Consider the following 57,671-nt stretch of genomic DNA (forward strand, 5'->3'; position numbering starts at 1 on the left):
AAATGAAAAATAAATTCCGGCTTGAAGCTATCGCATGCTTTTTTCAATCGGTTAAAATTCCTGATATCACCATTAATATGCTTAATAATTTTATTTAGTTTGATTAGATTAAAATGGTCGTTTTCTCTTTCCGGAGGCAAAGCATAACCAAGCACTTTTGCCCCCAGTTCATGGAGCCACAGGCTCAACCAAGAACCTTTAAAACCGGTGTCCCCGGTAACCAAAACACGCTTCCCATTGAATATTTTCACCAGATCATCCACGGTGCGTTTCCTTTATTATAAAGATTATTAAGCAATGTGTAATCGCGATAGGTATCCATCGGCTGCCAAAAACCCTCGTGTTTATAAACCATCATTTGATTGTCTTTAACTAATTGCCGCATCGGTTCCTGTTCAAAAACTAAATCTTCTCGATTATTTAAATAATCAAATAGTTCTTTACGGCATACAAAAAAACCACCGGAAATCAAGCCCGCTATCGCCTGCGGCTTTTCATTAAATTCGGTGACCAATCCTTTTGAATCGCTGTTTAATTCCCCAAAACGCCCGGGAGGCCTTACACCCGTTACGGTAAGGATTTTCCCATGCGCCAAATGGAACTTCAATAACTTATCAAGATTAATATCCCCAACTCCATCCCCATAAGTCAACATAAAGTTTTTATCCTTATTCAAATACTTCTCAATACACTTAACCCTTGCCCCGGTCATTGAATGCAATCCGGTCTTCGCCAGCGTTACATCCCAACCGGCTTCTGAAATTTTTTCATGATAACTAATTTCCCCTCCTAAAGTAACTGTGATATCACACATGTTTGTCTCATAATTCAAAAAAAAATCCCTTATTGACTCTCCTTTATGGCCCAAACAAAGAATAAATTTATTGTGATTGAAATGGGCATAATATTTCATTATATGCCATAAAATCGGGTTCGCACCAACAGGAATCATTGCTTTCGGAATATTATCCGCTACATCACGAATGCGTGTTCCGTACCCACCGCATAAAATTGCAACTTTAAGGCTTGTCATATTCAACTCCTTTTATTATATGCTGATTTATCCAGCGGTAAAATAAATTATATCTTATTGATAATACCAAAAAGCCCGGATAAATCTTTTATTTTAACACAATCAATTTTATCAAAAAGATGCTTATTATCACTGGTCATTCTTGCAATGAATTTAACAGCGTTATTCTCGGCAGCACTATAATCACTCAATGCATCTCCTACATAAACCGTTTCGCTTGGTTTTATGGATTCCTTAACAATTATATCACGCACAATATCCTCTTTTTTTGACGGCGAACCGTATACCCCCTTAAAATAACTATTTATGCTTCTCTTTTGTATTATATCTATTATTTCCGATTGAGGGGTTGCGGAACAGATAAAACACATATATCTATCTGAATATTTTTCTAAAAATTCCTTTGCCCCAATAACGTAAGGAGCATTTATGACTTCAACCACAACAATACGCGCAAAATCATTACAAAGCTGCTTAAATCTTCTATCGCTTAAATGGCTTTGTATAATATTTTTGTGTATGTATCTAAATTTATCTTGCCTAGAAACTCCAGTATTATTTAAGTGATAATCAACAATTTGCTTTACAACTTCTTTTCCTTGATTTTCAAACAGTTTAGCAAAGGCTTTCGTTTTTATATCTACCGATTCTGCAATTACCCCATCAAAGTCAAAAACAATCGCCTTAATCATTTTACCACCCCAATAACCGTACAAGGGGCACTATCTATCCCTTCAATCACGATAGGAACAACCCAAACCGATTCCAGTTTTTTTAAGCCCTCTGGAATAAGCATATCCTCAATAATCAAAATCGGATGGCCCTGCCCTTTAGGATTAAGGAAAACCCGATGAGCATTTCTCCCCAAATTCCTGTGCTGAAATGATGAAAGCGAAATCAAATCAAATCCGATAGCACGCACTTTTGGATATTTCTTCCTTAACCACAATCCAACATTCGGACTAATGCCGGGATTCTGGCAGCTATAAACCCTTTGTCCACGGAATTCACACCAGCCCGTTTTCAAAATAAGCAAATCTGTTTTAACATTAATATCATATTTAAAATCTGTTATATCTATCATTTGTCCAGGCAAAACCTTCATAGACACGACCTGTGGTTTCCTGAAAAACCAGAAATCGGCCTCATAATCGACAACGGTTTTGCCCTTAGGGAAAAAATGCGCCGGGCAATCAATATGAGTCCCCCAATGGTTTTCGACACCTACCCGATAAATTCTACATGAATCGCCCGCGGCAATTGATTTCACTGCTTTAAGAAGTACACTTTCTTTTACCTTACCATAAACAGGGATAGTCCGTTTTAATTTATGAGACAAATATTTTATCATCCGGCTTAAAGCATATTCGAATCATTTCTTATTGATTTTGTCAAACATCTCCTGCATACAAAGGAGTAACCCTTGCCCCATATCTGTATAGTAATGCTTCACATATTTTTTCCCGACTTTGGGAATAAAAGTGTAAGGCGTTATAGTATAATGCTCCATAGGATCTTCAGATTTTGGCTTGATGTATTTAATTTTAACATTTTTCTTCAAAATTTCTTTTATCATAATAAATAATTCATTTATTTTCATCGGGTGATGTCCGGTAAATATAATGTGTTCATTTTTAAATTCATTATTTAGGATTTCGACACTTGCCTTGGCCGCATCGATAACATTAATGTACTCCCTAATTTCATCCCCATGCCCTTGATATGTAATTTCTCCTTCAGTCATAGCTTGTTTGATATATCGAAAAACGCTGTTCCTCTCATCAGCCCGAGGCCCATACAAAGTTCCGTAACGTAATATCGAGTAATCGAGTCCATATTGCTTTTGATACGTTTCTATGTATTGCTCACTGGCATATTTGCTACATCTGTAAAAAGAGCCGGAATTACTGTAGACATAAATCGTACTGGCATAGATAAATCTTTTAACATTAGCTATACGTGCCGCTTCCAAAAGTATTACGTTCCCAAGAATGTTATATTTTACCGTTTCTATTGGATGCCTCGACGCCGCATCAATATCGGCAATGCCAGCAAAATTATACACAACATCACTCCCCCTAACTGTTTTACCAACTAATTTAGAATCCATAATATCCCCAATTATATAATCCTGATTTCGTTGCAAACGTTCCGGCCTCTTTAAATCAAAAATAATCACCTTATGCCCCACGGCAGTTAAAGCATCCGCCACATGGCTTCCGAGAAAACCGGCTCCGCCAAATACAACTATTTTCATAGTATCATCCTTTTTTAAAAACCTATTTCTGATCTCTGAAGCACCATTCCTTAATTTTATAATATTCATTTTTTAAAACAGCATACATTGCATTACCTTGACAATTTAATTTCTCGGCAATTTTTATACGGGGGAATTCTGATTTAGGCATCTGCACATACAACGGAATTGTCCTAAAAAGCCCAATAAGCTCATCACATGAAATACTATTATTTTCAAGAGCGTATTGCATCTGGAAATAATCTTCCCCGATAAAATCAGGACTAATCATTTTTCTCTCTTCACATATTTTTCGCAACTCGCATCCTCGATAAGGCGTAAAAAGAAAAATACTTATACTGTCGGGTTTCACTTCTCTCAACAGCTCAACACCATCAAAAATGGTATCTCTGGTTTCATCAGGAAATCCTATGATAAGATTCATTGAAAACGAAATCTTCATATCCTTTAGAATAAAACAACTTTTTTTTACCAAGTCGTTAGAGTAATTTCTTTTTAAAACATTTTTCCTAAAAAGCTCATTCCCGCTTTCTAACCCAATACTTATTCTTTTACAATTGGTTTTAGCCAACCAAGCAGCTTTTTCTTCCGTTATATCCTCCGGCCTTGTTTCGATCCAATATGGAATAGCATAGTCAGAATACATTTCCATATATTCATTAAACCTATCCTTATTGACAGCTAAAAAGGATTCCGAATGTTTATAAATAAACTCTGGTCTATATTCTTTTATATATTCATCATATTCACGATTTATTTTATCAATCGTTTTCAGGCGATACCACCTACCGTTTTTTCTGAACATTCTGCTAAGAAAAGAATTTCCACAATACGTACAATTATATGGACATCCCCGACTTAATTCAAGGCTAATCGTACGATAAACCTTCCCCATCATAGGCTTATCAAGGAAACGAGAACCAAAAAGAGAAAAATCTAAAATGGGCAAATTGTTAATATCGACCAAACTTGTTGTTTTGTTTGTTATATGTCCTTTAGATGTTTTAATAATAAATCCGGCTATCCCTGTAATGTCATCACCATTTTTAATTTTTTCACATAGCCCAACAAAGTTTTCCTCCCCTTCGCCTATACAAATAAAATCAATGAGTTCATTCTTTATAAGCGTCTCGGGAGCATAAATTGCATGTACCCCCCCTACTGCTATTTTAATCCGCCTCGTTCTTATCACATCTCTAATAGAATCAAGAAGTTTCATACTAAATAAAAACGTCGGCTCAACTATTGAGAATCCGATTAAATCTGGAGAAAATGATTCTATTTTTGACCTAAAAGCCTGATAAACATCGTCATCCATATAAGATATCCTAACCGAAGGGAATTGAAGGTGTTCCATTCTTATCTCCATAGAACTCTTTCTATCCCATTTATAAAAGGTAGTATCAAACAAATCTACGTTAAATCCGGCTTCTCGCAAGGAAGCAATTATTTGCGATACGCCCATGGGAAGCGCATTTTCCTGCATACTGTTGCAATAGACCATCAATATTTTCATTGTCTTCTTAATTAATTAAAATATCTTTCATAATAAGTTTTTCTCAATTCGGCAAAAACCTTATTCCCTTTTTTATCAAAACGCTCTGCTATCTTTATTTTATTCCATTCGCTTTTCGGAAATCTGGCATAAAGAGGAAATGTCCTCTGCAATCCTTTTAATTTCTCATAACTTATCGGCTGATTCCTCAAAGGCACACTATCAAGTGCCTGATGCACCTTAGCATCTTTGTCAAGATAACCTTTCTTAATGCAATACCAATACAAATCGGTCCCTTTATAGGGAGTAAACAAATAGCAATTTATCGTGGTCGGGTTTATTTGCCGGTTGAGATTAATAGTATCAAAAATCAATTCCCTTGTCTCTTCAGGGAAACCCATAATATTATTTACCGTATAGGCGATTTTATATTTCTCAACTATTTTCAACCCTTCAACAATCTTCTCATTGGAAGAAATCCTTCTTAATATCCTCTTCCTAAAATCTTCGTTGCCATGTTCAATCCCAAACTGGAGATTTTGACAACCCATTCCTTTCAATATCCTTATCTTTTCCTCCGTAATAGTCTCCGGCCTTGACTGGCACCAGAAAGGCAAATCGATTGCTTTATATTTATCGGCAAACTCCTTTAGTTCGCCGACCGATCTTGCCAAGAAAGATTCTGCATTGAAATTAATATAATCCGGTTTGTATTTCTTTACCAGAAACTCCATTTCATCCATTACCCTATTAACATCCTTTTTCCTGTAATAAACACCGCAATTATTCGCCTTGTATAACTTCCTCAACTGAGGCGCCTCGCAATACGTACACTGGTAAGGACAACCCCTGTCAATTTCGATATGAAGCATTGTATATATTTTCCCATACATCGGGCGATAAAGCCGTTTCTTATCAAATATATCATAATCTATACAAGGTAATTTATTAACATCCGTAAGCGGGCGCATCGAATTCTTAATAACCTTGCCACGCTTTTTCACCCACAAGTTTTGTATCTTGGAATAATCTTCCCTTCTTGACATCTTCCCGCATAATTCCTCTAATGCTTTTTCTCCTTCCCCAATACAAAGCATATCAATCAGATCATTATTAATCACATCTTCGGGGGAAAATGTCACAAAGACACCGCCCGCAATTACCGGTATATCAAAACTTTTTATGGCGTTAAGCAATGAAATCGCCAGATCATAAGTATCCTCAACAATAGTCACGCCTATCAAATCCGGCTTATAAGACTTGACCATTTTTACCAAATCATTGTAAATATCGGCTTCAATGAGCTTCACACCCCGCTCTTTCCAGTTAAACTCCTTAACTTGCAAAAGCTCCACCTTTTTCTGCTCAAAACTCACTTCCTCGGTTCTATAATACGTCGTATCAAAAAGACTCACCTTAAATCCTTTTTCCTTGAGGCAAGCAGATAGTAACGACAAGTTTATTGGCACTAACGTTGCCATCATTGTATTTGGGTAAATAAACAACAATTTAAAATCTCGGCTCATTTTTATTCCACCTTTTTCTCCAATCTTTGGAGGAATTCATTATCTGAATCAAAAAAACCATAGTAATTACAAACGAAATCACGACATTGCTGATAGGTAATCGGAGCTGTTTTTGAATTTACAATGGCATCCACTACTTTTTTCAGTCTTTCAGGACTGTCGACATAAACCGGTAAATTACTCACTCCTGATAAAGGATTCATATCAACCACATCAGTTAGTCTTGGTATAATAACCGGACATTGACAAGCAATTGATTCAATTGAAGCTGATGATTCATTAACCACTAACGCCTTTGCGGTAGGTAAAAGCTCACTTAAAGAAGTAGCAACTATCTTAAAAAAGCTATTCTTTAAGTACTTTTCTATTTTATCCAAGTGAAGAAAAGGATGCTTTTTGATAACCACTTGATAGTTTGGCTTATCTCTAAAAGCTTGTGCCACAAAGCGTAGCAATCCCTTAGATTCTTTTGGCATAATTGATAAAGCAATTACTATTTTATTTTTCCTGTCTTTCCAAAATATTTCATCCGAAATATACTGGCGCAAATATTGCGTTCGCATGGCGCCCCAAGAAAAAGCGGAATCGTTTTTCCAGCCCATCCGATGAAATATATCAGCCGGTATATTACCAGCACAAGCCAAGTATTTGGGTTTCGGCATTGTTACTATATTATCTTTATATTCCAATTCTTTGCCGTAATTAAAATACATTAAATGCAACAAAGAAACAGTGGTATGCTGAATCCCAATTGTGGTTATTCCGTATTCATTCGCCGCAATATTCAGTGCTTTTTCCCATGCATGATTTTCCGCAATATAAATAACCGCCGTTTTTTTATCCAACCCAGCAAATGTTTTACCGAATATCAAATAATATTTTACGCCCTCTATTAATACCTGACCGCAAAACGAGTCGCACCAATCCTTCTCGAACAGTCGCCATATTTTATAATGCTTATCTGTAAACTTAAATTTTTTCTGAACGCTTGATTTTGCCGAAAAAAACATGCCTAGATAAAACATATATGCCATTGCCAACCTGAAAAAATCGCCGGGTGTAAGCCACTCTTCGCATAAAAACAATGTATTTCCTGTTTCATTGATCTTCTTAGCTAATATAAAGCTTTCTTTCAATGTAAAATCATCTCCTAAGATTGACAAACCCTGCCAAGCAAATTTACCGGAATATTTTTCCTCTAGGGCAAATTGCAATGGCTGATAATACTTATCAATAAACAGCCCCTCTTTAATTTTATTTTTATCTACTAACGGAAAATATGTGACCAAAAAATAAGAAATATTCCGTAAAGTTTTTTTTCGCCCGCTTAATCTCAAACCTGTTGTTTTTATTAGCGCTACCCATTTAACCATTTGCAAAGCATACTGGACCGCTCTAAAAACCGATTTAATAACAAAAAACGTCTCTGTTGCCCCTGAATAATCATTTAAATCCTTGAATATAAAACCGTTGTTTTTCTCATTATCCTTTACTGCCAACGACAACTCTTTATCTTTCAGGTCGAGCACTAATATATCGATTTGATACTTGACCTGTATATCTAAAATCGTAACCAGTTTGACTAATTTATGATAAGAATTTGTTTTAGCGGTATTTTTTTCCGCAATCAGAGAAAACCACCAAACCGAAAAGTCCTTACCCGGGTACTTGAAATACTTCTTTAATGTTTTATTTTTTGCTATTTTAATATCTCCGACATCAGCAATAAATTTGACATATTCGTCTTTTATCGCAAACGCTTTTTCATGAAAGATCTGAACAAACGGAACACGGACAACTTCTGATTTTACTTTCTCCCGTATTGTTTTCACAGTATTTTCAATCATGATTTCATCGCTGGTAATAGGGCAAAGATGTATTTTTTCATCTTGAAGATTTTGAGACAGAAATTTCTCAATTTTTGCCCCATCATCAAAAACATACAGTATATTATTCATTACTGTTTAAACCTTTAATCAAATTATCCACAGCTTCCATTTCCATTTGATTCCGTGATTCCACGGCATAAGCACCCATATGGCAGGTTAAAATCACATTTTCGAGTTCTTTCAACCTTCCCTGATAAGGTTCTTCTTTATAAACATCCAGCCCGGCTCCGCCGATTTTTTTATCTTTTAGCGCCTCAAAAAGCGCATCCTCGTTAATAAGCCCGCCGCGCGCCGTATTAATTAATATCGAGGAGGATTTCATCTTTTCCAGCTCCTTTGCGCCGATAATATCCTTTGTCTCCGTGTTTAAAGGCAAATGAAGCGAAACGATATCAGATTCTGCTAATAATTTAGTTAAACCACTTAATTTTATTGCCAGTTTATTGGCGACGGCATTGTCCGGATTCTGATCGTAAGCAAGCACCTTTAACCTGAAAGGCATGGTTATTTCAATCAAATGCCTTCCAATCCTTCCCAATCCCGCTATGCCAAGCGTCTTGCCATAAAGGAGATTGCCCATATAAGCGGACCATTTACCGTGCCTAATCGTATGGTCTGCCTGCGCAATCTTACGCAAAACAGCCAGGATTAATCCCAAAGCCAGTTCCGCCACTGCCTCAGTCGGCGCATCGGGAGTATTAAATACTTTTATGCCTAATCCCTTAGCAGCATCTAAATCCACATTCTCCACCCCTGTCCCGCAACGGGAAATAACTTTAAGATCTTTAGCCGACTCTAGCACATCTTTTGACAAAGACTCCGTGCCGGCAATGAGCCCGCCAACCCCCTGTAAAAGCGAAATCGTTTCCGACTGATTTAGTTTTCGCCCATATGGATTGAGAACCACTTTATATCCTGCTTTTTTCATTTTCTCTAAAGAGGTCTTGTCGTATTCGCCAAATGATCGCGTTGATATTAAAATTTTATAACTATTCATAACAGTTTCTAACAACACAAGTTAATTATTATTTTATAAACTTGCTTTTCGCCCAGGTAACCATATATTCTAATCCTTCAGATAGCCCATACCTAGGCTGCCAGTTTAAATCCTTACTAATTTTTGAGATATCAGCGTAAAGACCAAACTGGTCTGCTGGAGTGGTCCCTTTGTATATAACAGGGTATTTCTTGTATCCGAACACCTTTATTTCTTCGTCCACCAATTCCCATACACACGTTTTTTTACCTGTGGCAAGATTATATACCTCATCAAATGTCTTTGAGTTATCGATTGCTTTTACCCAAGCATCCACTACATCGTCAATGTAAATAAAATCACGGAAACGGTCTTTGGAGCCCTTGACCCAAATAGGTTTATTATTCAGAATATACGCCATATAGATACTAGCCATCCCTTGTTTCATATTAGTCATATCCTGCCCAGGACCGTAAACACTGAACAATCTGAATGCGGTTGCATTAAGGCCGTTATGTGCGAAATGGTGGACGTAGTTTTCGGCTGCTAATTTGGTTATGCCATAAAACGATAACGGATTACAACTTTGCGATTCGGTAACGGGCAATTTATTAACATTGCCGTAAATTGCCATTGAACTGGCATAGAGAAATCTTTTTATCCCCTGCTTCTTTGCCCACTGGAGAAGTAAAAATGTGCCATATGCATTGGTTAATAAATCTAATTCCGGTCTTTCATGGGAGATTTCTCCTGATGATTGAGCGGCAAGATGAAAAATGCCGTTAAACTTATAACGGGACAATTCCTTGTATAAAACAGGGGAGGAAATATCACCTTTAATAAACTCTGCTCCTTTCGGAAGATTGTGTTTATAACCGGTAATTAAATTATCAACAATTACCACTTTATGACCCAATTGAAGCAACCTTTCAGCCATATGAGACCCGATAAATCCTGCACCTCCAGTAACTAAATATCGTTTCATATTATTTAATAGCTAATTTAAACTTAGATAAAAACAACTTCATTACTTTTTTGGGACCTGTCGTAACTCGGATATAGTTTTCAAAACCAGGGATTTTCAACCCGCTTGCAACGATTATTCCTTTATGAGCAAGCTTATTAACGATTTCACCAGTTTCCCCCCCGCAATCAATCAGAATAAAATTGGAATAAGTATCTCTTAAAGCAAATCCTATACTTTTTACCTTACGAATAAGATATTGTTTTCCAATATCCGCATCTTTCACATAATTCCAAACAAGGCTATCATTATCAACTATAAACTCGGCAAGCCTAACGGCCAATCCGGAGATTTCAAATATACACTGCCCTTTTTTAAGATTCGAAACAATATGCGGATGCGCAACGCCAAAGCCAATCCGAGCTGCAGCTAAACCGCCGGCTTTGGAAAACGTCCGAGTTACGATCAAATTATCAAATCGTTTTATATGATCAATCATTGATTTATTGTAAAAATAATAATACGCTTCATCTATCAAGACCAAAGCATTGTTCGCCTTTGCTTTTTTAATAATTCTCAGTAAATCATATTCGGCGATAACGGTACCGGTTGGATTATTAGGGTTAGCAATAGCAATAACTTTAATTCCGCGGTTAATCTTCTTAAGAATTTCATCTATCGATACGGTTAAATCAGGCTTAAAATCCACGGTTATTATTTTAGCCCCCTGCATTTTAGCATAAACTTCATACATTGCAAATGACGGATTAAGGAGCAAAGCTCCATCGCCTTTATTTACATATACATCAAATATTAATTTTATAACGCCATCGCTACCGGCAGAAATAATAATATTTTTTGGATTCACTTTTAACTGTCTTGCTAACTTACTGATCAGGTTATGATATTCCGGGTATGTAGAAATAAATTCCGGAGTAAACAATGACAGCATCTTCTTGACGATAAGTTTATTATATCCGATTACACGCTCGTGTTTTTCAAGGCGCAGTTTCCCTAATCTTGATTCAGTAGGGACAGGGGCACGATATAATTGTTCAATCTGCTTTTTAGGCCTTATCATATGGCGTTTCCTTTTCCGTAAAACCGTGCTGTTTCAGCCAGAATTCGGTCTGCGCAATCTGGTATTCAAAATCAACATCACATCCGCCCCATTGCTTCAATGGGTAAATATTTTGACCCATCCATTTTTGGGGAAGCATGCCGTAATCTAAATTATCTAGACATTTCGGCCGGACGACTGAAACCGCCATATCAGCAAACCAAACATCACCCTGCGAATCCCTGTCACAATTAAGGGTTTTCGGATCGCCGAATGTCTCAAAAGAAGCAAAAGGTTTAAGCAAACCATCACAATCAATCCTGCGGGCACGCAATGGACTCCACATATTATAGCAGGAAACGGTTACCGCCGAGTCATAGGATTGATTTTTACGGAGCGCTTTAATCCCTTCATCAATAGTTTCCGCCAAAACAGTAGCAGCATTGCAGAAAAGCAATACAACAAACTCTATATTTTGTCCAGAATGGTCTTTAATCCATTTATAACCATGCACAAAAGCATGCTCTCCCAAAGCCTTTTTGGTCGCTAATTCAGGAGGACGAATAATAATCTCGGCTCCGTGCTTACGGCCTAATTCCATTATTTGCTCATCATCAGTGGAAACATATATCTTATCAACCAATTTGGCATATTTTCCTGCAAGCAATGGATATTCCATTAGCGCTCGCCCTAAAATAGAATATGTGTTTTTACCGGGAAAACCAACACTCCCTTTTCGACCTAAAAGCAAAGCAGGTATCATTTCTTATCCTTAAGTAATCGGAATATCTTTTTCTAAATCTTTCCCTTTAATCGGCAGATAAACAGGCTTATTATTGTTTTCATCGGATATATGGAAAGCAATCACCATTTCTAAGGAACGATAACCATCTTCTCCCCTACAACTTATAAGTCTATCCGATATCAGTTCTTCAACACCTCGTTGTGTTAAATCAACAATATCCCATAGTCCGTGACTTTCAAAAGGCACATTCGGCATTGATGTGCCATAACGTGTAAAAGGAAGTTCTTTGTCTTTTTTATTCCTAGCTCTTATCTTCCAGATATTATTAAGTTCATCTATTCTAATTCTCCCGTATTCGCCGACAATATCATACACGTATTGCACCCCAGTATCTTCGGATGTATCCACGAATCCGCGAGCATTGTTCTTGAATTTAATTATGCCGTAACCGCCCGGATCTATAAAATAGTCCCCACGGGGATTTTTAGTCCCTGTTTTATCTATAAATCCGACAATCCATTCCGGCTCGTTCTCAAAGATAAATCTCATCATATCAAAAAAATGTGATACCATATTACCTAAACCAACACAACCGCAATGGAAGTAAATATGTCTAATATTTCCTAATATCCCTTCTTTTATGATTTCTTTTATTTTTAGGTGATTGACACTCCATCGCCTTATATGATTGACGGTTAATCGAACATTATATTTTTTGCATATATCTATCATCTCTTGGGCTTTTTGAAGGCTGGTGGTCATGGGCTTTTCGCAAAAGATATTCTTTACGCCATGTTTGGCCGATTCAACAACAATTTCGTGATGGGTTGGCCCATTTGTGGCGATACAAATAAGTTCAATCTTTTCTTTCGCTAAAATATCCTTGTAATCTTTATAGATGCGGCCTACGGAAAAACCGGGAACGTTTTTCTTTATCTTATCCGTATCCCAATCGCAAATAGCAACAACATCAATGCCAAGATTTTGCAGTGCTTTATATTGCCTTTGTCCCATCCCCGCAAAACCGATAATTGCAGCATGAATTTTAGCCATAAACAATGCCTTTCTTTTTATTCTTCCCAATCCTGGTAATTATCAGTAAAAGTCGTGTCTTTCTCTAATATCGCTCCCCAAAAACCTTCATAATCAAACCGGCGCCAATATTTGGCAAAAAGCTGACTGATAAAAGGGAAATTACGAGGATATTGATAATATATTTTACTATATATTACTTTCCATCCTGAATGTTTTATTAATAACGTCCAGTCCTCCGGGCTAAGTTCAAATATATGCTCTTCTTCGGCAGTTATTTTTTTAGCTATATTATGCCTAACATGATGCAACCCAACTCGGCTTTGCCGGAGGTAAGGAACTGTAATAAGTAATTTATTACAAGGCGTTTTTTTGGCTAAACGGCGAAAGAAAATCGCCGGGTTATGCAAATGTTCAACCATTTCAAATGAGGCAAATAAATCAACCCTCTGTTCCCCTAAATCCAGCTCTTCTGCACGGCAAAGCATTGCCTTGAGGCCTCGTGCTTTAATCTTTTCTATTGCACGAGGATCCAAATTAACGCTGATGGTATCTAAATTAAATTTATCTTTAGTCAGCTCTCTTAAATAAAGCATGTGGGTTCCTGCAGAATCGCCGATATCAACAACAGTCAAATCTCTTGAAGCAAAATCATTTATGATTTTAAGCATTAATGAGCATTGAAACGCCTGAAGGCTGCGACGTTTAAGCTCAATATACCCATTAAAATACGGCGTCTCGCTTAATTCTTGCATGGAAATATCAGGTTCAATTCTCCTGAGTCTTTCAACCAGATTAACAAGATTACTTTGAGCCATAGCTAATTTAATAGAAACCCTGCATATCTTTTCCCATTTCTTCATCGCTTCAATCCTTTGTAATAACCGCAATTAGGCCATCACCCTTACTTGCTTTAACCAAATCTCTCTTATAAGTTTCAACCAATTCCGGGCTAAAGATATGGTTAAACTTACCAACGCCACCGGGTTTTCCATAACTCATCCAGTGCATATGATTAGAAAGGTCATAACGCTGTATTATCTTTATTTCGTAGTTTTTACAACTCGCCTTATCAAAAAGCTTGGCGAGCGTGTTTTTCGAATAATAAAACTGGTGTGCCGGCGTATAATAATATATGCGAAATCCAGGAATATCATACAAGGAAAGTAAGGCATCATCTACATTTGGGATTTCAATAAATATTTTACCGCCTTTTTTTAGAATCCTATTAACCTTTTTAAAGAAGACAAACGGATCCCCAAGGTGCTCCAAGACAAAGAAAAGGAAAACCATGTCAAAAGAACTTGCGGGCGCGTCATCCAATGAATCATACATTTTTATGCTTATTTTCTCGCAGTGCTCGCGCAGTATCCTATGCGTTTCAATTCCAGCAACAGACCTTACTTTATCTTTTATCTCTGCAAGAAAATACCCGGAAGCGCAGCCTATCTCCAGGCAATCAAGATTTGAATTCAAATAGTTTTTGGTTAAATCGAAATAAACCTTAGCGTCTCCCTGGCGGGCTTTGAATAAATCAGCCGGGGTAGCCCCCTTTTCATGGCTATAAATTTCCCCGTATTCTTTCTCGTAGAATATCCGCTCTTCTTCAGGGGACATTTGCGGATACAAAAACACCAGCGAACAATCCCTGCATTTATAAACCTTTCTAGGGCTTTCGTATCTTAATTTTTCCGAAACCAACTCGTTGTTCTCGCTACCGCAAAGATAGCATTTCATATTTATATCCCTTTCTCATGTTTTAAATGACCACATTTTTTTAAGTTGTTTCTTTTCCTCGTATTTTAATACAGCGATATAACTAAAAATCAAACCAATGATGTATATTAACCCCATTTCAAGTAGCGTAACAACAATATTCTTCGGCGTATACATTAAAAGAGCAAGCACTGAGACTACTATTGTAAAAAAGTATGTAAAAATGTTGCGAGCTACCGTAAAGGAATAAAATTCATTTAAAGAAACCCTTAATTCCTTTAAAATAATCCAAATATTTAACGGAAATGCTATTAATATCATTGGAATAGTAGTTCCTAAAGCAACACCCAAAACACCTAAATAATTAACTAGAATTAAACTTAATATCAAATTTAATAACGCATTAAACATTGTAATCCAAAAAAATATTTTGACAATCCCTTTTGCAGTAAGAATCGCACTCCCTAAATTAAAATAAGCCCCAAAAAGCCAAAATAACAATAATATCTGGGCGGGCAAAATACTCTCTTTAAAATCCGCCCCCATCCAATTATTAATAAAAGGCTCAGCAAAAATAATAGTAATTAAAATTATGGGAATATAGACTAATGTTGTTAATTTAGTTCCATTTAACAATAGGGTTTTTTGTTTATCGTATAAACCCGCCCCTTCCATCTCGGCACTTAATGGCCATGCAGGCTCCAGTAAAACAGGCGAAATTGACCGAATATTTTGTTGAATTGACCAGGCAATACTATAAATTGCAACAGCCGTTACATTTAAAAATAAACCAATTACCACATAATCGATTTGATAAATCAAAATAGCAAATAACGATATTAAAAACAGATAAAAACTGTAATTAAACATTTTTTTGAAGACCGGTTGCCGAAAACTTAAAATGTTGAGTTTTAATTCCCCTAATGAAGAACGTGTAACGAGATACAAAATAAACGCACTGATGCTATTTAATATCTGATTTACTAACATCACACTAATTATTCCATAACCATTATTTAATAAAATAACAACAGATGCAAGTGTTACCAAAAGAGTGCCTATATTCACAAAAACCTCCCAATTATACATCTGTAACCCTCGAGCAACTCCACGAAAAACATTAGTTATCCATGAAAAGACAGAAAACACTGCCGCAATTAACAATAAATTCCTCATTGTAATACCCTGCTCAGCATTTAAGCCAAACCATTTTCCAACAAAAAAAGAACTAGCAAAAAGAAGCAAAGCAACTAACATTCCTACTAAAAAAAAGAAAGACAATGAAACATTAACTGATTCTGTTAGAGAATTCTTATCGTTTGCCCCCTTATATTCTGCAACATATTTCACCAAAGCAGATAACATGCCAAAATCCAATACGCCAAAATAGCCTGTAAAAGTAAGAGCTAAAAGATAAATACCATATGCTTCTTTACCAACTTCATAAACAATAAAAGGAGTAAGATATAATTGCACAAAAAAGAAAATTATCTTACTCGCAATTAAAAATTTTATATTTCTCCCTAATTTTTTAAGCATAGTAACTATTTTCAAAATTTCCGACAGTAGTCCTTAATATTTTTCGAATGAATAAACTTTTTTATATAAGAAACAGCCTCTCTCTCCTTATTATAAGGCATTAAATTCTTCCCCCAAAACGAAAGAGCATCCGGATTCATATCAAACCATGATGGATAAACGCCAAAAACAGGAATCCCGGCAACAGCCGCTTGATACATACCTGTAGAAGGATAATCCGTTATCAAGGCGTAACTATCCGGTAATTCATCAAATAAAGACACAAAACTATATTTTATATTTGGAAGATTCAATCCCATTATACATTTATCCAAAAACCCACCTCTTTTTATTTCCCGTAAAGATTTCCAAATAAAAACAAAGGACTTTTCATTAATGAAACTATCAATGATTTTTTTTTGCAACTTATAATAAAAAACATCGGGATATTGAGCTCCATCTAACCTTCTTTCATTTAACATAAAAAATGTTGGCAAATAAATTATTTTTTTCTTCGCCCCATGTTTTATTTTAAAATTGCGGAACTGACTAAAAAGTATTTTTTTTCGTTTAATAAATACATTTAAGTTATTACCTTCCGCCGTCCTTTGCAACAAATTATCGGTCCCCGTTTGCTCACATACCACCTCATCACTAAACAAAAGCTCGCTGTACTTCCAAAGGTTTGAATCAAAAGGACTATCGCCGTGCAACAAAATAATTCTTCGGGTGGCTTTATTGTGTTTGTAAAAATACAAATAAAAAGGAAGGAAAGGCGCTGAAACATAGAAAGGAGATACAACTGCGGCAAATTTATTTAACAGCGTTTTTTTGTTTTTCATATCTTCGTAAACACTCAGAGTGCCCAAAACGTCATTATTGATAATTTCATTAAGCGCCTGCTCAATCAATTCGATGTCATTTAAGCCTAATTTCACCCCGATATCATTGCATTTTTGCTTGACACTTCGGGAATCAATACTAATTTTTTTTCGTTTTCCGCTTGACGCCATTTTATATTTTCGAAAAGATAGTAATTGCGACAACTGAATAAAATCCGCTCTATTATTGTAGAACCATATTTTCTTCCTTTTTGATTGTTCTTCCCTAATTAATTCTTTTAAATTATAGCTGTCACTTAAAAACAAAACGTTTCCTTTTTTGTTTATAGAATTCCTGCACGCTACTTGAAGAGGGAAAACGATACGGTTTTTTATCGCTGCGATTATATTCGACAACGAAATCCGCCATCTATATTTAGTCTTCTTCATATGATTAATAACACTTACTTTAGTGTGTTTAAAATCAATCTCTGCTTGTTTAGAAAAATATTTTAACAGCCAAGCATCTATATCTTCTTCCGCTGAATAATATCTTATTAAGTCAGGTTTTATCTGTTTAAAAAAACTTTCGTATATTACTTTTCTAAGGAAAATATATTCAAATTTAGTCTTTACATGGTACATATATATTAAATAATCATCTGGTTTTAAATCTAACTTGTTTCCATTTAATATGTCATAGAAAGAACGGCAAATATACTCTTCTAATTCAACAAAAAGACTCTGATGTTTTAGCAGTTCCTGCTCGGAATAATAACTTTCTAAAATGCTATAAGAAATATTTCGCTTATCGAATTCATAGGCTACTTCCGGATTCAAAACAATGGATACATCTCCGTTATTAATACTATCTTGGGAGAAACTATTATAAAACCTATAAATTACCATAAAATTAATGCTTCATACTTTTATTGCCACCTGAACATCCAAATGCATATCCACCAAAATGGATTGACCGAATCTCCCGATAAAATCCGCAGGTTTTTCAGCGTAAGCCAAAGACACTGGCTCTATTGTGTTAGCATCTTTCCCCAAAAAATACCGCCGGATCTGATTTCGGATAGCTGTAAGCGCTGAGCTATTCTTAAACTCCGCTGTTTTCTCATGCACAATAAAGGAAAGATGGGATGAACCACCGCTTTGAAAAGATGCTATATCTACATTTCTATAAGAATCAATTAACTGATTGGTCCGGTCATTTTCCCGGCTGACCGCCTCCGGGGCGTAATTAGCCGTTTGGATATTGCTGACAGCTCTTCTCAAGCGTGTCCGCAGCTCTACCTGAAATTTCCGTAATCGGCTGGGGCGTGTAATTAAACATGGCTGGCCTTTGATTAGCCGGTCTTGCTTGCGGAGATATTCCGGAGTAAGCACATCACCAGATAACCAACTAATAATAATACTCAATGCTGATTTTCCCGTATAAGGATTAATCGCCAAAAGGTTCGGGCTGGGATTGAGCGCTCCTGCCAGAACCCAAGGGCCAAAACTCATTTTTTCCGTATAATCCACCGCGCTGATTGGTAATGATGCTTTGATATATTCTGCAGGAATGCCGTTTCTACCCTGATATTTCATCTCAGCGTGCTTTTGATATCGCTTAGCCGCGTCAGCGCTTTTTATCCCATATGAATGTTTCAAAATAATCTCGCGGGCATCCAATTCACTTCTGCTGATAAACTTAGGATTAAGGAATTTAGGAAACACTTTCAGGAGCGGGTTGGCTACTTTCCGGCGGTAAGCCTTCAAGTCAGGAATGGCTTCTTTGCGTGCTTCGTTGATATAGGCTACGCGGTTATAATAGCCCCGCATCCATTTCAAAGCGAGGCTTAAGGGATAGAAATTATATCCCGGTATAAAGACCATAACTCTCGTAAGTACTTTATCTGCCATATATACTTTCCGGCATATGGAGGGGGATAGGGTATATGGGTAGCCTACCCCCTGCCATATCTCCGACTACCCTTTGATATTGGGGATACCCCCCATCAAAAATGGGGCTACCACCCCTAAAGACTACGGATATTATCCCGAAAGGCTGGCAGTAGGTATAATAAAGATTAGAGATAGCCCTCCTAATGACTACAGGTAATGCGGCTAAGGACAGCGGGTAATAGTTCCAAGCGCAGGGAGTAATACCCTCAAGTGTGTAACGTAGCCTCTTTGTGGACAGAAAGTAGCCCCCGTCAGGGCTGGGCGCATCCCCTCTAATCCCAAGACTATCACCCCCTGCTGACCGGGGATCCCTCACGCCAGAGAGTGCCCAAAAGTTACTATTAATTTGTTTACGTTCTTCTGTATTCATAAATTAACTTCCGAGGAGTCTCCTCTTTTAAGACATATCCGGCGCGGGAAAAAACCTTGCTGGACGCAATATTATCTTTTTTGATTTCCGCAATAATAGGCTTAGTCGTTTTAGTTTCAGTCATTACTTTTTCTGTACCCAGACTAATAATCTTTGCACCTACACCTTTACCGATAAATTTCGGATTAAGATTAACACTTACCTTAACAACTGGCCCTCCTGTCTCAAACCTAATAACCCCGATTTTATTACGTGCCCGGCGAGCCAGATACATTTTAGTCGCAGGGTCTAATAGTTTAGAATAAAACCATTTTTTATGTTCTCTCCATAGAATAGGCCTTTGGCTAAAAAAGTTTTTCCTGACCCGAAAGAAACTTCTCCATAACCATAAATCCTTACAATCTTTTTCATTCACAGTTTTTAATATAATCAATTGATTCATCGTATTACTCTCACAACCTCAAACACCTCAGCATAATTAAACCCAACCATACCGCCCCAACGCTTGCCAATAACCCGAATAGTTTCTTCAGAACGGGGATGAGGAAATTGTTTTAATTCGGTCTGATAAGCTTTTAATCCTTTTATTTTTTTCTCAATCGTTGAAGTAATATCCACAAAAACATTAGGGGCAAATTGGACAGGATAATTCCATTCAGTTGAAGATGGTATTTCAAATGAATATATTTCTTTAACCGTCTCCCCTTTAATGGGTCGGCAAGCAGTCAACACTGCATCATAAGTTATTCGATGATCAATATTTAAATCACCCCTGTGGTGAGTATAGATAATATCTGGTTTAATCTGGTTTTTAACCTTTTCAATCGCTTTCACAATGTTCAACAATGGAACGCTGTCAAATTGATTATCTGGAAAATCTAAGATAAATGATTTTTCAATCTTAAATATTTTTAAAACTTTATCAATGGAAGCTTTTAACTTCTTCATTTCTTTACTTTTCATCCCAGTCTCTCTGCGGAGAAACCGTGAGGTCATCCCCTCGCCAAGGATTAAAAGATTCACCTCTGACTCATCGGCAAACCGAGTAATTGTACCTCCACAACCTAAAACTTCATCATCAGGATGCGCTGCTACAATTAATATTTTCTTTTTCATTTGTTTTCCTTTCTGCTAATCCGTACTTTTGCCTCAATGTACTTTCTCGTTTTTATCGCCTTTGTAAACGATAAATTAAGGTTTTTAGTTTCAATAAAGGCGGCAGGATATCCTTCCCCATCAAGCATACGAATATAATCATATACGCCGTTCAAATCAACCTGTTCCGGTATTCTGCTATCCTTTGCGGTACGTCTTTGAAATTTAGCAACGATTCCCTCCTGGGGGTTTGGAACAGGTTCATTTCGCATAATATATGGTATCATATTGTTAAAAATAACTTGAGATGCTCTCCGGTATATCTCGTCCGCGGAACCATTTAATGATAAATCCTTTTTCATATAAACGGGGCCTGCATCTAACGCCTTTACAACTTTGATAGCTGTTATTTTTGTTTGATAAATCTTTCTGACTATTAGGTTTTGAAGAGGACTCCCGCCACGCCCAAACGGTAAATCTGTCATATGAAATACAATGCATTCAAAATTATTATGTATCTCTTCTGGTATAATCCAAGACCAATGAGGGAAAAATATATACCTTGGCTTTATTTTATTCATTTTTTCATAATTTAACGCGTTCTTATCGCGCACTAAGAAAATCTTACTGTCGGGATTATTTTTAATAAATTCTTTGGCTCTTTTTATATTCCAACTTTTTATCGTTGCAACCACATAGCATTTTTTGATATTCATACCATTTCCCATGTTAAAATATCATCTTGTTCAATATTCTTTTTGGCGACACGGCCGACAACAATATCCATCATCTTAGTCGGGATACCGTAACCAGGGCGTTTGACATCTATCATTCCCATGGTAATTTTTGTGCCTTTTGGGATATTGCAAGCGGCGACCAAGCTGCGCCTGCCAATCTTATAAAGCTCTTCCTCCGCCCTGGTATGCATTTTTATCGGAGATCCTAAGGATTTTTCAGTGTCCCTGATTGCCTGAACCATGCTTTTTAATTCACCAGGCTCTAATGCGAATGGATGGTCCGGGCCGGGTAAACTCCTATCCAATGTGAAGTGCTTTTCTATTACGCAGGCGCCTAAGGCTACCGCGGCAATATCAGAGGTCATTCCCAAAGTATGGTCGGAAAAACCAACCGGCAATTGAAACGCCTGATTCATCGTTTGCATAGCCCGTAAGTTTAAATCTTCGTATTTAGGCGGATAGCTGATTGCGCAATGGAGCAAAACAACCTTATGGTTGCCAGCCTTATAAATAACATCAAGGGCTGTTTCAATATCCGCTAAATCGGCCATTCCGGTTGAGAGAATTATCGGTTTGCCTGTTTCAGCCGTGTGTTTCAATAACGGCAAGTGGGTTATTTCAAAAGATGCTATTTTATGCGCAGATACCCCTACTTTCTCCAGTTCATCAACAGCTTCCAGGTCAAAAGGGGTGGACATAAAAAGAATGCCTTTCTTCCGGCAATACAACATCAAATCCTTATGCCACTTTCGCGGTATTTCTATCTTTTTAATAAGATCCCAAAGTGTTTCTTTTCCTTTGACCAGCTTGTTTTTCTTCAGATATGAAGCCATGGGTGTTTTGCGCGAGTAAATTTTTTCCGCAGAATAGGTTTGGAATTTAACCGCGTCAGCGCCTGCCGCTGCCGCTACATCTATCAGCTTTAACGCCTGTTTAAAATTACGGTTATGGTTACTGCCGGCTTCGGCAATAATAAAACAAGGCTCGCCTTCTCCTATCCATCTTTTACCTATTTTTACTTTTTTCATTTTCCACCTCTTTTAGCCGCGGATTATGCGGATTTAATAAATCGTATTCTATTTAATATAAGTTTGCTTGCCCTTTTCGCCCCCAACCCATCAACTAATTTCTTTCCTTTTCGGCTCATTTCCCGGCGTCGGGAGGAATCGTTAATCAAGGCTTCCATAACTTTCACAATCTTATTCCCTGTAATTTTCTTAAACCATCCCAAATTAACCGAAACTCCTGCTTTATCAAGCTTGTCCGCAATTTCCTTTTGATTATCAGCTATGACAATTATAATATTCGGCAAACCCGCACAAGCCAATTCCCAGCAGGTTGTTCCGCCGGCGCTAATGGCAATATCCGCCTGACTCATTAATTTAGCCATATTATTGATATTGCGAACAATTCGTATCGATTTTTTTGCCTTTGCAACAAACCTTTTTAATGCTTTCAAATACCGATAGCTTATCCCAACTACAACCGTAATTTTAAAATTTATTTCGGAAACCCCAAGCGCTTTCACTGTTTTTAACACCTGATTATCAGGGTCAGCTCCGCCCAATGTCACTAAAACATTATGCACTTTATTAAACTTTCTCTCTTTTGTTACCCGTTGCCGGAATTCTTTCCTTAACAGGGCATATCGCGTGCCCAATAATAGTTTTGTGTATGGTTCTATTTTTCCTTTATATTTTTCTCGTGTTGCCGTAATATTCTGGTTCAGGACGATATCCGCATAAAAATGATTCTTAAAAATATCATCAATACTGACCAAAAGCCCATCCTTAAACCCTGATTTTAATCCGGACAGATACCCGCTTGTCAAATCGTATGAGTCGGTTATAACTATTTTAGGCGCCTGTTCTTTTATCAACTTAAGCGTTAACTCCAAATCCATTTTTAGATTACAGCCTGCCGGAATAGCCATTACGGAATAACCGGCACTTCTAATCCGCTGGATAATCGCCCTGTCATAATCCTTAGTTACAAAAACAGCTTCTCCCCCTTGCTTTTTAAATTCCTCAGCAAGGGTTAAACAACGCATGATATGACCTGTCCCGATACGTGTCGATCCGTCAACTCTGAATAATATTCTCATACCACCGTTATTGGCATTTCCCCTTCCAAATAATCTTTTAAGCGATTTTCATTAAGAGCCTTCCGGCATATTTGCGCCGAAACCTTAAATGCTTCAATCGTTTCCGCCATGTCCTTTCCACCATGGGCAAAGGATGGTAAAATATTCCAGACAAAGAATATCTTTCGTTTAACCACTTCCTGCATAAACAGCGTTTTTAACTCCTTGGAATCCTTCCCTTGATTATCCTTAAATTCAAAACCTAACCTCGGCGGCAGACCGACACAACGGATATTATTGATAATGCCGGCATCTTTTAATATCCGGCTGGTCTTTTCTTTTAATTCCGCACCAAAATCCCATATCTTTTTGGCAACGTTGTGGCTTTGCATGATTTTAATGGTGGTCAGGAAAGCTCTTAAAGCAAGGGTATCCCCTCCGAATGTGGTTGAAACAAATATTTTATCCTTGGCCCCCATGATAACTTTTTTCCGCCCGACCACACAGGAAAGAGGCAGCCCGCCGGCCATGCCTTTGCCAAAGGTAGCAATATCGGGAATAACGCCGAAGTGTTCTTGTGCGCCTCCTAATCCAAACCTGAATCCGGTAACCACTTCATCAAATATCAAAAGAGCATTATTTCTATGGGCAAGTTCTTTTATCCGGTGCAAGAACCTGTCCCTAGGCGGCTCAAATTCTATTGGTTCAATAATAACCGCCGCTATTTCGCCTTTGTGTCTGCGGAATATTTTTTCATAGGCGTCATAATCGTTATAATTCGGTGTGAACACATAGTTTCTCAATACCTTCGGGATGCCACCATTTTTAGGCGTATCGCAAATGGACCATTCATGCCAGCCGTGATAATGCCCTTTAATGAGTTTTTCCCTGCCTGTATAAGCGCGTGCCATGCGCACTGCGGTGTTGGTAGCTTCCGAGCCGGTCTTGAGGAACCGGACCATTTCCGCACAGGGAATAATCTTGCAGAGCAACTCGGCTGCTTCCACTTCTATTGGGTGGGGGAGAGAGAAAATAGAGCCTTTAGCCATTTGCTTTTTCACCGCGTGATTTACTTCAGGGTTGGCATAACCCAAGATACAGGGACCCAATGCCATGGAGTAATCTATGTATTTATTACCTTCCAGGTCTATAACCTTTGAGCCTTTGCCTTCAACGAAATAAATGGGGGAGACGCCTTTAATGCTGACCGAGGGCATTTTGCTGTAAAGCTGGGTGCCGTTCATTATTATGTTTTCCGCCCGTTCCCATAATTTAAGGGATTTATCCAGATTCTGCGTATTATTTGCCATGATTTTCGCCTCCTTCAAACTCATTTTTGTTATCAAGTATTTTGTAGATGGCACTGACGATATTGCTCATGTCTTTAATTGTTGCCGGAGGTCTTGCCATCGCGGTTAATACCAGTTCCTTTTCATATAATTTCTCTGCCACCGGGCATATTCCCGGCTCATAAGAAGCCTTGCCATGATAATACTGGTAGAAAAACGGTTTATTCTCATGATAGATGGGACTGAAATACAAGGGCCTGATATAGCCGGCACTAAATGGTATTCCTTCCACATTCAACGCCTTGACAAAAAGGCTTCTGGGAATCTTTATTTTTTTCTCATCATACTTGCAGGCAAAGATATAATATACATGTTTCATGCCTGCATCGACTCCGGGGATTTTTAAGCCGTCTATCTTGCTTAGTTTCTTCGCCAGATAGTTCGCCAGTTTGATTCTTTGGTTATTGAAGTAATCCATTTTCTTAAATTGTTCTATCCCGATTGCGGCATCTACTTCAGTCATCCGGTAATTCCATCCCAAAATAGTCGAGCGGTAACTTCGCGGCTGAGCTGCAACGATAGCCTCGCCGTGATTTCTTACTAATCTTGCGATTTCAGCAATTTCTTCATTATTGGTAATCAGCATGCCTCCTTCACCGCTCGTAATATTCTTATTTTCCGTAAAAGAGAAAATACCGCAATCGCCTATGGTTCCAACGAGTTTTTTCTTATATACGGCACCGGGAGCCTGAGCGCAATCTTCAATTACTTTGAGATTATGCCTTTTGGCTATTTCCATGATTTTATCCATGTCTGCGGGATAGCCGAAAAGATGCACTGGAATAATCGCTCTGGTCAGCGGGGAAATGTGCTCCTCAATTTTCTCCGGGTCTATATTGAAATTATCCGGCTCTACATCAATGAAAACAGGAACGGCATTAGCCATTAAGGCGCAGGTGGCTGTTGAGGTAAAAGTAAACGGGGTGGTTAATACTTCTTCTAACGGCTTTACGCCGCAGGCAACGACAGCCGCATGTAATGCCGCTGTTGCGGAGTTGAAACTGACCGCATATTTTATCTTATGATAAGCTGCAAAAAGGCTTTCAAACTCCTTGATTTTCTTGCCGCCGAGAAAATACTGGCCCGGTGAGGCGATAAAGGTGGATAAATTACCGGAATCCAATACTTCCTTAACCGCATTTTTTTCTTCCTTGCCGATGATTGGATGACGAGGAAAAGGGCTGGTTCGCACTTTCTTTCCGCCCAATAATGCTAATTTTTTGCTCATATTTTACTCTTTCTATTTTGACTTAATTTCTACGTCGCTGTGAGCCAGCGGCAGATTTATTTTTGCTCCATTTCTCCGGGCTGATTCATGAACGGCGCAAATCAGTTCCAATGCGGCTTTGCCATCATCTCCCGTAGAAATCAGAGTTTTATTGTTATCTAAACAATCAACCAGATGCACAACTATATTTATCATGGTCAGTTTATCAGTAAAATTTTGTGTTTCATTAATTGGTGCTTTTGTTTTAGCTAGTTCTTTATAACCGGGGAAGTATTGGCTATCATTGGGCTCATAAAACTCACAACTATAACCGCCGGACATTATTTTCAATCGCCCTTTCATTCCGATTATATCCAATTCAAATATAAGAAACTTGCTTACGTCACAGGATTGCAAGGAACAGATAAATCCCTTTTTGAACTTCAGTATACCGTCAATATTCGGGTCATTCGGATTAGGAAATTTGCTGTTGCTGTAAATTGCCTGGACCCATTCAACATCTCCGAAGAAAAACCTGAGTAAGTCAAATACATGCGACCCGGTATTGGCAATGCCGGCCGTATAATAAAAGGTCGTTTGCTGTATGTCACCTAAAACGCCTTTTTCTATTAAGTTCTTAACCTCCTGGTGCGAAGGGTCAAACCTCCGCAGGTGATTTACCGACAGAATGATATTTTTATCTCTGCATAGATTGACTATTTTAACTGCATTGGCAAGCGTATCTGCAATTGGTTTTTCACATAGGATTGCCTTTATATTATAGTTGATTGCATTTTCTATTATTTCTAAATGCGTTGAATTGTAGGTGCAGACAGAAAGAATATCTATCGCTTCTTTTTCCAGCATCTCCTCATAATTTTGATAAACCCCTTTGACATGATATTTTTCTCCATAGCGGCGCAGTTTTTCAACATCCAGATCAGACAATGCCATTAATTCAGTCTGCCTGAAATTAGAATAAGCACCGGCATGAGTGGCAATTCTTTTGCTTTTAGGATTATCGTCAAAACCACATCCAATTCTTCCGCAGCCAATTATCGCTGCCCGATATATTTTTTTATCTCCGGCCTTTTTGTGCATAAAACTCCTTCCTTAATATGCTCATTCTGATGGCGTTATAATACTGGTTGTTGCGATAAATTTCTTCCCGTAAGACACCTTCGCGGATAAAACCGGCTTTTTCGTAGCATTTAACCGCTGCCAGATTTGATGCGTTAACTCCTAACCAAACTTTATTCAAGTTTAGCTTGCTAAATCCGTATTCCGTAAGTAATTTCGTTATTTCCACGCCAATTCCTTTATCCCAATATAACGTTTCCCCGATAATAACCCTAAATTCAGCTGACCGGCTAATCCAATTAATCGTATACAACCCTGCGCTCCCAATTATTTTCTCGCCTTTTCGTGAGACAATCGTAAAAACGATGTCGTGTTCACTCTTTGTTTCATGTTCCCATTGTTCTAATAAACGGTCTAAAACAGCCGGCCGGCTGCCCATGAACATATAATGAGTTACTTTTGAGTCGTTAATCCAGCGCGCAAGTATCGGGAGGTCTTCTTTTTCTATCCCTCTCAAGTAACTTTTTTTACCTGGCATAAAGGCGTTTTTCATTTGTTTGCTTCTCCTTTCCCGCTTTTTTGAGTGCTTCAAAATACGCAGAGTCTCTACTATATTTTTTATTAATTTCTATTAATTCAGGATGGGTTTCTAATAAGTTAAGTATATCCCGCATCAAGAAAATCCTCTTTTTATTATAAAGGCATTTAAAAACCTCCGATACAAACTTAAAATCTTCCGGATAATCCACTGTCCATCTTAATGCGGATAGATCTGTTTTGTTTTCTATGTTAGCCAATCGCGATTTGTCATGATATTTTCTTACATAAGAACTCACCCATTCACGCCAGAATGCATCCTTGAGCTTTAGCCGTAATTTTTCCAACAGGCTACTGGTAAATAATTCAGCATCTAATCCATCCGGATAGGTCGGTTTTATTACATTGCTTACATAATCTACTTTATTTTTATGTTTCAGGTAATATTCCACAATCTTATCTATTACTTCAGGGTCAATCAAAGGGCAATCCCCTGTTACCCTGACGACGGCATCCGAAGTAAACTTCTTTGCCGCCTGATATGTCCGGTCTAAGATATCGTTTTCACTGCCGTCATACCAGTCATAATGATTCTGCTTCGCAAATTTTATAATGACGTAATCTTCTTTTTGCGTGGTGGTGGCTATTACGATTTTGTCAACTAACCGAGCGGCTTTAAGACGCTGGTACATATACCAAAGCATTGGCTTGCCCATAATTTTCTTTACCGCCTTTTTAGGCAAACGGGTAGAACCCATACGCACTTGCAGAACACACAAAATCATATTTTTAACATCTTTCCTGCTAATGCTGATTCCTTAGCGGCTAAGGCTATCATCAATGAGTATCTTCCATCTTCGCAGGTAACGTCAGGAACCTTTTTCTGCCTGACACAATTAATAAAATGTTTTAATTCTGCTAAATACATTTTATTCAAGTCCTTGTTATAATCAAAAAGATGCCACTTCTGTTGGTGAGCATTATACCATTTTACCCTGCACCCGAAAATGTCCCATATAATAGTTCCTGAATCACCGACTAATTCAAACGAGTGAGAGTAAGGCCTTCTGATAAAATCTGAATGCAACGTAATAACAGCATGCGACTTGAATTGCAGTAGGATATCCGCACAATCTTCTACATTAAGCTCTAACTTACTTCTTTTATCAGCTAAACAGAATAGGGATGCTACTTTACCCAAAAGGAAAACAAGGTAATCTATTTGATGGATGATGGCATCTAATATTACTCCCCCGCCCCATTCGGCTTTTGCGCCATATTCCTGGCGATAATCCCGGTTAGGATGACGTGCCGGTAAATAAGAACCGAAAGAGACATTCCCGCTGATTACCTTGCCGATTTGGTTACGCTCTATTAATTGTTTTATCTTAATTAAGCCGGCATTAAACCGGAAATTAAAGCCCACCATAAACACTAACTTCTTGCTTTTAACCGAATGGCATAATTGATTAACTTTTAAAAGGTTATGGGAGATTGGTTTTTCAATAAAGAGAGATTGCCCTTTTTTAATGCCTTCAAAAGCGATTGGTAAATGCAGGTGGGGCGGTGTGCAAATCAGCATAGCATTTAATGGTTGCTTCAATGCATCCTTAAGGCTCGGAATAACCGTTACCTGATATTTTTGCTTTATTGAATTAAGCCTTGCTTTATCGGTATCGCAAGCGATTATCTCGTCAACGCCCAGAGCTTTTAAGTTCCTGATATGTCTTTCGCCGATTGAGCCACAGCCAACAACTAATATTTTCATAAGTTACTTACGATATAAACCGATCACATTTTTAACAATTTTAATTACGTAATCAACATCAGAATCAGTCATTTTAGGAAACAGGGGTAAAGTCATTGCTTCTTCGTAATATCTTTCGGCATTCGAACAAATGCCTTTTTTATAACCCAATTTCCGGTAATAAGGGTGATAATAGACAGGGATGTAATGAACATTCACCTGTATTTTCTTCCGTCGCAATGCTTCAAATATTTCCCGCCGATTTGATTTTACTCTTATAATATAAAGATGCCAGGCTGAATTCACGCCGGATGTTTCATAAGGAATGGTTATTTCTTTAATCTTCTTAAATGCCTCGTTATATTGCGTTACAATTGATCGACGCCTGGCAAGGAACTGGTTTAACCGTTTCAATTGGTTTAATCCAAGCGCGCACTGAAAATCAGTTAAACGATAATTATACCCTAAATGATGCATTTCATAATACCACGATCCTTCATCTTTAGTCAGCAAGTCTTTTCTACGGGTAATTCCATGCGTTCTAATCATCAACAATTTCTGATAATAATGGAAGTTGTTAGTAAGAATCATTCCGCCTTCGCCTGTGGTAACATGTTTTACCGGATGGAAACTAAGGATAGTTAAATCAGATAATCCGCCTACTTTTTTGCCTTTATATATTGCGCCCATTGCATGTGCCGCATCTTCAATAACGACTAATTTATGTTTACGGGCAATCTTTTTGATTTCATCCAAGTCCGCCGGTTGTCCTGTAAAATCTACCGGAATAATTGCCCTTGTTTTACTGCTAATTTTTCTCTCAATCTCTTTGGGGTTAATGTTCCATGTATCCGGTTTGATATCGGCAAAAACTGGTTTTGCCCCGCAATAAAGCACGCTATTAGCCGAAGCGGCAAAGGTAATCGGAGTGGTAATTACTTCATCACCTTTTTTAATATCAGCAGACAGACAGGCGCAATGCAATGCCGCCGTGCCGCTTGATACAGCCACGGCATATTTAGCACCTGTATAATCTGCAACGTCTTTTTCAAATTCCGCAATCTTTGGTCCCTGAGTTAACCAATCACTTTTTAAGACCTTCACCACGGCACGAATGTCTGCCTCATCAACCCATTGCTGCGCATAAGGAATAAATTTAGACATTATATCATCCTTTTCAGTTCGGCAGCGGTTAACCACCGATTGTTTTTATCGCTTGAATACTTAAACTCTTCAGATAATTTTTTCCCGCCTTTCCAGTTACCATCGCTCCACCACTTGAAATCAGGTTGAACCACATAAAAATCATGAAACTCCAATGCCCGGCGCACTTCATCATCTGTCATCAATGCCTCGTGAAGCTTCTCGCCCGGCCTGATGCCGATAATCTTAATTTTACATTTAGGAGCGATTGACTTTGCCACATCTACCATTTTCATACTGGGTATTTTGGGTACAAAAATCTCACCACCCTGCATTTGTTCTATACATTCGATGACAAAGTTAACGCCTTGCTCTAACGTAATCCAGAAGCGGGTCATCCGCTCATCTGTAATAGTCAGAATCCCTGTCTTTTTCATCTCGTTAAATAATGGAATGACACTGCCCCGGCTGCCGACGACATTGCCGTATCTTGCGACACTGAAGTTGGTGTTTTTGGCGCCGGCATAAGCATTGCCGTCAATAAACAACTTTTCCGCACATAGTTTACTTGCTCCGTAAAGATTAATCGGATTAACCGCTTTATCCGTGCTTATTGCCATTACCTTGGTAATACCACGATCTATGGCGGAATCAATCACATTCTTGGCGCCCAAAACATTGGTCTTGATTGCCTCAAAAGGATTATATTCGGCAGTGGGCACCTGTTTCAGAGCAGCCGCATGGACCACGATATCAACTCCTTCAAATGCCCGGCAAAGTCTTTCCGCATCACGCACGTCACCGATAAAGAATCTTAATCTGTCATCCGTGAATCGCTGCTGCATTTCGTGCTGCTTCAATTCATCACGGCTGAATATAATCAATTTCTTGATAGGACACTTCAAGATGGTTTCTGTAAACTTCTTGCCGAAAGAACCGGTTCCGCCTGTAACTAAAACGGTCTGGTTTTTCCAATTCATAAAATCAACTCCTTATAAAAATAATTATTGGGCTAATAACTCTAATATATTAATAACTCGTCTATTAGGCTTTGACATGTTATTGCTATTCTTAGATTTAATATTTACATTGCTATCATCATCCGCGATGATTAATGTATATTCGTTATCGTTTTGAACAGAATCGTCAGCCAGCCTGGCTAATGCTACATCTCCTAAGGACAAGTCACGCATGGCAATCTCAACCAAGTCAGCCAATTCTCCTTTTCCCTTAATGGCAAACTTTTTATTACCTTGCTCGTATTCCTTCAGAATCGCTTCCTGGATGCGCTGTTTCATGCCGCGCATGGTATTAATCGTTCGCTTGGTAAACCAATACGACTTCTTGGCTTTTTCCAATATGCCTTTAGGCGTTAAAATATACTGTATCTTCTTGGGCGTAAGCTGGCGCGCTTTGAGATACCCCTTCTTAATCATCTTCTTGAGGATTAAATTGGTTAACCCAAGCGAAATACCTGCCTCTTTGGCAATAAGACGCTGGTTATAATGGCTGTTTTCTTCCAGCGACCGGATAACCTCAAATTCCTTTTCCGAAATGCCCGCTTCATCAATCATAACAATAAACACGCGATTATGTTCAATCTGTGAACCATTTTGTTCAACCATTGAACATTATACTCATAATCTGTATTATGTCAAGTAATTTTTTATTCTATATTAATATTTTTATGCTACAATCCGTTTATATATGAGAAGATTGTTATTCGCATTAATGCTGGCCTTTTCTCTCATTATACCAGCTTGCCAATCTTCAGACTGGGTTCCAGAATGGCTAAGAAGACAAATAGCCTTCTCTTCTGATAAAGACGGCGATGAGGAAATATACGTATTTGATGCGGAGAGGGAAGCGACTCATCAGCTGACGGACAATAATTCCTATGACGAAAAAGCTTCCTGGAGCCCGGACGGCACGAAAATAGCCTTTACTTCTAACCGTGACGGTGTCAATCAAATCTATATTATGAATGCTGACGGTTCTAATCAAACACGGCTGACCCATGATAATTTTCCCTCCACACTGCCCTCTTGGAGCCCGAATGGCCAAAAAATCGCCTTCTCATCCAAGCAAAATAATCAATATGAAATCTGTACCATAAATACAGACGGCTCGAACCAGATAAAACTGACCTCCGGCAATGGCAATAAATACGCATCGGCATGGAGCCCGGATGGCACAAAAATCGCCTACTACCTCCACGACGAAGAAAATAGCGGGATTTATATTATGAATTCAGACGGCTCAAATCCAACACGTATCGTAGCGACACAATCAGACGGCATCCGCCCATCATGGAACCCTGCCGGGACTAAATTAGCCTTTGATGTTAGGCAACAGGATAATATCTTTTACATATATATCATTGATGTTGCATCAGGAAAGAGCAAATTGCTTATAAAAGACGGCGTCAGGCCTGCCTGGAGCACGGATGGAATAAAAATAGCATTCCAATCCGCCCGTAGCGGAAAATACGAGATTTATATAGTCGATATCGACGGTAATAACCAGACAAGATTAATCGAAGGATTCTCGGCTTGCTGGAATCCGGCAAAATAGATTTAGCTCACCTTATGTTTGGCAACCCACTTCCTGATTGATTGCAAAATCCTCACTGAGGTTTTTCCGTCCCAATATGATGGAATCTTCGTTTTCTTGTAATTGCGCTTTGATTTCAATATCCGCGAGGCCGCTGAAACAATGCGCGTGGACTCTGTCCCGACCAGTTGATTAGTCCCCTGCCGCAAGGTCTCTGTCCACTCCGTCTCATCCCGCAAGGTCAGGCACGGAACATCCAGAACAGATGTCTCTTCCTGCACCCCGCCGGAATCGGTCAGGACTAAACGCGCATTCATCAATAAGTTTATGCTATCCAGATAACTCACCGGCTCGATAATAATAATGCCCTTCTCTTCTCTCAATAACCCATCCAATTTAAACGCCTTCAACTGCTTCTTTGTCCTCGGATGTATTGGGAAAACAACCGGGATAACGCGGCTGATATCAACCAACGCCTTAACCAATCCGGTCAAGACTCTCTTATTATCCACGTTCCCGGCACGATGCATCGTCACCACTGCATAGCCATTTTTCTTAATACGCAACGATTTGGTTATTTGGGATTTCCTTACCGCGGACAAATATTGCTTTAAGGTGTCTATCATGATATTGCCAACGACGAATATATTCTTCGCCGGAATGCCTTCGTTCTTCAGGTTTAAAACGGCGTTCTTTCCCGGCACGAAAAGCATATCCGAAAGTGAGTCTGTAATGACACGGTTAAGCTCCTCGGGCATGGTCCGGTCAAAGCTTCTCAACCCCGCCTCAATATGCGCCAGCGGGATACAAAGCTTGGCCGCCACTAACGCCCCGGCTAAGGTTGAATTGACGTCACCGACCACAACGATGACATCAGGTCGCGCTTTCAGGACCACTTTTTCCAGAGCTATCATTATCTCGCCGGTCTGAGAGGCGTGCGAACCGGAACCGATACCAAGATGGATATCCGGGCGGGGAATCTTCAAGTCATTAAAGAACACCTTGGACATGTTATAATCGTAATGCTGTCCGGTATGGACGAGGGTGATTTTTATATCGGGAAACCCAACGGTGGCGGCTTTGATAAGCGGAGCAATCTTGATAAAATTAGGCCTGGCTCCGACCACGCATAAGAGATTGTTCATTGGTTCAATAGCTCGATAGTTCATTAGCTAATCAGTTCAACGGTTCACCAGTTCATTAGTTCAATAGACCCTTAATCCTGTTCGGATGATTTTATCAGCCGTAAAGAAGATTTTATTAAGCCGCTGATAAGCTTGCTGACCGCAATCGTTTGGTTATAGGCATTATCAAAGGCTTCTTTTTCCAGATATTTCCGGTCCAATAAAACATACAAATGGCTTTGCAATTCCAAAACAGAACCCCGCGCATGTAAATAGAATGTCTTTTGGTCTTTGGATGAATACCTGCCAAACCCTTCGGCGATATTTGCCATGACAGAAACCGCTGTCCGGCGCACGTGGCGTTTTAAATCCGGGTCTTTGGTATCTGATGTAATGTCGTATGTAATGTTCATCAGTTTTCTTGCCTCCTGCCAGGCAATCAAATCCTCAAACCGTTCAATTTTCATAGTATTGTATTATGAACTTCTGAACAAATGAACTGGTAAACTTCTGCCCCATTGAACCAATGAACAATTGGACTAATGAACTTATTTCTTCTTCTCCGCCAGAGCGCCGACAAGCCTTGCCATTTTCTGAGGCAGGGCATCAAGCGCCCAGGCAAGCCTGGTGAGCGGCGATTTGAATCCGCCGGCGAGCCTTCCGAGCAACGCTTCGCGCGGAGGTATGCTGGCAAGCTGGCTGACTTCCGTAGCCGAGACATAACGCCCTTCGGTATAGCCGCCGCGGAAAACGAGCATTTTACCGGCATCGGCGTTCTTGGTTTTCCATGTGACCAGGGATTTGGAAATAGTGATGGGGTCATCGGATTTGCTTCCGGGCTCTCCGTAAACCAGGGCAACCGGTCCCTGGATGATTTCCTTGGCTTTTTCCCAGCCGACATCCTGGAAAGTAAAGCTGATTACGGCGTTCTTTGCCATATTCATCTTGACGCCCTGATTACGCAGGTGGGAGCGCAAATCGCTTGCTTCGCGGGCTTTCAAGCCCTGATAATTGACCATGACCCAGTTATTAAGGCTCTTATACTTTGAGCTTAATTCCTTAATCATCTGTTTCTTGACGACTTTTGACATAAATTAATTCCTTATATAGATACTATTTCCAGAATATTGAAAACGGATAGTTTAACAAAACGGATTGAATAAGGCAAGAAAAATATTATATGCTTTATATGACTACTCTTCCACCGATATGGCCACGGAATTATTTCTCCCCTCATTATCAACACAGGTAATAGTATGACGCCCGGGCTGAAGCGGCCAAAAAAGCCTTTCTGAAACACCAGCCTGCCTATAGAAACAACCATCTATAAACCAAAAAATATCATTGACCCCACTGGCGGCAACCACCTGAAGTTTAAGTTGTTGCGCTGAAAGCATGTTATCATTAATTAGGCTATATTTCTGTTTATTAGGAGGTGAAATAATATGCAATCCGCCATTATCCTTAACGGTTAAACACGCTGAGAAATGAGCTGGAACACCAGTAAATTGGCCGCTTTTCGCTAACCAACTATTTATCTCCGGAGACCAAACCTCAAAAACCTTATAATGATACTTACGGCCAGACATACAATTATAACACAGCCGATTACCAGTTCCATCATCCACCATCAAACGCTGATGAACGGTGCATGTTTTATATCTCTCTTTGGCAATGACTAAACGTGATTCAACCTGCGGACAATCTTTTCCCGCCAACATTCCACTGCGAACACAAACAGGTTTAGCTCCAAAACCGGATGGCGGCTCAAACCAGGTAACGGGTTTCCCATCATATATCTGTTTAAATATTTCAAATACAGCCGGAGCCGCTGAATTAACCGCGACTAACCCACGGCTTGGCTGGCTGGAAAAATTACCGAGCCACACTCCGACCGTATACTCCGGAGTATATCCAATAGTCCAGGCATCGCGGTGCCCGGAAGAAGTCCCTGTTTTCCAGGCGATTCTCGGCAACCGGTAAGATGAAGTGGAAACAACGGGAATATTCGGCTTAACCAAATCGTAACCGGGCAAAGGGATAATACGTTGCGGATCGGAAAGAATATCGGCAATCAAATAAGCCGCTTCAGGTGATATTACCCATCTTTGTTGCTGAACGCCTTTCATTATCTCTGAATCTAATAAGCAATAAGGCTGATATTCCCCTAATCGCGCTAAGGATGCATATGCGTTGGTTATATCTAACAAATTTACTTCTGCTGAACCTAAGGTCAAACCTAAACCATAATAATCAGCCGATTTAGTCAAGTTAGAAAAACCAGTCGCTTTAAGTAATTGATACAACTCTTTGCCTCCAACCCGTGTCAGTAAATGTAACGCTGGCAAATTAAGGGAACTGGTAAGCGCTTCACGGGCTGAGACCATACCTTCAAAACGATGCTCATAATTTTCCGGGTCATAATCCCGATAAGGGGTCGGCACATCAGGCAGAATCTCATCAGGAAGGCATAAACTCTTATCGAAAGCAAGCGCATAAGTAAATGGCTTAAGAGCCGAACCGGGCGAACGTGACGCAAGCGCTCCGTTAACCTGCCCGGAATGAGCCACATCAAAGAAATCATACGAGCCGACCAGCGCCCGCACCGCGCCTGTTTTATTCTCGATAACTACCACCGCGCCATTGCTTACGCCTTTTGCCTTAAGGACATCAACGGCAAAGGTGAGAGCATTTTCGGCGCTTCTTTGTATTTGCCGGTTTAATGTCGTAATAACCCGCGCGCTGGAAGTTCCCTCTACGGAACCTTTAACCAACTCGCAAAAATGAGGAGCAACAAACGGGGAAACAACCTTTTTATCCGGAACAATCGGCTCGTTCCGCGCTTCGGCGAATTCTGATTGGGTTATCAAATCCTCATCATACATCCGCTTCAGGACATAATCCCTTCGCTCCCTGGCACGCCCAGGATATTTATCAGGCCGGAACCGGCTTGGCGAAGCCGGCAAACCGGCTAAAACAGCCGCTTCGGAAAGGGTTAACGCGCAACTCGGCTTGCCGAAATATCTTAATGACGCCGCTTCAACACCATAAATATTACTGCCGTAAGGGGCGTAATTAAGGTAATATTCCAGTATCTCATCTTTAGACAGCCTAGTTTCTACTTGCAATGCCCGGAATGTTTCGATTACCTTTGCTTTAAAGGTTCTCTCTCTGGGCCAGGTTAACCGAATCGTTTGCATAGTCAGGGTGGAAGCACCGGATGTGCGGCGCCATTTTGTAATGTTATTCCACATGGCACGGCTGACCGCCAGCGGGTCAAATCCATGGTGCGAACGAAAACGCTTGTCCTCCACGGCAATCGTTGCCGAAGCCAAATACGGGTTCATCTGCGAAAGTTTGACCGGAAAACAATAATCCTCGCGCTCGTTAAGGTAAACCCTTAGGATATTTCCTTCACGGTCGCAAACGATTAGACCGCCTCTATCCCGAACAAACTCTTCTTTCGGGAACGGGAAGGCAAACCAAAGAATAATGAAACTAACCACAAAAAGGATAAATAATTCCCCGGCATATTTAAGCAGCCGCCTTCTCCACTTTTTGGTCAATCTTAATTTCATAGGTTAACTATTTCTTCACTTCCACGATTCCCGCGCCATTAACGCTCTTAATTGAAGGCTGGTACATGCAAAAAGCATTTACCGGCGCCAACATGAATTTACCTGCCGTAACCGCCCGAGTAACATAGTAATAGCACATGGATTTACTGCCCGGCAAATCGGTAAACAATATTAACCGGTCATCCCGCATTTCCACCCGGTCCGGGAAAAGTTTGTTTTCTCTTGCGGAACTCATCCATTCCGTCTGTTCGCTGGTTACCAGGCGCGGATTCTCTATTTCCAGCCCGGCAGGCAGTGCATCAACCACGGCAACATTATCCCGGTTATCAGGTGATTCGATAATCAATTGCACGATGACTATCTCGCCGGACTTGAATTGGCCGGGAGCAAGTTGCTTGCCATCGGTGGACAGGAAACTCCGCCGGATTTTTAATCCTTTATCATCTTCATCAACCTTTTTACTTAACGGAACTCCCTGCGCCGTCCAATAATAATAAAGCCTTCCTTCTCCTTTAACACTAACGGTAATTTCTTTGCCTCCGCCAGAAAGTATGTCCAAAGAAGGCGATTCTTTATGGGCAAATGACGCTATTTCTTTTCCATCAAACCTGACTTCGGCGGTAAAATCGTTTACTATATTAGCCTGCGCATGCGCGTATTTCCCCAAGGCTAACAGGGCAAAGGCATTTTCCTGAGTATTATACCAACACCCGTTTTCCATCGCCTGATTCAAGCGGTTTACTAAAATAGGAATAGCTGCGCTTTCCGGCGCGGTATCTGCCAGCACGGAAAGGATTATGGCTGTTTCCCTTACCGGCGAAGCAAGTATCCCGCCTGTATCCTGCCGTTTGCCCGGCTCAGGCACAGGCGTGCCGATTAATTCCGAAAGCGCCTTCGGCTCGCCAGCAAGCGCCAACGCAGACGCCAATTGGTAACGGGAATAAACCGGCAATTTATCCCAATAATTGCGCAGTGTTTTCATCAGGTTTATTTCCGGCTCGCCGGCCAGGGCAAGGACAAAATGCGCGTATGCCTTAATCGATAAATTATCGCTTTCCTCATCGCGTGAAGAACGGCTCATTTTAACCAGCTCTTTCAGGTAATTAATAAGCGCCTTAAGCTCTTTTTCCGGCACGGAGTAACCGTTTTTCTTCGCCTCGACCAAAAGATGCGCTCCATAGACACTGCCCCATTCATACGGCGTAGTCCCGCCGGGCCACATGCTCAAACCGCCGTTAAAAGTCTGCATGGAAAGCAGGCGGTAGATTCCGGATTGCACGTATTCGGCTACCTCTTGCTTAATGAAACAATTCGGCATGGTTTGCTTGGCAATATCCGCCAGATAAAGCAAGGGGAAAGTGCCGGAAGCCGTTTGCTCGACGCAGCCATATGGATAATGTAAGAGGTAATTTATCGCGCCGCCCAAGCGCAAGGACGGTTGCACAGAAAAATTGAGCGTATAAGTATCCGTTCCGCTCATCAATCCTGAAGGAAACGAAAATACGGCGGATTTGCCGGCCGGGATTGAACCGCTGCCGACAAACTGAACCGGAGGCGCCAGCGGCCTGACCGGCAACTCAGTTTCCTCTTTGAGCGTTTCACCGTTTACCTGTGCAGAAAAAGTTATATGCGACACCCCAGGCGAATCACTCGCATTAAACGTAAAATAAATAGTCTGTTGCCCGTTCGGAGGAACTATAACACTTGTTTCATTTGCTCCGGCCAAGCCTAACGGACCATCCACGGAAATTCTTATCAAAGCCGAGGTTTCCGACGCAATATTATTATAAAGCGTTAATGGCGCGCTGAAACTATCGCCCGTGGAAAGGAAACGCGGCAGGCTGGATGAAATAATAAAGGGACGGCGAACCAGGAGATTACGGCTGTCACAACCGTATTTATCACGAGTTACGGCAACCACCATCAGGCGCAGGCTTCCGATAAATTCCGGCACATCGAAAACGATTTCACCCGTGCCGTCAGGATTTGTCTTGACGGTTCCGGACCAGAGCGCAACTGATTTTACCCGCTTGGCGTTAATCGGATTAAGCAACGACTGCATCAGACCGGGTTCACCGCTTCCGCCTTCCTCTGAATCAGAACCAACGTTCTTCTTTTCATATTCGGGCAATAACAGGGAATAAAAATCAAACATCTCGGTTGACAAACGCTTCTTGGCGAAAAAGAACGAATACGGGTCCGGGTTTTTAAAATCGGTCAAAAGGCAAATCCCTTCATCCAGCGCGGCAATGACCACTTCAGCCTCAACGCCTTCCCCTTTTTCATTCTTAACCGTAATCGGAATGGTTAATTTCGTCAACGGCACAATTTCATTAGGGATTTCCAGGGACACTTTCAGCCGGTTGCCCGGCGCATCTACATTTAACGGGACAACGCCATAAGCCCGATGAGCCGACCAAATCCCGCCCTTTTCCACACCTTTTACCACCGTCACCGAACAATAAACCGTAGGCGCAAAGCCTTCCCCGATGGGAATCCTAAGCTCTGCGGTGTTTCCATCCAGCTGAATGGACTGTGAAGAAAGCACCCGGTCGCTTTCCACGAAAACCAGCATCTGACCTGAACAGGGAGATTTTACCAATACCTTGGCAACTTCGCCTACTTGATATAAGCCTTTATCCGGCACTAAATCTATCTGTTCAGGCTTCTCCATTGACCAGGCAAGATACCCTTGGGGCGAATTATAAAATTCCAAAGCGGTGACGACATTATCTTTCGGTCCGCTCACCCGCACAATATATGAACCGCTTTCTTCAGGATTGAGCGTAAATTCAATTTTACCATCATCAGTAGTTATCATTTGGGGCTTGCCGACATCAACTTCCGTCCGCACGGATTCGTAACGATACCGATCACCGGAAGATTTCTTAAGCACGGTATTCCAAACGACCTTTTTCAAAACAATGTTAAGCGCCTTTTCCCCGCTGATTAATTTGCCTTCGGGCGTTACGGCAATAGCTTCAAATCTTATTCCGCTGCCCGCCACCTCGCTTGCCTGCTTCAACCCGATATAATAAGGATAAGGGTCCATTCTTATCCGCGTGCCGGTGGTTACACCCCGACCGCCTACTTCTTTAACAGTCGCATATACCGTCAAAAGCAACCCTGAAGGAGGCTGTAGTTTTTCAGGCACTTTTATAGCAAACGACCCTTCGCCATTTGCGCCCAATTTTAGGGGCGCTATTTTCTCCTTAATATTTGTGAATCCCTTAGTCTGGTCTCCGAATGTATAATCTTTCCAGAGCGCATTATCCGGCGGCTGGTAATTATCGGGCTTTACCGTATAATTAGCCGAGACATTTAAGCCCGATGCAGGCTGTCCAAAAAGATAATTGCTCTTTACGGTAAAAGTAATGGTTTCACCCGTATGGAAACGTTCGGCAGGAGCTTTGACTTCCGCCTTGAGCCGAACCGGCATATATTCTTCAACGCTAAAACTGCAGTACCCGATTGGCTTAGACTCGCCCGGAATATATAAGGATGTGGTATAATAACCTGTCGGGGCATAGTCCGGTATGGTAAAACCAAACTCTACCGTGGCGAAATCAGAAAGCACTGCTTTCAGCCGTCTTAAGGGGCGTTTATCCGGCTTTTCAATCTGAAGTTCCAAAGGCAACCCGGCGGGCAACTCATTATTCGCCGAACGGACGATAGCCCGCAAGTGCATCTCTTCCCCGGGCCGGTAAACACCGCGGTCGGTATAAAGATAGGCTTCGTATCCTTTGCTTAAATAAGAACGGCCGCCTACGTCAAAATCCGTATCAGAAAGCTTACATTGCTCTAATTTAAGGTAAGACATATCATCACCATGCGTGACAATGACTATATACGGTTCATTATCCTTTGCCCAATCCACTTCCATAAAATGCATTATCCCGTCGCGCGCCGTTTTCCCTTCAAGGATGACCTGGTTTTTGCGGTTATAGACGCTGACGATTGCGCCTTCCACCGGCTGGACATCGGACAAGGAATTCACCCAGACAAGGAAATCATTGCCCGATTTTTTTACGCATACCCCAAGGTCGGTGACTAAAATTAATTTCCTCTGGGAATCCCATTTGTATTCGGAATTATACACCTTAATAACCGTCGGACCGGTCAATTTATCCCCAAGTAACGCCTTTAAATCAAGCGGGATTTCCACGGCTTTGTTCTTTTCTGATTTAATCGGGATATTTACTTCTGCAATTTCATAACTAAAATCAACTATACTAGAATATTCTTCCCGGAAATTACGGGCGAAATGGATGACATTATTCGGATAGACCCTTTCCGCTTTAACTACTATAGAATCATTATTCATCGAGACAATCGGCAGGATAAGGTTGCCTTTCAGCGAGGCATAGATGCCGTTTGACTTGAAGCTGATATTACGCGGGCAATCCGGAATCTCGACAATCCGGCTGACATCTTCGGTCAATACCATATTATTCAATGCGGTTAAGCCTTTAGCAAACGTAAGCTTATAGACCGATGACGGGTTGAACTCCCCGTGCAAGGCCAGGTTATTTTCATAATAATGTTCTTCCACCAAGAACTTAACGGGCGGCTCTATTGATATAAAATCTGCGGCAACATCCGGCGACACCGGCGTGGAAAACTCCACTCTTATCCAGCCGCTCTCGTATTCTTCGAGCGGATACGCCGTGACGTCCGTAACGGCTAATTTCATTTCTATATTTAACATCCTCTCAACGTCTTCGTCCAGCCCGAGCGGGCCGCTTTTGCCCGTAAGCCCTTTGGCAACCTTTATTTTGACCGTCTCGTTCTGGGCAACCTGTATTTTCACCTTGGGTGTTTTGTTATTCACCAATCCGGCTAAGCTATAATCAATATTTATGCCCTGCGCATTTTCAATCTTGAGATGCGTTGCCAGGTCTGCGGGAGCAACCTCGTCACTAAATTCCAGGGCGATGACCACCGTTCGATTATTTTCCACAGCGACTTGCCAGACCCTTTCTAATCCCAGCGCGCCGGTCGAGAACGTATATACGGCCTTTTCAGGCAGAGGAGAATTATCCAGCGCACGCAAAGAGGACAAAAGTTCCGCCGTATATTCTGTTGCCTGGCAAAGCGGTTCAGACGGAGTAAACTCCAGAGTCCGAGTATCTGTCCAGCGGCATTGTCCGGCGATTTCCGGGGTAAACTTAACCGGATAAGGCTGCGGCAAATCCTTTCCTGCCGCGGTTGAATCCACAACCTCCTTATTAAACCGGATAATGACGTGTTCGTTCCGGTCAGCCGGACCATCCGGCGTAAACGACTTTACCACCAGGAACTTCTGCTCCCGTTCTATCACGGAAATGATTTTCCAGATACCGAATGCATTGATAACCAGGAAAGCCGTTATGAAAATTGTCCACATCTTACGCATAACCTGTCTCCTTTTTTGAGAAATGATTTATTATCAGATTATTGTAGAACAACCAATCCCCAAAAGCAATAAAAATTAGATGCTTGCTATTTTAAATCTATACCAATGCGCCAGTTCTTTGGGAGGAATATTCTTAAGTTCGGCAGGCTGGATAACGATTGCTTCTTCACCATCCGCCAATCTGATTTTGTTATAAAATACCTCGGCGAATTTATCTTTAGCTTCTTTATTGCCGACCTTGCCGCAAAACGCCTCATCATGGACATAGTATTTCAAAGGGCTCTTCTTGTATTTATTCAGGACAGGGCTTCGAAAGATAAAGGGCTTTGTCGCCAGCATCCCTTTTGTCGTCAGCCGTTCAGAGACAAATCTCTCCAAATCATCTAAGCGAAACCGCAATACCTTCCCTATCCTGACCGCGGGCAATTCATGATTCTTAATCAGGCGAAATATCGTCCGACGGCTTATCTGTAAATAATCCAAGGCCTCATCTAACGCCATTAAACGGTCGTATTCTCTCATGGATTCAATCATATCAAATCATACCGCTAAAAGCAAGAAAAGTGCCAGAGAGTGCCACAGACCCGGGGGGAGTAGCCCACCCCTCTATACCTTACAGGGGATACCCTTTTAAGCAATATAGGCGTCTTTTACACCTTAATCTCCCCTATATTGCGCCTTAATAGGCACCCTCCTGAACGGACGAGGCAGGTATCTTTGGTCCCTAATGCGCACCCGCCTGAACGGACGGGCAGGCATCCATTTGCCGTATAATCGTATATTTTCCGCCTATATCCCATTACTTTTATGCCTTAATCAGGATATCTTTAGCCCCTAATGGGAATACGATTTTACCCTGATGAACATACTTTTAGTCCCTAAAGCCGGCTATCCTGTAAGAAATCTGAGAAATTTTCAGATATTTATACGATTTTCTGTAACATTTGCCTCACTCCTGCATTTACTTATGGAGGGAGAGAAGAGGCTTACTATGTAAAAAACAGGTGGTTTTTAAGAGTTTCCTGTGACATGTACCCTGCTTCCTTATTTATTAATGGAGGGGGAGAGGAAGTGAATTGGTTAAATAGTTAATTAGTAGTTAAGAAAACGATGAAAGGAGGTGATAAATATGAGTAAGGTTATTTCAGCCATAGACCTATGGATACCGGCGCATGTGCCGCCCAAACCGGATATGAGCGATAAGTGGGAACAGGTTTTCTATGCGGTTGCCCGGATTATCAACCAGCGCCGTAAAGAGAAAATACCGGATGAAAGCGCTTTTAACGACAAGCTGGCAGAACCGGCCATCCAGGCATGGAACGGTTTCTGGCAACACGTTGACGCGTCTTTCCGCTCCAAGCACGGCAGGACCGCGGCGGATATCAGGCACAAGCATAATACGAACCTGCAAGGCGCTTATAACAAATGGAACAATAAGCTTGATTATGTCTTTGGTACCGTTGACGGGATTGAGGCGAAAGAGTTTAAAAGGCGGATTACGGAAACCAAAGGCAACTGGGCTCAAGGCATTGGCTACGGGATACTGCGACTGACCGGGGATAAAATCCGGGGAAAGGGCGCGGCGACCATTGCCACCTATTGGTTAATCGGCGAGCCGACCACAGTCGGCATGGTGCGCGAGCAGGATACCGGACTGCAAGGCGGCCCGTATCAGATTTGCCCGGATGAGTTTATTCAGGCATTCCAATCAGCCCTGATGGAAAGGCTGATTCAGGCCGGGATGAAAATCTTCCAGAGCAGATACGACGCGTCGGTTATCAGCCGGGAAAACGACGTGACCAATCTTCTGGTGGATAAGTTTGTGGATAGTGGATTGTCACTGGCGGGTTTTTCCACGGGAGGCGCTTCGCACCTTGATTTTGTCAAGGAAGGCGCGCTCCTGAAGCTTTCGCTGGCGGTATCGCAGATGTAAGGACAGGCAAAACCCCGGCTTCTCTCGGCTGGGGCGATTGCCTTATTTATCCTCAACAATCCTCAGGCGGTAATAGACTTCCAAGGTAAGGACGCAAATGGCGGTGGAATAAACCCGGCCGCCTTCCGCGCTCCAGCGGTCTACCGGCTCCCAGCTTCCATTGGCACAGCCGTCTTTTTTGCCCCGCTGGTTTTTAATAATCGCGGGCAACATCTCTTTCTCCCACTTGCTCCAGCAGGAGGAGGCATTCTTTGGGGTGCCGTCAAACTGGTTCAGGGCATAGGTGCCGTAGAACCAGTAATAATAATCCACCTTGCCGTAATTATCAGGCAGCCATTTGGGAAGGTTGCTTTCCTCAACCAGCATTTGGGCGCTGTTGGCGATTGCCGCGTCTTTCCGGTTCTGCCCCATGAAGATGCGGCACATGACGCCGATGGCGGTAAGCGAGGGAGGCGTATAAAGCTTCCCGCTATCCCATTTATCTTTTTCTGCGGCGAGGATGGCAACATTGCCTCTTTCGCGATAGCCGACTCCGCCGTAAGCAAGGTCGGTAACATCATCCAGGTGTGATTTGACCCCCGCCCAGACATTTTGCGGAACCGTCAGCAATTCGGCATCTTCCGCGGTTTTCAGCGCCATCATGCACCAGCCGCTGACGGACATATCGCTATCCCCGTCTTTAGGCTTATAGCGCCACGCCTTGCCGTTGTTTTGGGAATCTATGATAAACTGGGCACCTTTAAGCGCGGCGTCCTTAAACATATATGCGGATTGCTCCTTCTTATCCTTCATCACGCAATACAAATCCGCCATGGCATAAGCACAGATTGCCTGGTTATACATGAATTTAAGCATGGCGCCGTCGCCATACATACCATTCTCTTTTTGGATTGATTTGAGAAAAAGAGCGGCTTTCCTGACTACGTCGCCAAACCTTATCCCATTAAAGGTATCATATTTGCTCATTGAACCGGGGCTATAATTAGCTCCGGTAAAAGCCAGGAGCGCCAGTCCGGTAAGCCCTAAATCAAAGTCTTTTTGGCCCGTGCCCTGGCAAAGAGGACTTCCGTGATTGGCACACTGATTCTGGAAAGAAACCGCGCCCCAGGAACCATCCGGATTCTGGTGCCTGGCAAGCCATAAAAGGCCTGAGCTAACCACCTTTTCCCGTTCACCCGGCTGACCGCCACCGCCAGGAGCAACTGTTTCAATACGGCCTCCGCGCGGACCGCCGTAACGACCAGAGGCACCGCCACCAAGGCCGAGCGCATCAAGAACACTGTTTGCATTAAGCGGTTTATCAGAAACAAAGTCATAGCTTTCCCCCAAGGCTTCACGTGCATCATCTTCATCAGCTGTTTCGGTGCGTTCCGCAACCTCGGCATCTTTCCAGACAGGCTGGTTTTCGGTAATTTTATCGTCTTTGGGCAGTTTGTCACTGGTTATCAAATCCTCAGGTATTTCCATCTCCATTTCAGGCTTTATATCCGGCGGCTGGTAGATAATAGTTTTTCCCCCGTCCGCTACAACCACCGGGTCCTGGATGAAAAGCATGGTCAGGATAATGAGACCCAATACATGGATAAACAAAGAGATTACCACGGGAATTCCCATTGCATTGATATTTGCATGGAGCCAGGAACCGAAATCGAACTTTTCCGTTACGAGGTGTTCGGCAACCGACCCTTCGGTTATTTCAATTTCATCTTTTGCCTGCGCTTTTGGGATATGGTTATTGTTTGTCATATTCTCACCCTCCTTTCTCCATCTATATAAACGTATGAAAAAGGGAATGGTTCATGAAAAATACAAATATATTAAAAATTTATTTGTTTTTTTTCGTGGTCACTTCAGGGTCAAAAATAATGTAAAATGATGAAAATAGTCCGCTTCGCATTTGGGATAATCAGGGGCAAAATGATGTTTCTTAACCGATGACTTCTTTTATCCAGCCGCCACCCAAGACAGTATCGCCGTCGTAAAAGACAGTTGCCTGTCCGGGAGTGATGGACGCTTGTGGCTCGGAGAATTCTATACGCAGTTCGTTATTAGTTGTTAGTTTTTCGTTGTTAGAAGTTATTTTCGCCGGGCATGCTCTATGGAGATAGCGGATTTTGACATCGGCTTGGAGACCCTCGCCTTTTGCCAATCCTTCGCGGGAAATCCAGTTCACCCCCTCCGCAATAAAGGCATTATTAAAGACATCCTTTTTATCGCCAACCACAATGGTATTAGTCTGGGATGTAATCTTTACCACATAGACGGGCCTGCCTAACGCTATTTTGAGATGGCGCTGTCCGATGGTGAAGAACTGGTAACCCGGATGCCTGCCGATAACTTTGCCGGATAAATCCGTAATCACACCCGGCTTTATCTTTTCCGGAATTCTGCTTTTCAGGAATTTCTCCAGCCCGCCTGCCTTGCCGGTAGGCAGGTCCGAAGGGACAAAGCAAATTTCCTGGCTATCCAGTTTATCCTTGACGTGCAAGGGGATATCCGAGGCGATTTTACGGATTTCCGTCTTAGTATAACTGCCCAGAGGCAGGATGGTGCGCGAAAGCTGTTCCTGCGTCAGGAGCGAAAGCATATAGGATTGGTCTTTGGTCTGGTCAATGCCCTTCTTCAGGATAGTGCGGAGTTTAGAGTTTGGAGTTTGGGAGTTGGGATTTGGGATTTGCCGCTCAATGCGGGCATAGTGACCGGTGGCGATATATTCCGCGCCGAGTTTGGCCGCATAGTCCCAGAGCCGGCCGAATTTTAGGAGCTGGTTACAGCGGACGCACGGATTCGGGGTCCGGCCTTTATCGTATTCTGAGCAAAAGTATTCGATGAGTTTTTCGAAATCCGCCTTGAAATCGAGGACCGAGAAATCAATCCCGATTTTATCCGCCACTGCCTGGGCGTCTTTGGCATCAAAGATGCTGCAACATGCCTTTCGCTTGGGAGCAAGCCGCTCCAGGCACGTGCCCAGGCTCATAAAAAGGCCGGAGACATCATATCCTTCTTTTTTCAGGAAATAGGCGGCGACGGATGAATCCACCCCGCCGCTCATGGCTACGACTACTTTTTTCATATTATAACCGACACCCCCCTAACCCCCTTTACTAAGGGGGACTTTCCGTTTCGCAAGGATTCCCAGAAATTATAAGGTTGTTTTCTTATGCCGCCTGATTAGCGACAGCACAAAAGCCATTATGACGGATAAGGAAAGAATTGCAAGATAAAATATATTCGGTTTGGAAGAACCCAGCTGGAAGGGAATGGTCGCGGTGACTTTATTAAAATCGCCTTCAAGTTCGATGGTTGCTTCGTAAGAGCCGGGAGCAGGATCAATATAGCGCATTTCTGAAATCATGCTATCATCCGTGGTTTGGATAACCGGAGCCGGCATATCCGTTTTTGAAATGGTAATATTTTTCGACCGGATATAAGGGCGGCGCGTCTTGGGATTCTGGGCGTAGACCAAGAGTTCAAAGCTTTCCGGGGCTATTTGGACCGCGGTCAGGAAAACCTCATATTCACCGGAAATGATTACTTTTTCCTTCATCGGGAAAGAGGCGTAGATATCAAGGTAAGAACGTTTCTGGAAGACGAGCAATTGCGACCAGCAACCGCATTCCGGGCAGGGAATGGCAGAAAGCGGAATAAAAAGAATAAGCATTATGCCGAGGAGGATTTTCAGTTTGATATCGGTTTTGAACACAGCTATACGGGATGCATACCCACCCCGAAAAATCATCGGGGTGGGTGCATTGGAACGATTAATCCGGTTTACTAAAGAATATATGGTCCTGAATCAGCATTTTCACCTTGAAATTCATATCCGCGGTAATTTTGTAGAGAGGGTTAATCGTATCTTTATCAAGGATAAACCCGATGGCCAGTATGGAGTAAAACCGCAGCTCATCATTTTTTTCGCTATCATAGTATTTTACCAGATGGTCAATGGAGCCTTTATCCCCGATATAAGCGATGCCGTTAAGGGCACGGCTTTTTATATCCGTAGGAGTGAGTTTGTCTTCAATCTTCTTGTATAAAGTATCCAGGACTTCCTGCCTTTTGCCAAGCATCGCCAGCGCCACGGTCAGGTTGTTGTAACCGACTTTCGCCAAATCTACACGGTCCTGCACCTTTTTGAAAGCTTCTTCCAAAGCGGGAATCGCTTTCTTATCGCCAATCATACCCAAAGCAAGAACCGCATAATCCCAGCTGACCGGGTCAGAAGTAACTTCTTTCTTGACGATATCAATCAAGATGTTAACAGAAGTCGAATCCTTCATCAATCCCAATGCCAATATGGCTGCGCCGCGTGACAGGGGCTTGGTCTTTTTAACGACTATTTTTTGGATATCCGGCAAAGCGGATTTATTGCCCAAAAGCCCCAGCGCGATAAACGACATTCCTTCTATATTGAAATCACTCTTTTTGGTAAGTGCGTTAAGGTCGTTATAAACACCGTTATCACCCAACTGTGCCAGGGCAACGGCGGCAAACGCCTGCACTTCCGTTGATTTATCCCTCAATAAATTAAGCAAGTCCGTTTTTGCCTTAGGTAACTCAAGCAAGCCTAACGCTATGGCCACTCCGGACCTTACGGAAATATCACGGGAATTCATGGCTTTTTTCAGGTACGGCAAAACCGATTCATCTTTAATACGGCCTAGAGCAATCGCGGCGTATGAGCGGACGGCCTCATCGTATGATTCATTGGTAAGCACCTTACCGATAAACTCGACAAGAGACTTGTCCTGAAGATTGCCTAAAGACAATACGGCCGATGCCTGGACTTCCTTATGCAGTTTCTTATTAAGGTTCAAGGATTCTTTAAGCGCATTAATGGAGGCTTCTGTTTTTATGTAGCCGAGAGCTAATGCGGCATACGCCTGGCTAATCATTTGTGATTTCCGGTCTGTTTCGTTTAATAAAATCGCTTTTAAATCGTTGACCACTGATTCCTCACCCATGATACCCAATGATAAAGCCGCAACATTTCTCACATCGGGTGTTTTATCATCGAGCATTGCGCTTTTCAAAGCCGCCACCGCATTCTTATGTTTAAACTTTCCTAATGCTAAAGCAGCATTCGCCCTCAGGAACGGGCTGACATCTTCTTTTAGACACTTTATCAAATTATCCAGAGCCTGTTTGCTGATAGAATTCATCTCTACCGATATGGTACCGTCCTTTTGGGTTTGATCTTCCTCATTCCATTTAATAGGCTGCTTGAAAGGAAGATAATGAAGGCGATTCCTTGCCCACCAGTTTTCCCACATAGGAACGGAAACAACCGGATTAAAAACTAAAGGCTCTAATCCCGTACCGGCCGGCGGCCTTGGAGGAGGAGCCGGCGGCTTGGGCACAGCAATTTTATTATCAGGAGGGTTAACCCCCGGATCCTGTTTTGGGGGGGTAGGTGTCGAATTCGGAGTTTCTACCGGCGGTTGGGTTGCACCCGGATCCGGAGTAGGAGCCGGGGTCGGCGTTGGCTCCGGCTGAACCGGTTCTACCGGGGCAGGTTGCACGGGAGCAGGTTGGACCGGTTCCGGTTGAGGAGCCGGCGTAGTCTCAGGCGGTGTTGGTTCAGGTTGAGGATCCGGTTGCGCCGGTTCCGGCTCTGGAGCGGGTTGCTGGGGTGCCGGTTGCTGCGGGGCCGGTTGTACAGGCTTTGGCGCAGGCTGAACCTTGGGTGGCTGTTCACCAGGACGGCCAGCATCCTGCCACTTCCTCACCTTATCCCAAAATCCAGGCTCCCATGGGTCACCACACGGACACCATGCCATAACAGGAATTACCATTAAAGCCAATAAGGCAATTCCCAACAAAACCGTTATTTTATATGCCTTTTTGCTTCCCATTTTAAATACCTCCTTTTATATTCTATTAATTTATTATTCTGAAAATAAAATACTAACCAAACGATTTTTCACTTCCGGATCAGATGTTTTTTCCAGTTTCTGGACTAAAAACGGATACACTGTTACCCCTAGTTGGATTATTTGCTCCTGGGCAAACTCTTGCTTTTGTATTTCTTCATCTCCCAACTGCTGTATTAATTGTTCTATCTCTGATTCAGTAATTCTATTCCCGTATCTTTGAATGCTATATTCAGACCCTGCTTCGTCTGTTTTTCCAGAATCATCCTGATATCCGGTATTGACAGTGCTTGGTTCATTATCCTGTTTATTAGTGGTATATTCAGCTACCAAGCCAGATGCAGGGTTTATCTCCTGATCACGTTCGGCAGAATATTTCCAGTAAAACACCAACCCCAAAACCAGAGGTAAAATAATCGTTGCGGCGAATTTCCATTGCCCGTGGTTTTTATAGAGCGGCAAGAAATAACGCCAGCGACCACCGGCTGCTTTGGCTTCAGCAACCCTGATATTTTCCTCCTGGATATTAGCAATGATTCTATCGCACAAATCTACGGAAGGCTCCTCAACCGGAGAAACCGGAAGAGAAGTTATCTTTTTAAGCATAGCCCAATGATTGCGACAATCAGAACATTCATCCAGATGTTTACTCACAAGCGCGTTATGCTCGCTGGAACATTCCGCATCAAGATAATATTGCAAAAGAGATTTTATTTTATCACAAGTCATACACTCACTCCTTCGGATTCATAATATTATCGATAACCGCCCTTCTGGCTTTATGAACAAAGGTTTTAAAGCTTCCAATGGGCAAATCCATCTGTTCAGCCGCTTCTTCATAAGAACAGCCTTCCTGATAAACCAGGACAAAAGCCATTTTATATTGCGGTTTCAAAGAATCCAGTATATAATTCACGGCGTTCTTTAAAGTCGGAATATCACATCGGGCATAATCCTTGCCTTTTACTAGATTTTCATCAATCAAAGGAGCCGGTTTCATTTTAAGCTTTTTAAGATAATTAAGGGTTACATTCGTAGCTGTTCTTAAAATCCAGCTAGAAACCCTGTATTTAGGATTATATTGTTTCAAAGAACGATATACGTTTAAAAACGTTTCCTGGGTAATATCTTCGGCATCAGCCTGGTTATTAGTCATTCTAAAGGCAATATTATAAATACGCCGATAATAACGGCGGACTACTTCATTAAAGGCCTCCTTGCCCGAAAGAGACAATTCAACCAGCTTTTCATCGGCAATATGGGTTAATTCCATAGTCTTCTCTACTATATAATACAATAGAAATGAGCAAAAGTTTCAGAAAAAATATTTTTTATTAAATATTTTTTGGCTATTTATTGTATGTATAAAACCCCTGACCTGTTTTCCTGCCCAAATGGCCGGCAGAGACCATTTTCTTAAGCAGCGGGCAAGGACGGTATTTCGGGTCACCCAACCCATCATGCAAAACATTTAGAATTGCTAGGCAAACATCAAGCCCGATTAAATCAGCCAAGGCCAGAGGCCCCATAGGATGATTCATCCCAAGCTTCATCACTTCATCAATGGCTTCTTTGGTAGCCACGCCTTCCATCAGCGAATAAATGGCTTCGTTAATCATGGGCAATAAAATACGGTTGGCGACAAAGCCGGGATAGTCATTAACAAGCACCGGTGTTTTTTCCAGCTTAACGCAAAGTTCTTTTACAACATTAACTGTTTCATCATCGGTAACCAATCCCCGCACTATTTCCACAAGTTTCATTACAGGCACCGGATTCATAAAATGCATGCCTATAATCTTGCTCGGGCGTTTAGTTACGGCGGCGATTTCCGTAATGGAAATGGAAGAAGTGTTGCTTGATAATATCACGCCGGGCTTGCAAAGATTATCCAGCTTGGTAAATATATCCAGTTTAAGTTTCTTATCTTCCGTAGCGGCTTCAACCACAAAATCGACATCTTTAAGTTCGTCAAGAGATAAAGCAGTTTTTAGGTTATACAAAGCTGCGGATTCCTTTTCCTGAGTGATGGCGCCTTTAGTCCGCATGCGTTCAAGACTTTTACGGATAGTATTCATTCCCCGATCAATAAATTCCTGTTTGATATCCATCATCAAAACCTTATAGCCAGCTACCGCAAAAACCTGGGCAATCCCCGATCCCATCGTACCGGCGCCGATAACACCAACCTTTGATACTTGCATGATAATCTCCTTATTTTTATATTATTTCAATACTCATGGCAACGGCATTTCCACCGCCTAAGCAGAGCGAAGCCATTCCTTTTTTTAACTTCCTGTCTTTCAAAGCATATATCAAGGTCGTCAGGATACGGGACCCGCTACAGCCGATTGGATGCCCGATAGCCACCGCTCCGCCATTAACATTCACCTTGGAAGGATTAAGTTTAAGCGCCTTGGTTAATGCAACGCCTTGAGCGGCAAAAGCTTCATTGAGTTCTATTAAATCAAAATCTTCCGCTTTCATCTTAGTTTTTGCGAGAAGGTTTTTAATCGCTTCAAGAGGTGCCGCCATAACCCATTCCGGAGCCATCCCGCCTGTGGCATAACCGGTAATGCGGCACAGAGGCTTTATCCCGTTTTCAGAAGCGGTTTTGGCATCCGTCACCACCACAGCAGCCGCACCATCGCTTATCTGGGAAGCATTGCCAGCGGTCACGGTCCCGTCCTTTTTGAATGCCGGTTTCAGGGTCGTCAGTTTTTCCACGGTTGTATCTTCGCGAGGACCTTCATCTTTATCAAAGATAATCGGCGGCTTGCCTTTGGGTTGCGGTATTTCCACGGGAATTATTTCCTGTTTAAACCTTCCCTCTTTAGTGGCTTTACAAGCCCTTTGATGGCTGTTAAACGAAAATTCGTCCTGCAGTTGGCGAGTAGCCCCGTATTTTTCCGCAACGAGTTCAGCCGTCATGCCCATATGGAAATCATTATAAATATCCCAGAGTCCGTCATTAACCATGGAATCAACCAGCTTGCCATGGCCGAGCCTTTGCCCGACACGGGCTTCCGGTAAAAGGTAAGGAGCATTGGTCATACTTTCCATTCCGCCGGCTACGATAATTTTGGAGTTTTCCGCCTTGATTTCGGTTGCCGCCAGCATTACTGATTTAAGTCCGGAACCGCAGACTTTATTAACGGTAAAAGCCCCCTTGCTGTTAGGAATACCGCCCCACAAAGAAGCCTGTCTTGCCGGATTTTGGCCCAAACCGGCGGTGACAACACATCCCATTATTGTTTCATCAACCATTTCGGGTTTTATACCGGCGCGTTTGACCGCTTCGCGTATCACAAAGCTTCCTAATTTCGGAGCGGCAAAAGACGCTAATGCCCCCTGGAATTTCCCAACAGCTGTACGCACCGCGCTGACAATCACAACTTCGTTCATAAAAAGCCTCTCTCAAACCTGCCTATCTCGAGGCAGGTTTATATTGACTAAAATAAAAAATTAGTTATAGTTATCTAAAAGCCCCTAAGCTGGGATAGCTCAACAGTGGAGCTCCGGTTTCGTAAATCGGAGGTTGCGGGTGCGAATCCCGCTCCCAGCTTTATTTTAAAATAACAAGATTGAAAATACGGATTAAAAAGATTTGCAAACGGGCGAATAGACGGAACTAGCTTTTCAGAATCATGCATAAACACAAAGGGTTAATTACTTCTTTTTGGTTATCCGTCCGGAAACGCCTACTTTTTTAAACATTTCCAGGCATTCATTGGCCTCTGTTTCGGGGACATCTTTTAAAACCGGAACAAGCACGCGGTTTGTTAATTCCTGTGCTTTTTCCAATGGTATGTTTTTTATTTCAGAAATTATTTTTGCCGCTTTTTCTCTCTTTTCAGCAGAACTAAGGCCGGAAAGGAATACGGTACAATTGGCTTCTTCAACCGGCGGCTCTTCAATCATCTCCGGTTCAGCAATTTCTTCAGCCCCCTGCACAGAAGAAGCACCTCCTTCTTCAGTAACCGCTTCCGGCTGCAGGATATCAATCGGTTCAGAAGCGTTTTCATCCGCCCATTCGGATTGAGCCTCAACAGGTTTTAACTCAAGAACCTCCCCTTCCGATTCGACAGTCGGTTCTACCACCGGAGATAAAACCATAACATCCTCCTCTTCCGTCACTTCTGCCGCTAAAGGAAGAGATTGCGCTGGCTGACGCTGAGGCATTTGCTCCTTAACTTTTTGATATGTATTAAAAGGATTACCTACTCTTTGAAAGACAAAAGTTTCCCCGCAATTAGGGCAAACAAATGCGTTTCCCTTCCACTGAAAATCAACATATTGCACGATATTGCCGGCCGGGCCATCCTTATAATGCGGCTGGGTCGGCCAGATAACCCTAGGAATAGATTGTGCTAGCTGGGGAGAAATCGTAAATTCCATGCCTATCTTTGATAAGTCAAACAGCTTAGGCTTAATCGTTTTTATTTCGTTTTTAACCAAGTTGCTTAAGAAAACAACTGGAACGCTTTTTAGGATTTGTCCGGTTGAATCAGGGGAAATATTAAATAATTTAGAAAACTGCTCCACCACATTATCGAATTGTGTTTCATCCACCCGGCTGATTATTATATGATACGTTATCCCAAGTTGCGAAGCGCTTTTTTCATCTGCCATACGAACTCCCTTCAAACCCTACTTCCCCGTCGTTACATCGGGTGATCAGGGCATACCTGTAAAACTTTTACTCTGTAAAATATTGTGTTATACTCACAGATATTATTTAATTAAACACTGCTATTTTCATAAATCAAGTATTTTATGTATAAATTTTAGAATGTTGCCCACTGAAGATTTTAATTACGAATTGCCGGCATCTTTTATCGCACAGTTGCCCTATGAACAACGCGATTATTCCAGATTAATGGTCATTTCCCGTTATGATGAAAAAATATACCATAAACATTTTCTCGAAATAGTCGATTACTTATCGGAGGGAGATGTACTGGTATTAAATAATACAAAAGTCCTGCCTTTAAAACTAATCGGCAAGAGAAAAACCGGCGGAATTACCGAGGTATTGCTGGTAAAAGAAATCGAACCGGGATTATGGGAATGCCTGGCTAATAACAGAGGCAAGACAAAAGAAAATGAACCTCTGGAATTTTCTTCAAAAGAAACGACAAAAACCATAACCGGAATGTTGCATTGTAAAAACCGGGAAAAGCTTATCAGATTCGTCCAACCGGATTCCCGTGATATTGTTTTACAGCTTGGCAAGGCTCCGCTGCCGCCTTATATCAAGCGACGGAAAGACAATGATACTTATGAAAAACTCGACAAAGCGCGCTACCAGACTGTCTACGCGCTGAAAGACGGCTCTATCGCAGCACCAACAGCCGGCTTGCACTTCACCGAAGATTTGTTGAAAAAGATAAAAAGAAAAAATATCCACATAGCATATATTACCCTTCATGTCGGACGCGGGACTTTCGAACCGATTCGCACAGATGACATATCAAAACATATAATGGGAAAAGAATATTATGAAGTTCCGCCTGAAACAATCAGCATTTTACATAACGCCTTCACAAACAAACAAAGAATTATTGCAGTGGGAACAACCGCCTGCAGGACACTGGAAACAACAGCTGATTACATTATAAAAGGGAGTGGGCCAAAACCGCTTACCGGATGGACAGATTTATTTATCTCCCCGCCTTATCAGTTTAAAATAATAACTACATTGCTTACTAATTTCCACCTTCCTAAAAGCACCCCTCTTATATTAACCTGCACTTTTGGCGGGAAAAATAATATCTTACGCGCATACCGAGAAGCCATAGCAAACGGATACCGTTTTTACAGCTACGGCGATGCTATGTTAATCCTATAGGCATAAAAAAATCCCGCCCTAACTTTACGCCAAGGCGGGATTTAAGGTTATGCCAAAAAACTATTAACTCCCACTCGGAGCCCAAGCCTTACCACCAGTTACGATTGGCCAATCCGTGGTGTTGGTCGGGTCGGCTGCATTCCAACGTAAAGATGTTCCAGCGGTTGTAAACCATTTGCTGGCATCTGCACCGGTGTCTGCAGTATAGACAGTACCTTTTTCATTCATGATGAATGAACGGTCGCCGGATGAACCATAAGAAGCAGGAGCTGCCATGAAACCAAAAAGGTAATCATTAGCAACCATTACTGCTGTCCCGGCATAAACATTCACGTTATAATCATCTCCGGCAGAATTGTAATCAACCAATGCCTGCACATAATACCCTGCTTTTGCACCCAGCGTGGTGCTGATTGCGTTCCAGTCCTCGCTGATATTAGCAGAAATACTATCATCAGCATCCCAAGAAGCATCTGATTTTGCCAGATCAAGGTTAATATATGCAGAAGGAGTTCCACCTTTTAACATACGATACAGGTGTGAAACATCTCTTGTCCAAAAATCGGTCTTTCCTGTTCCGGACATAGATGTCTGTCTCCATGTGGCTTCTGCCGCATGGATGGCTTTTAAGCTACCGATAGCCGCTGTTTCGTTAGCAGCCTTTCTTGAAGCCAAAAGGTTAGGAATAGCAATGGCGGCGATGATAGCAATAATAGCCACCACGATCATCAGTTCTATCAGTGTAAAACCTTTGTTCTTCATTTCTTTTCTCCTTTTTTATTTATTATACTACTTTTCCCTTGTTTTAACTTACTTGTTTTCACCTCCTTTCATAATTTAAAACAAGGTCTTTTCTTAATTTACTTATATTATATAGCAAATATCGTGCCACCCTGAAAATCAATATATTGAGATATAACTCAATATATTAAAGCAATGACAAAATTGCGCACTAAACTTTGTAAATAGTGACAAAAATTGTCACTATTCTGCTTGATTACATGGCAAAATGGGCGAAGGCTTTATTG

The 57,671-nt window shown here is 41.5% G+C and carries 52 protein-coding genes, 1 tRNA gene and 1 pseudogene (2 of these 54 cut by a window edge); 4 read left to right on the plus strand and 50 right to left on the minus strand.

The genetic code is table 11. From position 1 onward, the window contains the following. The 32 genes from rfbG to HY811_02135 all read right to left on the minus strand — a co-directional run. A protein-coding gene (gene rfbG, locus HY811_01980; protein ID MBI4833575.1) for a CDP-glucose 4,6-dehydratase crosses the window boundary here: on the minus strand, positions 1-263 show its 5' portion. Its footprint begins 817 nt before the window's first position; the window shows 263 of its 1,080 coding nt (coding positions 1-263); the start codon lies at positions 261-263; its stop codon lies off the left edge, out of view. Further along, positions 248-1,033 (minus strand): glucose-1-phosphate cytidylyltransferase, encoded by a 786-nt coding sequence (locus HY811_01985; GenBank protein ID MBI4833576.1) that lies wholly within the window; start codon positions 1,031-1,033, stop codon positions 248-250. The genes rfbG and HY811_01985 overlap by 16 nt, the downstream gene beginning before the upstream one ends. A 47-nt stretch (positions 1,034-1,080) precedes the next feature. Further along, complete coding sequence (locus HY811_01990; GenBank protein MBI4833577.1) at positions 1,081-1,725, minus strand: HAD family hydrolase; 645 nt, start codon at positions 1,723-1,725, stop codon at positions 1,081-1,083. Beyond that, positions 1,722-2,384: a cyclase family protein gene (locus HY811_01995; protein MBI4833578.1), complete on the minus strand. Its 663-nt coding sequence runs from the start codon at positions 2,382-2,384 to the stop codon at positions 1,722-1,724. Before HY811_01995 ends, HY811_01990 begins: the two co-directional genes overlap by 4 nt. 21 nt (positions 2,385-2,405) lie before the next feature. Further along, positions 2,406-3,290 (minus strand): NAD-dependent epimerase/dehydratase family protein, encoded by an 885-nt coding sequence (locus HY811_02000; GenBank protein MBI4833579.1) that lies wholly within the window; start codon positions 3,288-3,290, stop codon positions 2,406-2,408. A gap of 22 nt (positions 3,291-3,312) precedes the next feature. Next, a complete protein-coding gene (locus HY811_02005; protein MBI4833580.1) occupies positions 3,313-4,806 on the minus strand; it encodes a B12-binding domain-containing radical SAM protein in 1,494 nt (497 codons plus the stop codon). Positions 4,807-4,817: 11 nt separating this feature from the next. After that, positions 4,818-6,311: a B12-binding domain-containing radical SAM protein gene (locus HY811_02010; protein ID MBI4833581.1), complete on the minus strand. Its 1,494-nt coding sequence runs from the start codon at positions 6,309-6,311 to the stop codon at positions 4,818-4,820. Positions 6,312-6,313: 2 nt separating this feature from the next. Next, positions 6,314-8,269: a hypothetical protein gene (locus HY811_02015; GenBank protein ID MBI4833582.1), complete on the minus strand. Its 1,956-nt coding sequence runs from the start codon at positions 8,267-8,269 to the stop codon at positions 6,314-6,316. Continuing rightward, positions 8,262-9,128, minus strand: coding sequence for a phosphoglycerate dehydrogenase (locus HY811_02020; protein MBI4833583.1), 867 nt, complete (start codon positions 9,126-9,128; stop codon positions 8,262-8,264). Before HY811_02020 ends, HY811_02015 begins: the two co-directional genes overlap by 8 nt. A 97-nt stretch (positions 9,129-9,225) precedes the next feature. Next, positions 9,226-10,161, minus strand: coding sequence for an NAD-dependent epimerase/dehydratase family protein (locus HY811_02025; GenBank protein ID MBI4833584.1), 936 nt, complete (start codon positions 10,159-10,161; stop codon positions 9,226-9,228). A 1-nt stretch (position 10,162) separates the two neighbouring features. Further along, positions 10,163-11,221: a histidinol-phosphate aminotransferase family protein gene (locus HY811_02030; GenBank protein ID MBI4833585.1), complete on the minus strand. Its 1,059-nt coding sequence runs from the start codon at positions 11,219-11,221 to the stop codon at positions 10,163-10,165. Beyond that, positions 11,208-11,963, minus strand: coding sequence for a cytidylyltransferase (locus HY811_02035; GenBank protein ID MBI4833586.1), 756 nt, complete (start codon positions 11,961-11,963; stop codon positions 11,208-11,210). The genes HY811_02030 and HY811_02035 overlap by 14 nt, the downstream gene beginning before the upstream one ends. Before the next feature lie 9 nt (positions 11,964-11,972). After that, positions 11,973-12,998 (minus strand): Gfo/Idh/MocA family oxidoreductase, encoded by a 1,026-nt coding sequence (locus HY811_02040; protein ID MBI4833587.1) that lies wholly within the window; start codon positions 12,996-12,998, stop codon positions 11,973-11,975. A 17-nt stretch (positions 12,999-13,015) separates the two neighbouring features. Continuing rightward, complete coding sequence (locus tag HY811_02045; protein ID MBI4833588.1) at positions 13,016-13,840, minus strand: methyltransferase domain-containing protein; 825 nt, start codon at positions 13,838-13,840, stop codon at positions 13,016-13,018. Positions 13,841-13,844: 4 nt separating this feature from the next. Further along, positions 13,845-14,714, minus strand: a complete 870-nt coding sequence (locus tag HY811_02050; GenBank protein MBI4833589.1) for a class I SAM-dependent methyltransferase — start codon at positions 14,712-14,714, stop codon at positions 13,845-13,847. 15 nt (positions 14,715-14,729) lie between these two features. Next, on the minus strand, positions 14,730-16,232 hold the full coding sequence (locus tag HY811_02055; GenBank protein ID MBI4833590.1) for an oligosaccharide flippase family protein: 1,503 nt from the start codon (positions 16,230-16,232) through the stop codon (positions 14,730-14,732). 11 nt (positions 16,233-16,243) lie between these two features. After that, complete coding sequence (locus HY811_02060) at positions 16,244-17,941, minus strand: hypothetical protein (GenBank protein ID MBI4833591.1); 1,698 nt, start codon at positions 17,939-17,941, stop codon at positions 16,244-16,246. A 12-nt stretch (positions 17,942-17,953) separates the two neighbouring features. Beyond that, the gene (locus tag HY811_02065; GenBank protein MBI4833592.1) at positions 17,954-18,946 is read right to left on the minus strand and encodes a hypothetical protein; all 993 of its coding nucleotides are present in this window, start codon (positions 18,944-18,946) and stop codon (positions 17,954-17,956) included. 392 nt (positions 18,947-19,338) lie between these two features. Continuing rightward, entirely contained in the window at positions 19,339-19,800 is a 462-nt protein-coding gene (locus HY811_02070; GenBank protein ID MBI4833593.1) for a GNAT family N-acetyltransferase, read from the minus strand. Beyond that, entirely contained in the window at positions 19,797-20,474 is a 678-nt protein-coding gene (locus tag HY811_02075) for a PIG-L family deacetylase (GenBank protein MBI4833594.1), read from the minus strand. The genes HY811_02070 and HY811_02075 overlap by 4 nt, the downstream gene beginning before the upstream one ends. After that, on the minus strand, positions 20,471-21,169 hold the full coding sequence (locus tag HY811_02080) for a methionyl-tRNA formyltransferase (protein ID MBI4833595.1): 699 nt from the start codon (positions 21,167-21,169) through the stop codon (positions 20,471-20,473). The genes HY811_02075 and HY811_02080 overlap by 4 nt, the downstream gene beginning before the upstream one ends. Further along, positions 21,166-22,218: an N-acetylneuraminate synthase gene (gene neuB, locus HY811_02085; GenBank protein MBI4833596.1), complete on the minus strand. Its 1,053-nt coding sequence runs from the start codon at positions 22,216-22,218 to the stop codon at positions 21,166-21,168. Before neuB ends, HY811_02080 begins: the two co-directional genes overlap by 4 nt. Positions 22,219-22,241: 23 nt before the next feature. Then, on the minus strand, positions 22,242-23,294 hold the full coding sequence (pseG, locus tag HY811_02090) for a UDP-2,4-diacetamido-2,4,6-trideoxy-beta-L-altropyranose hydrolase (GenBank protein ID MBI4833597.1): 1,053 nt from the start codon (positions 23,292-23,294) through the stop codon (positions 22,242-22,244). Further along, entirely contained in the window at positions 23,291-24,583 is a 1,293-nt protein-coding gene (locus HY811_02095; GenBank protein ID MBI4833598.1) for an aminotransferase class III-fold pyridoxal phosphate-dependent enzyme, read from the minus strand. Before HY811_02095 ends, pseG begins: the two co-directional genes overlap by 4 nt. Beyond that, on the minus strand, positions 24,573-25,850 hold the full coding sequence (locus tag HY811_02100; protein ID MBI4833599.1) for a DegT/DnrJ/EryC1/StrS family aminotransferase: 1,278 nt from the start codon (positions 25,848-25,850) through the stop codon (positions 24,573-24,575). The genes HY811_02095 and HY811_02100 overlap by 11 nt, the downstream gene beginning before the upstream one ends. A gap of 12 nt (positions 25,851-25,862) precedes the next feature. After that, on the minus strand, positions 25,863-26,930 hold the full coding sequence (locus HY811_02105) for a Gfo/Idh/MocA family oxidoreductase (protein ID MBI4833600.1): 1,068 nt from the start codon (positions 26,928-26,930) through the stop codon (positions 25,863-25,865). After that, positions 26,908-27,447, minus strand: coding sequence for a GNAT family N-acetyltransferase (locus tag HY811_02110; protein MBI4833601.1), 540 nt, complete (start codon positions 27,445-27,447; stop codon positions 26,908-26,910). The genes HY811_02105 and HY811_02110 overlap by 23 nt, the downstream gene beginning before the upstream one ends. Then, on the minus strand, positions 27,437-28,231 hold the full coding sequence (locus tag HY811_02115) for a glycosyltransferase family protein (protein ID MBI4833602.1): 795 nt from the start codon (positions 28,229-28,231) through the stop codon (positions 27,437-27,439). Before HY811_02115 ends, HY811_02110 begins: the two co-directional genes overlap by 11 nt. Then, on the minus strand, positions 28,228-29,214 hold the full coding sequence (locus tag HY811_02120) for a Gfo/Idh/MocA family oxidoreductase (protein ID MBI4833603.1): 987 nt from the start codon (positions 29,212-29,214) through the stop codon (positions 28,228-28,230). The genes HY811_02115 and HY811_02120 overlap by 4 nt, the downstream gene beginning before the upstream one ends. Positions 29,215-29,217: 3 nt before the next feature. Then, positions 29,218-30,357: a UDP-4-amino-4,6-dideoxy-N-acetyl-beta-L-altrosamine transaminase gene (gene pseC, locus HY811_02125; GenBank protein MBI4833604.1), complete on the minus strand. Its 1,140-nt coding sequence runs from the start codon at positions 30,355-30,357 to the stop codon at positions 29,218-29,220. After that, positions 30,357-31,316 carry a UDP-N-acetylglucosamine 4,6-dehydratase (inverting) gene (gene pseB / locus HY811_02130; protein MBI4833605.1) on the minus strand — a complete coding sequence of 320 codons (960 nt, stop codon included), beginning with the start codon at positions 31,314-31,316 and terminating at the stop codon, positions 30,357-30,359. Before pseB ends, pseC begins: the two co-directional genes overlap by 1 nt. Positions 31,317-31,340: 24 nt before the next feature. Beyond that, entirely contained in the window at positions 31,341-31,961 is a 621-nt protein-coding gene (locus HY811_02135; GenBank protein MBI4833606.1) for a winged helix-turn-helix transcriptional regulator, read from the minus strand. An 82-nt stretch (positions 31,962-32,043) separates the two neighbouring features. Between HY811_02135 and HY811_02140 the strand changes: the two genes are divergently transcribed. Continuing rightward, on the plus strand, positions 32,044-32,910 hold the full coding sequence (locus tag HY811_02140; GenBank protein MBI4833607.1) for a PD40 domain-containing protein: 867 nt from the start codon (positions 32,044-32,046) through the stop codon (positions 32,908-32,910). Positions 32,911-32,912: 2 nt separating this feature from the next. Here HY811_02140 and wecB read toward each other — a convergent pair whose 3' ends face one another. The 7 genes from wecB to HY811_02175 all read right to left on the minus strand — a co-directional run bounded on the left by wecB (position 32,913) and on the right by HY811_02175 (position 43,786). Next, positions 32,913-34,034 (minus strand): UDP-N-acetylglucosamine 2-epimerase (non-hydrolyzing), encoded by a 1,122-nt coding sequence (wecB, locus tag HY811_02145; protein ID MBI4833608.1) that lies wholly within the window; start codon positions 34,032-34,034, stop codon positions 32,913-32,915. A gap of 71 nt (positions 34,035-34,105) precedes the next feature. Then, entirely contained in the window at positions 34,106-34,480 is a 375-nt protein-coding gene (locus HY811_02150) for a four helix bundle protein (protein MBI4833609.1), read from the minus strand. An 81-nt stretch (positions 34,481-34,561) separates the two neighbouring features. Then, a complete protein-coding gene (locus HY811_02155; GenBank protein MBI4833610.1) occupies positions 34,562-35,104 on the minus strand; it encodes a 50S ribosomal protein L10 in 543 nt (180 codons plus the stop codon). Positions 35,105-35,206: 102 nt separating this feature from the next. After that, positions 35,207-37,591 carry a penicillin-binding protein 1C gene (pbpC, locus tag HY811_02160; GenBank protein ID MBI4833611.1) on the minus strand — a complete coding sequence of 795 codons (2,385 nt, stop codon included), beginning with the start codon at positions 37,589-37,591 and terminating at the stop codon, positions 35,207-35,209. A 7-nt stretch (positions 37,592-37,598) separates the two neighbouring features. Beyond that, entirely contained in the window at positions 37,599-42,986 is a 5,388-nt protein-coding gene (locus HY811_02165; GenBank protein MBI4833612.1) for a hypothetical protein, read from the minus strand. A gap of 75 nt (positions 42,987-43,061) precedes the next feature. After that, complete coding sequence (locus HY811_02170; GenBank protein ID MBI4833613.1) at positions 43,062-43,520, minus strand: helix-turn-helix domain-containing protein; 459 nt, start codon at positions 43,518-43,520, stop codon at positions 43,062-43,064. Between the two features lie 116 nt (positions 43,521-43,636). Further along, entirely contained in the window at positions 43,637-43,786 is a 150-nt protein-coding gene (locus HY811_02175) for a hypothetical protein (GenBank protein MBI4833614.1), read from the minus strand. A gap of 329 nt (positions 43,787-44,115) precedes the next feature. Between HY811_02175 and HY811_02180 the strand changes: the two genes are divergently transcribed. Continuing rightward, the gene (locus HY811_02180) at positions 44,116-44,919 is read left to right on the plus strand and encodes a hypothetical protein (GenBank protein ID MBI4833615.1); all 804 of its coding nucleotides are present in this window, start codon (positions 44,116-44,118) and stop codon (positions 44,917-44,919) included. Between the two features lie 42 nt (positions 44,920-44,961). Here the strand turns inward: HY811_02180 and HY811_02185 are convergent, their stop codons facing one another. From HY811_02185 to HY811_02220, 8 genes are all read right to left on the minus strand, one after another. Next, positions 44,962-46,665 (minus strand): hypothetical protein, encoded by a 1,704-nt coding sequence (locus HY811_02185; protein MBI4833616.1) that lies wholly within the window; start codon positions 46,663-46,665, stop codon positions 44,962-44,964. Between the two features lie 181 nt (positions 46,666-46,846). Next, the gene (gene mnmA / locus HY811_02190; GenBank protein ID MBI4833617.1) at positions 46,847-47,992 is read right to left on the minus strand and encodes a tRNA 2-thiouridine(34) synthase MnmA; all 1,146 of its coding nucleotides are present in this window, start codon (positions 47,990-47,992) and stop codon (positions 46,847-46,849) included. Between the two features lie 69 nt (positions 47,993-48,061). Beyond that, positions 48,062-48,622 (minus strand): hypothetical protein, encoded by a 561-nt coding sequence (locus HY811_02195; protein ID MBI4833618.1) that lies wholly within the window; start codon positions 48,620-48,622, stop codon positions 48,062-48,064. A 58-nt stretch (positions 48,623-48,680) separates the two neighbouring features. Continuing rightward, the gene (locus HY811_02200) at positions 48,681-50,774 is read right to left on the minus strand and encodes a HEAT repeat domain-containing protein (protein ID MBI4833619.1); all 2,094 of its coding nucleotides are present in this window, start codon (positions 50,772-50,774) and stop codon (positions 48,681-48,683) included. 33 nt (positions 50,775-50,807) lie between these two features. After that, the gene (locus tag HY811_02205; protein MBI4833620.1) at positions 50,808-51,521 is read right to left on the minus strand and encodes a zf-HC2 domain-containing protein; all 714 of its coding nucleotides are present in this window, start codon (positions 51,519-51,521) and stop codon (positions 50,808-50,810) included. 4 nt (positions 51,522-51,525) lie between these two features. Next, complete coding sequence (locus HY811_02210; protein MBI4833621.1) at positions 51,526-52,065, minus strand: sigma-70 family RNA polymerase sigma factor; 540 nt, start codon at positions 52,063-52,065, stop codon at positions 51,526-51,528. Between the two features lie 76 nt (positions 52,066-52,141). Then, positions 52,142-52,996: a 3-hydroxybutyryl-CoA dehydrogenase gene (locus HY811_02215; protein ID MBI4833622.1), complete on the minus strand. Its 855-nt coding sequence runs from the start codon at positions 52,994-52,996 to the stop codon at positions 52,142-52,144. Between the two features lie 16 nt (positions 52,997-53,012). Then, entirely contained in the window at positions 53,013-54,197 is a 1,185-nt protein-coding gene (locus HY811_02220) for an acetyl-CoA C-acetyltransferase (protein MBI4833623.1), read from the minus strand. Between the two features lie 88 nt (positions 54,198-54,285). Between HY811_02220 and HY811_02225 the strand changes: the two genes are divergently transcribed. Then, positions 54,286-54,357: transfer RNA gene (locus tag HY811_02225), tRNA-Thr, on the plus strand. 104 nt (positions 54,358-54,461) lie between these two features. On the opposite strand, the gene HY811_02230 is transcribed toward HY811_02225, so the two are convergent. Beyond that, entirely contained in the window at positions 54,462-55,424 is a 963-nt protein-coding gene (locus tag HY811_02230) for a hypothetical protein (protein ID MBI4833624.1), read from the minus strand. Positions 55,425-55,587: 163 nt separating this feature from the next. Between HY811_02230 and queA the strand changes: the two genes are divergently transcribed. Then, the gene (queA, locus tag HY811_02235) at positions 55,588-56,643 is read left to right on the plus strand and encodes a tRNA preQ1(34) S-adenosylmethionine ribosyltransferase-isomerase QueA (GenBank protein ID MBI4833625.1); all 1,056 of its coding nucleotides are present in this window, start codon (positions 55,588-55,590) and stop codon (positions 56,641-56,643) included. 681 nt (positions 56,644-57,324) lie between these two features. On the opposite strand, the pseudogene HY811_02240 reads toward queA, so the two are convergent. Both HY811_02240 and rpsG read right to left on the minus strand, forming a co-directional pair. After that, positions 57,325-57,405 (minus strand): annotated as a pseudogene (locus HY811_02240) (prepilin-type N-terminal cleavage/methylation domain-containing protein). Positions 57,406-57,640: 235 nt separating this feature from the next. Next, positions 57,641-57,671, minus strand: partial view of a 30S ribosomal protein S7 gene (rpsG, locus tag HY811_02245; protein MBI4833626.1) — the 3' end only. 443 nt of this gene lie beyond the right edge of the window; 31 of the gene's 474 nt are visible here — the last part of the coding sequence; the start codon falls outside the window, past its right edge; it ends in the stop codon at positions 57,641-57,643.

The organism is Planctomycetota bacterium, assembly GCA_016207825.1.
Taxonomy (GTDB): Bacteria; Planctomycetota; MHYJ01; order JACQXL01; family JACQZI01; genus JACQZI01.

Bases quoted from the DNA above. Each gene is read 5' to 3' on its own strand.
- HY811_02140 (MBI4833607.1), top strand. From the start codon at position 32,044: ATGAGAAGATTGTTATTCGCATTAATGCTGGCCTTTTCTCTCATTATA.
- HY811_02000 (MBI4833579.1), bottom strand. From the start codon at position 3,290: ATGAAAATAGTTGTATTTGGCGGAGCCGGTTTTCTCGGAAGCCATGTG.
- HY811_02020 (MBI4833583.1), bottom strand. From the start codon at position 9,128: ATGAAAAAAGCAGGATATAAAGTGGTTCTCAATCCATATGGGCGAAAA.
- pseG (MBI4833597.1), bottom strand. From the start codon at position 23,294: ATGAGAATATTATTCAGAGTTGACGGATCGACACGTATCGGGACAGGT.
- HY811_02220 (MBI4833623.1), bottom strand. From the start codon at position 54,197: ATGAACGAAGTTGTGATTGTCAGCGCGGTGCGTACAGCTGTTGGGAAA.
- wecB (MBI4833608.1), bottom strand. From the start codon at position 34,034: ATGAACAATCTCTTATGCGTGGTCGGAGCCAGGCCTAATTTTATCAAG.
- HY811_02070 (MBI4833593.1), bottom strand. From the start codon at position 19,800: ATGAATCAATTGATTATATTAAAAACTGTGAATGAAAAAGATTGTAAG.
- pseB (MBI4833605.1), bottom strand. From the start codon at position 31,316: ATGAATTGGAAAAACCAGACCGTTTTAGTTACAGGCGGAACCGGTTCT.
- HY811_02050 (MBI4833589.1), bottom strand. From the start codon at position 14,714: ATGAAATGCTATCTTTGCGGTAGCGAGAACAACGAGTTGGTTTCGGAA.
- HY811_02120 (MBI4833603.1), bottom strand. From the start codon at position 29,214: ATGAAAATATTAGTTGTTGGCTGTGGCTCAATCGGCGAAAGACATATC.
- HY811_02115 (MBI4833602.1), bottom strand. From the start codon at position 28,231: ATGATTTTGTGTGTTCTGCAAGTGCGTATGGGTTCTACCCGTTTGCCT.
- HY811_02110 (MBI4833601.1), bottom strand. From the start codon at position 27,447: ATGCCAGGTAAAAAAAGTTACTTGAGAGGGATAGAAAAAGAAGACCTC.
- HY811_01995 (MBI4833578.1), bottom strand. From the start codon at position 2,384: ATGATAAAATATTTGTCTCATAAATTAAAACGGACTATCCCTGTTTAT.
- HY811_02060 (MBI4833591.1), bottom strand. From the start codon at position 17,941: ATGGTAATTTATAGGTTTTATAATAGTTTCTCCCAAGATAGTATTAAT.
- HY811_02175 (MBI4833614.1), bottom strand. From the start codon at position 43,786: ATGGGATATAGGCGGAAAATATACGATTATACGGCAAATGGATGCCTG.
- neuB (MBI4833596.1), bottom strand. From the start codon at position 22,218: ATGAAAAAAGTAAAAATAGGTAAAAGATGGATAGGAGAAGGCGAGCCT.
- HY811_02045 (MBI4833588.1), bottom strand. From the start codon at position 13,840: ATGAAGAAATGGGAAAAGATATGCAGGGTTTCTATTAAATTAGCTATG.
- HY811_02035 (MBI4833586.1), bottom strand. From the start codon at position 11,963: ATGATACCTGCTTTGCTTTTAGGTCGAAAAGGGAGTGTTGGTTTTCCC.
- HY811_02230 (MBI4833624.1), bottom strand. From the start codon at position 55,424: ATGGCAGATGAAAAAAGCGCTTCGCAACTTGGGATAACGTATCATATA.
- HY811_02010 (MBI4833581.1), bottom strand. From the start codon at position 6,311: ATGAGCCGAGATTTTAAATTGTTGTTTATTTACCCAAATACAATGATG.
- HY811_02150 (MBI4833609.1), bottom strand. From the start codon at position 34,480: ATGAAAATTGAACGGTTTGAGGATTTGATTGCCTGGCAGGAGGCAAGA.
- HY811_01985 (MBI4833576.1), bottom strand. From the start codon at position 1,033: ATGACAAGCCTTAAAGTTGCAATTTTATGCGGTGGGTACGGAACACGC.
- HY811_01990 (MBI4833577.1), bottom strand. From the start codon at position 1,725: ATGATTAAGGCGATTGTTTTTGACTTTGATGGGGTAATTGCAGAATCG.
- HY811_02210 (MBI4833621.1), bottom strand. From the start codon at position 52,065: ATGGAATTAACCCATATTGCCGATGAAAAGCTGGTTGAATTGTCTCTT.
- HY811_02055 (MBI4833590.1), bottom strand. From the start codon at position 16,232: ATGCTTAAAAAATTAGGGAGAAATATAAAATTTTTAATTGCGAGTAAG.
- HY811_02155 (MBI4833610.1), bottom strand. From the start codon at position 35,104: ATGTCAAAAGTCGTCAAGAAACAGATGATTAAGGAATTAAGCTCAAAG.
- HY811_02065 (MBI4833592.1), bottom strand. From the start codon at position 18,946: ATGGCAGATAAAGTACTTACGAGAGTTATGGTCTTTATACCGGGATAT.
- HY811_02215 (MBI4833622.1), bottom strand. From the start codon at position 52,996: ATGCAAGTATCAAAGGTTGGTGTTATCGGCGCCGGTACGATGGGATCG.
- HY811_02100 (MBI4833599.1), bottom strand. From the start codon at position 25,850: ATGAGCAAAAAATTAGCATTATTGGGCGGAAAGAAAGTGCGAACCAGC.
- HY811_02080 (MBI4833595.1), bottom strand. From the start codon at position 21,169: ATGAATATCAAAAAATGCTATGTGGTTGCAACGATAAAAAGTTGGAAT.
- HY811_02185 (MBI4833616.1), bottom strand. From the start codon at position 46,665: ATGACAAACAATAACCATATCCCAAAAGCGCAGGCAAAAGATGAAATT.
- HY811_02180 (MBI4833615.1), top strand. From the start codon at position 44,116: ATGAGTAAGGTTATTTCAGCCATAGACCTATGGATACCGGCGCATGTG.
- HY811_02200 (MBI4833619.1), bottom strand. From the start codon at position 50,774: ATGGGAAGCAAAAAGGCATATAAAATAACGGTTTTGTTGGGAATTGCC.
- HY811_02025 (MBI4833584.1), bottom strand. From the start codon at position 10,161: ATGAAACGATATTTAGTTACTGGAGGTGCAGGATTTATCGGGTCTCAT.
- HY811_02075 (MBI4833594.1), bottom strand. From the start codon at position 20,474: ATGAAAAAGAAAATATTAATTGTAGCAGCGCATCCTGATGATGAAGTT.
- HY811_02205 (MBI4833620.1), bottom strand. From the start codon at position 51,521: ATGACTTGTGATAAAATAAAATCTCTTTTGCAATATTATCTTGATGCG.
- HY811_02135 (MBI4833606.1), bottom strand. From the start codon at position 31,961: ATGGTTGAACAAAATGGTTCACAGATTGAACATAATCGCGTGTTTATT.
- HY811_02095 (MBI4833598.1), bottom strand. From the start codon at position 24,583: ATGGCAAATAATACGCAGAATCTGGATAAATCCCTTAAATTATGGGAA.
- HY811_02170 (MBI4833613.1), bottom strand. From the start codon at position 43,520: ATGATTGAATCCATGAGAGAATACGACCGTTTAATGGCGTTAGATGAG.
- pbpC (MBI4833611.1), bottom strand. From the start codon at position 37,591: ATGAAATTAAGATTGACCAAAAAGTGGAGAAGGCGGCTGCTTAAATAT.
- HY811_02040 (MBI4833587.1), bottom strand. From the start codon at position 12,998: ATGGCTAAAATTCATGCTGCAATTATCGGTTTTGCGGGGATGGGACAA.
- HY811_02105 (MBI4833600.1), bottom strand. From the start codon at position 26,930: ATGCACAAAAAGGCCGGAGATAAAAAAATATATCGGGCAGCGATAATT.
- HY811_02005 (MBI4833580.1), bottom strand. From the start codon at position 4,806: ATGAAAATATTGATGGTCTATTGCAACAGTATGCAGGAAAATGCGCTT.
- pseC (MBI4833604.1), bottom strand. From the start codon at position 30,357: ATGTCTAAATTTATTCCTTATGCGCAGCAATGGGTTGATGAGGCAGAC.
- mnmA (MBI4833617.1), bottom strand. From the start codon at position 47,992: ATGAAAAAAGTAGTCGTAGCCATGAGCGGCGGGGTGGATTCATCCGTC.
- HY811_02030 (MBI4833585.1), bottom strand. From the start codon at position 11,221: ATGATAAGGCCTAAAAAGCAGATTGAACAATTATATCGTGCCCCTGTC.
- HY811_02015 (MBI4833582.1), bottom strand. From the start codon at position 8,269: ATGAATAATATACTGTATGTTTTTGATGATGGGGCAAAAATTGAGAAA.
- HY811_02165 (MBI4833612.1), bottom strand. From the start codon at position 42,986: ATGCGTAAGATGTGGACAATTTTCATAACGGCTTTCCTGGTTATCAAT.